Annotated in this window: 51 protein-coding genes and 1 tRNA gene (1 of these 52 only partly in view); 27 read left to right on the plus strand and 25 right to left on the minus strand. The window is 65.0% G+C overall.

What is annotated here, in order from left to right; genetic code table 11:
• Positions 1-101: 101 nt before the first annotated feature.
• A complete protein-coding gene (locus tag AABA86_RS31070; protein ID WP_212252217.1) occupies positions 102-470 on the plus strand; it encodes a DUF2794 domain-containing protein in 369 nt (122 codons plus the stop codon).
• 114 nt (positions 471-584) lie between these two features.
• On the opposite strand, the gene AABA86_RS31075 is transcribed toward AABA86_RS31070, so the two are convergent.
• The 4 genes from AABA86_RS31075 to AABA86_RS31090 form a co-directional block, all read right to left on the minus strand.
• A complete protein-coding gene (locus tag AABA86_RS31075) occupies positions 585-1,115 on the minus strand; it encodes a GNAT family N-acetyltransferase (RefSeq protein ID WP_212252219.1) in 531 nt (176 codons plus the stop codon).
• Positions 1,116-1,321: 206 nt separating this feature from the next.
• Positions 1,322-2,113 (minus strand): Bax inhibitor-1/YccA family protein, encoded by a 792-nt coding sequence (locus tag AABA86_RS31080; protein ID WP_183249416.1) that lies wholly within the window; start codon positions 2,111-2,113, stop codon positions 1,322-1,324.
• A 281-nt stretch (positions 2,114-2,394) separates the two neighbouring features.
• Complete coding sequence (locus tag AABA86_RS31085; RefSeq protein WP_338309509.1) at positions 2,395-4,965, minus strand: ABC transporter permease; 2,571 nt, start codon at positions 4,963-4,965, stop codon at positions 2,395-2,397.
• Positions 4,962-5,684 (minus strand): ABC transporter ATP-binding protein, encoded by a 723-nt coding sequence (locus tag AABA86_RS31090; protein ID WP_212252222.1) that lies wholly within the window; start codon positions 5,682-5,684, stop codon positions 4,962-4,964. Before AABA86_RS31090 ends, AABA86_RS31085 begins: the two co-directional genes overlap by 4 nt.
• A gap of 55 nt (positions 5,685-5,739) precedes the next feature.
• Here AABA86_RS31090 and AABA86_RS31095 point away from each other — a divergent pair, with 55 nt between their 5' ends.
• Together AABA86_RS31095 and thpR are read left to right on the plus strand one after the other, a co-directional pair.
• Positions 5,740-6,384, plus strand: a complete 645-nt coding sequence (locus AABA86_RS31095) for an arylesterase (RefSeq protein ID WP_338309510.1) — start codon at positions 5,740-5,742, stop codon at positions 6,382-6,384.
• 174 nt (positions 6,385-6,558) lie between these two features.
• Positions 6,559-7,095, plus strand: a complete 537-nt coding sequence (thpR, locus tag AABA86_RS31100) for an RNA 2',3'-cyclic phosphodiesterase (protein WP_038972614.1) — start codon at positions 6,559-6,561, stop codon at positions 7,093-7,095.
• Between the two features lie 59 nt (positions 7,096-7,154).
• Here the strand turns inward: thpR and AABA86_RS31105 are convergent, their stop codons facing one another.
• Positions 7,155-7,409, minus strand: a complete 255-nt coding sequence (locus AABA86_RS31105) for a type II toxin-antitoxin system VapB family antitoxin (protein WP_212252226.1) — start codon at positions 7,407-7,409, stop codon at positions 7,155-7,157.
• A 139-nt stretch (positions 7,410-7,548) separates the two neighbouring features.
• Between AABA86_RS31105 and zapE the strand changes: the two genes are divergently transcribed.
• The 10 genes from zapE to AABA86_RS31155 all read left to right on the plus strand — a co-directional run bounded on the left by zapE (position 7,549) and on the right by AABA86_RS31155 (position 20,054).
• On the plus strand, positions 7,549-8,736 hold the full coding sequence (gene zapE / locus AABA86_RS31110; RefSeq protein ID WP_338309511.1) for a cell division protein ZapE: 1,188 nt from the start codon (positions 7,549-7,551) through the stop codon (positions 8,734-8,736).
• 189 nt (positions 8,737-8,925) lie between these two features.
• The gene (gene mdh / locus AABA86_RS31115) at positions 8,926-9,894 is read left to right on the plus strand and encodes a malate dehydrogenase (protein ID WP_008145224.1); all 969 of its coding nucleotides are present in this window, start codon (positions 8,926-8,928) and stop codon (positions 9,892-9,894) included.
• Between the two features lie 206 nt (positions 9,895-10,100).
• Positions 10,101-11,297, plus strand: coding sequence for an ADP-forming succinate--CoA ligase subunit beta (sucC, locus tag AABA86_RS31120; protein WP_212252231.1), 1,197 nt, complete (start codon positions 10,101-10,103; stop codon positions 11,295-11,297).
• Positions 11,298-11,301: 4 nt separating this feature from the next.
• Positions 11,302-11,781 carry a DUF1579 family protein gene (locus AABA86_RS31125; protein WP_212252233.1) on the plus strand — a complete coding sequence of 160 codons (480 nt, stop codon included), beginning with the start codon at positions 11,302-11,304 and terminating at the stop codon, positions 11,779-11,781.
• Positions 11,782-11,817: 36 nt separating this feature from the next.
• Positions 11,818-12,702: a succinate--CoA ligase subunit alpha gene (sucD, locus tag AABA86_RS31130; RefSeq protein ID WP_212252234.1), complete on the plus strand. Its 885-nt coding sequence runs from the start codon at positions 11,818-11,820 to the stop codon at positions 12,700-12,702.
• Between the two features lie 137 nt (positions 12,703-12,839).
• Positions 12,840-15,821 (plus strand): 2-oxoglutarate dehydrogenase E1 component, encoded by a 2,982-nt coding sequence (locus AABA86_RS31135; protein ID WP_212252236.1) that lies wholly within the window; start codon positions 12,840-12,842, stop codon positions 15,819-15,821.
• 150 nt (positions 15,822-15,971) lie between these two features.
• Positions 15,972-17,216: a 2-oxoglutarate dehydrogenase complex dihydrolipoyllysine-residue succinyltransferase gene (gene odhB, locus AABA86_RS31140; RefSeq protein WP_338309512.1), complete on the plus strand. Its 1,245-nt coding sequence runs from the start codon at positions 15,972-15,974 to the stop codon at positions 17,214-17,216.
• 64 nt (positions 17,217-17,280) lie between these two features.
• Positions 17,281-18,030, plus strand: coding sequence for an SDR family oxidoreductase (locus AABA86_RS31145; RefSeq protein WP_338309513.1), 750 nt, complete (start codon positions 17,281-17,283; stop codon positions 18,028-18,030).
• A gap of 57 nt (positions 18,031-18,087) precedes the next feature.
• The gene (gene lpdA, locus AABA86_RS31150) at positions 18,088-19,488 is read left to right on the plus strand and encodes a dihydrolipoyl dehydrogenase (protein ID WP_212252241.1); all 1,401 of its coding nucleotides are present in this window, start codon (positions 18,088-18,090) and stop codon (positions 19,486-19,488) included.
• A 35-nt stretch (positions 19,489-19,523) separates the two neighbouring features.
• A complete protein-coding gene (locus tag AABA86_RS31155) occupies positions 19,524-20,054 on the plus strand; it encodes a hypothetical protein (protein WP_338309514.1) in 531 nt (176 codons plus the stop codon).
• Positions 20,055-20,251: 197 nt separating this feature from the next.
• On the opposite strand, the gene AABA86_RS31160 is transcribed toward AABA86_RS31155, so the two are convergent.
• Positions 20,252-20,842 (minus strand): DUF4337 domain-containing protein, encoded by a 591-nt coding sequence (locus AABA86_RS31160; RefSeq protein ID WP_151646202.1) that lies wholly within the window; start codon positions 20,840-20,842, stop codon positions 20,252-20,254.
• A gap of 100 nt (positions 20,843-20,942) precedes the next feature.
• Complete coding sequence (locus AABA86_RS31165) at positions 20,943-21,908, minus strand: tyrosine recombinase XerC (RefSeq protein ID WP_338309515.1); 966 nt, start codon at positions 21,906-21,908, stop codon at positions 20,943-20,945.
• 111 nt (positions 21,909-22,019) lie between these two features.
• On the opposite strand from AABA86_RS31165, the gene AABA86_RS31170 reads away from it, so the two are divergent.
• Complete coding sequence (locus tag AABA86_RS31170; protein WP_338309516.1) at positions 22,020-24,230, plus strand: primosomal protein N'; 2,211 nt, start codon at positions 22,020-22,022, stop codon at positions 24,228-24,230.
• A 281-nt stretch (positions 24,231-24,511) separates the two neighbouring features.
• Here the strand turns inward: AABA86_RS31170 and AABA86_RS31175 are convergent, their stop codons facing one another.
• Positions 24,512-25,012 carry a septal ring lytic transglycosylase RlpA family protein gene (locus AABA86_RS31175; protein WP_212252250.1) on the minus strand — a complete coding sequence of 167 codons (501 nt, stop codon included), beginning with the start codon at positions 25,010-25,012 and terminating at the stop codon, positions 24,512-24,514.
• Positions 25,013-25,707: 695 nt separating this feature from the next.
• On the opposite strand from AABA86_RS31175, the gene AABA86_RS31180 reads away from it, so the two are divergent.
• The 6 genes from AABA86_RS31180 (at position 25,708) to AABA86_RS31205 (ending at position 32,650) form a co-directional block, all read left to right on the plus strand.
• Positions 25,708-26,268 (plus strand): F0F1 ATP synthase subunit delta, encoded by a 561-nt coding sequence (locus tag AABA86_RS31180; protein ID WP_212252252.1) that lies wholly within the window; start codon positions 25,708-25,710, stop codon positions 26,266-26,268.
• Positions 26,268-27,797, plus strand: coding sequence for a F0F1 ATP synthase subunit alpha (gene atpA, locus AABA86_RS31185; RefSeq protein WP_212252254.1), 1,530 nt, complete (start codon positions 26,268-26,270; stop codon positions 27,795-27,797). The genes AABA86_RS31180 and atpA overlap by 1 nt, the downstream gene beginning before the upstream one ends.
• 178 nt (positions 27,798-27,975) lie before the next feature.
• Positions 27,976-28,851: a F0F1 ATP synthase subunit gamma gene (locus tag AABA86_RS31190; protein WP_212252256.1), complete on the plus strand. Its 876-nt coding sequence runs from the start codon at positions 27,976-27,978 to the stop codon at positions 28,849-28,851.
• 52 nt (positions 28,852-28,903) lie between these two features.
• Positions 28,904-30,346: a F0F1 ATP synthase subunit beta gene (atpD, locus tag AABA86_RS31195; protein ID WP_212252258.1), complete on the plus strand. Its 1,443-nt coding sequence runs from the start codon at positions 28,904-28,906 to the stop codon at positions 30,344-30,346.
• A gap of 87 nt (positions 30,347-30,433) precedes the next feature.
• Positions 30,434-30,841 carry a F0F1 ATP synthase subunit epsilon gene (locus AABA86_RS31200; RefSeq protein ID WP_212252259.1) on the plus strand — a complete coding sequence of 136 codons (408 nt, stop codon included), beginning with the start codon at positions 30,434-30,436 and terminating at the stop codon, positions 30,839-30,841.
• Positions 30,842-31,003: 162 nt separating this feature from the next.
• Positions 31,004-32,650, plus strand: a complete 1,647-nt coding sequence (locus AABA86_RS31205) for an adenylate/guanylate cyclase domain-containing protein (protein ID WP_338309517.1) — start codon at positions 31,004-31,006, stop codon at positions 32,648-32,650.
• 288 nt (positions 32,651-32,938) lie between these two features.
• Here AABA86_RS31205 and AABA86_RS31210 read toward each other — a convergent pair whose 3' ends face one another.
• The 10 genes from AABA86_RS31210 to proB all read right to left on the minus strand — a co-directional run bounded on the left by AABA86_RS31210 (position 32,939) and on the right by proB (position 42,747).
• Positions 32,939-33,439 carry an RNA pyrophosphohydrolase gene (locus AABA86_RS31210; protein ID WP_338309518.1) on the minus strand — a complete coding sequence of 167 codons (501 nt, stop codon included), beginning with the start codon at positions 33,437-33,439 and terminating at the stop codon, positions 32,939-32,941.
• 62 nt (positions 33,440-33,501) lie between these two features.
• On the minus strand, positions 33,502-34,008 hold the full coding sequence (locus AABA86_RS31215) for an RNA pyrophosphohydrolase (protein ID WP_212252265.1): 507 nt from the start codon (positions 34,006-34,008) through the stop codon (positions 33,502-33,504).
• A gap of 76 nt (positions 34,009-34,084) precedes the next feature.
• Positions 34,085-35,317, minus strand: a complete 1,233-nt coding sequence (locus AABA86_RS31220; protein ID WP_338309519.1) for a divergent polysaccharide deacetylase family protein — start codon at positions 35,315-35,317, stop codon at positions 34,085-34,087.
• 171 nt (positions 35,318-35,488) lie between these two features.
• Positions 35,489-36,847: a S41 family peptidase gene (locus AABA86_RS31225; protein ID WP_212252269.1), complete on the minus strand. Its 1,359-nt coding sequence runs from the start codon at positions 36,845-36,847 to the stop codon at positions 35,489-35,491.
• The gene (locus AABA86_RS31230) at positions 36,844-38,208 is read right to left on the minus strand and encodes a murein hydrolase activator EnvC family protein (RefSeq protein WP_338309520.1); all 1,365 of its coding nucleotides are present in this window, start codon (positions 38,206-38,208) and stop codon (positions 36,844-36,846) included. Before AABA86_RS31230 ends, AABA86_RS31225 begins: the two co-directional genes overlap by 4 nt.
• A gap of 32 nt (positions 38,209-38,240) precedes the next feature.
• Entirely contained in the window at positions 38,241-38,723 is a 483-nt protein-coding gene (gene rlmH / locus AABA86_RS31235) for a 23S rRNA (pseudouridine(1915)-N(3))-methyltransferase RlmH (RefSeq protein ID WP_338309521.1), read from the minus strand.
• Between the two features lie 92 nt (positions 38,724-38,815).
• Positions 38,816-39,187, minus strand: coding sequence for a ribosome silencing factor (rsfS, locus tag AABA86_RS31240; protein ID WP_028139198.1), 372 nt, complete (start codon positions 39,185-39,187; stop codon positions 38,816-38,818).
• 223 nt (positions 39,188-39,410) lie between these two features.
• Complete coding sequence (locus tag AABA86_RS31245) at positions 39,411-40,055, minus strand: nicotinate-nucleotide adenylyltransferase (RefSeq protein ID WP_212252275.1); 645 nt, start codon at positions 40,053-40,055, stop codon at positions 39,411-39,413.
• 22 nt (positions 40,056-40,077) lie between these two features.
• Positions 40,078-41,385, minus strand: coding sequence for a glutamate-5-semialdehyde dehydrogenase (locus AABA86_RS31250; protein WP_212252277.1), 1,308 nt, complete (start codon positions 41,383-41,385; stop codon positions 40,078-40,080).
• A 240-nt stretch (positions 41,386-41,625) separates the two neighbouring features.
• On the minus strand, positions 41,626-42,747 hold the full coding sequence (gene proB / locus AABA86_RS31255) for a glutamate 5-kinase (RefSeq protein ID WP_338309522.1): 1,122 nt from the start codon (positions 42,745-42,747) through the stop codon (positions 41,626-41,628).
• Positions 42,748-42,952: 205 nt separating this feature from the next.
• On the opposite strand from proB, the gene AABA86_RS31260 reads away from it, so the two are divergent.
• Complete coding sequence (locus AABA86_RS31260) at positions 42,953-43,918, plus strand: Bug family tripartite tricarboxylate transporter substrate binding protein (protein ID WP_338309523.1); 966 nt, start codon at positions 42,953-42,955, stop codon at positions 43,916-43,918.
• 70 nt (positions 43,919-43,988) lie between these two features.
• Here the strand turns inward: AABA86_RS31260 and AABA86_RS31265 are convergent, their stop codons facing one another.
• From AABA86_RS31265 to AABA86_RS31275, 3 genes are all read right to left on the minus strand, one after another.
• On the minus strand, positions 43,989-45,623 hold the full coding sequence (locus tag AABA86_RS31265; protein WP_338309524.1) for an alkaline phosphatase family protein: 1,635 nt from the start codon (positions 45,621-45,623) through the stop codon (positions 43,989-43,991).
• Between the two features lie 224 nt (positions 45,624-45,847).
• Positions 45,848-46,888, minus strand: a complete 1,041-nt coding sequence (obgE, locus tag AABA86_RS31270) for a GTPase ObgE (RefSeq protein ID WP_338309525.1) — start codon at positions 46,886-46,888, stop codon at positions 45,848-45,850.
• 85 nt (positions 46,889-46,973) lie between these two features.
• The gene (locus AABA86_RS31275; protein WP_338309526.1) at positions 46,974-47,456 is read right to left on the minus strand and encodes a MaoC family dehydratase; all 483 of its coding nucleotides are present in this window, start codon (positions 47,454-47,456) and stop codon (positions 46,974-46,976) included.
• A gap of 120 nt (positions 47,457-47,576) precedes the next feature.
• Here AABA86_RS31275 and AABA86_RS31280 point away from each other — a divergent pair, with 120 nt between their 5' ends.
• Positions 47,577-48,491: a DMT family transporter gene (locus AABA86_RS31280; protein ID WP_212252289.1), complete on the plus strand. Its 915-nt coding sequence runs from the start codon at positions 47,577-47,579 to the stop codon at positions 48,489-48,491.
• Between the two features lie 174 nt (positions 48,492-48,665).
• Here the strand turns inward: AABA86_RS31280 and AABA86_RS31285 are convergent, their stop codons facing one another.
• From AABA86_RS31285 to rplU, 3 genes are all read right to left on the minus strand, one after another.
• Complete coding sequence (locus tag AABA86_RS31285; protein ID WP_212252291.1) at positions 48,666-49,259, minus strand: GNAT family N-acetyltransferase; 594 nt, start codon at positions 49,257-49,259, stop codon at positions 48,666-48,668.
• 152 nt (positions 49,260-49,411) lie between these two features.
• Positions 49,412-49,681 carry a 50S ribosomal protein L27 gene (rpmA, locus tag AABA86_RS31290; RefSeq protein WP_008137923.1) on the minus strand — a complete coding sequence of 90 codons (270 nt, stop codon included), beginning with the start codon at positions 49,679-49,681 and terminating at the stop codon, positions 49,412-49,414.
• A 103-nt stretch (positions 49,682-49,784) separates the two neighbouring features.
• A complete protein-coding gene (rplU, locus tag AABA86_RS31295; RefSeq protein ID WP_028139187.1) occupies positions 49,785-50,171 on the minus strand; it encodes a 50S ribosomal protein L21 in 387 nt (128 codons plus the stop codon).
• A 331-nt stretch (positions 50,172-50,502) separates the two neighbouring features.
• On the opposite strand from rplU, the gene AABA86_RS31300 reads away from it, so the two are divergent.
• The 5 genes from AABA86_RS31300 to AABA86_RS31320 all read left to right on the plus strand — a co-directional run bounded on the left by AABA86_RS31300 (position 50,503) and on the right by AABA86_RS31320 (position 54,657).
• On the plus strand, positions 50,503-51,639 hold the full coding sequence (locus tag AABA86_RS31300; RefSeq protein ID WP_338309527.1) for an ROK family protein: 1,137 nt from the start codon (positions 50,503-50,505) through the stop codon (positions 51,637-51,639).
• Positions 51,640-52,055: 416 nt separating this feature from the next.
• Positions 52,056-52,145, plus strand: a tRNA-Ser gene (locus AABA86_RS31305).
• A 50-nt stretch (positions 52,146-52,195) separates the two neighbouring features.
• On the plus strand, positions 52,196-52,588 hold the full coding sequence (locus tag AABA86_RS31310) for a hypothetical protein (protein ID WP_338309528.1): 393 nt from the start codon (positions 52,196-52,198) through the stop codon (positions 52,586-52,588).
• A 195-nt stretch (positions 52,589-52,783) separates the two neighbouring features.
• Complete coding sequence (locus AABA86_RS31315; RefSeq protein ID WP_338309529.1) at positions 52,784-54,055, plus strand: DUF2157 domain-containing protein; 1,272 nt, start codon at positions 52,784-52,786, stop codon at positions 54,053-54,055.
• On the plus strand, positions 54,052-54,657 hold the full coding sequence (locus AABA86_RS31320) for a GDYXXLXY domain-containing protein (RefSeq protein ID WP_338309530.1): 606 nt from the start codon (positions 54,052-54,054) through the stop codon (positions 54,655-54,657). Before AABA86_RS31315 ends, AABA86_RS31320 begins: the two co-directional genes overlap by 4 nt.
• Positions 54,658-54,716: 59 nt before the next feature.
• Here AABA86_RS31320 and AABA86_RS31325 read toward each other — a convergent pair whose 3' ends face one another.
• Positions 54,717-56,097, minus strand: the 3' portion of a protein-coding gene (locus tag AABA86_RS31325) for an SEC-C metal-binding domain-containing protein (RefSeq protein ID WP_338309531.1). Its footprint extends 221 nt past the window's final position; the window shows 1,381 of its 1,602 coding nt (coding positions 222-1,602); its start codon lies beyond the right edge, outside the window; the stop codon is at positions 54,717-54,719.

Below are 56,097 nucleotides of genomic sequence, written 5' to 3' on the forward strand. Positions count from 1 at the left end.
TGCGGCGGTGGCCGGTTGGCGCAATCATGCAGCTGTCATGATCCAGGTTCCCGGGACGGTCTTCGCGGATCGGGTCATGCCGTGCGATGAGGAAGCGCTCCATGAGTCTGTCGGAGGATGCCGATCCGAGCGAGCAGCGCGCGGCGGCGCGCCCCGCCGCTGCGACGACGCAATTGAGCCGGGTGACGTTCAACCGGCTCGAGCTGCACCGTATTCTCAATCTCTACGGCCGCATGGTCGCGGACGGCGAGTGGCGCGATTATGCCATCGACTTCCTCAAGGACCGCGCCGTGTTCTCGGTCTATCGCCGTGCCTCGGAGGTGCCGATCTATCGCATCGAGAAGGATCCGCGGCTGGCGCGCAAGCAGGGCATGTACAGCGTGATCTCGGCGACGGGGCTGATCCTGCGCCGCGGCCATGAGCTCGAGCGCGTGCTGCTGGTGATCGATCGGAAGCTGGCGGTGGTGTAGCGGCACAGACGGTGCCGTAGGGTGGGCAAAAGCGCACCGCGCCGTGCCCACGTACTTTCTCTATCGTGACGAATGGTGGGCACGCTTGCGCTTTGCCCACCCTACGAGACCGGATTATTTCCCCGGCACCGTGCTGGCGCCCTCGCCGAGGTCGCGCTGCATCATCACCGTGTCCAGCCAGCGGCCGAATTTCAGCCCGACATTGGGATGCGTGCCGATCATCTTGAAGCCGCCCTTGGTGTGGACGCCGATCGAGCCGGCATTGGCGGAATCGCCGATCACCGCGATCATCTGGCGGAAGCCGCGCGCCTCGCATTCGGCGACCAGCCGTTCCAGCAGCAAGGAGCCGACGCCGCGGCGGTGGAAGGAGGGATCGAGATAGATCGAGTTCTCGACCGTGAAGCGGTAGGCCGGGCGCGGGCGGTAGGCGCCGGCATAGGCATAGCCGGCCACGCGGCCGTCGAGGATGGCGACGAAATAGGGATAGCCGCCGTCGACCAGCGCGCGATAGCGGCGCGTCATCTCCGTGAGGTCGGGCGGCTCCAGCTCGAACGTCGCGGTGCCTTCGCGGACGGCCTGCTGATAGATGGCGGTGATGGCGGGAAGGTCGGCCTCGGTCGTGGGCCTGATTTCAGGTGCGGACATGGGAGAAGATTAGAGCCTTCCCGCGGCCGCTGGAAGGGGCAACGGTGTTGCCACACCCGTCATTGCGCGGGCAGCGAAGCAATCCAGTAATGCGTCTGCGGAGGGACTCTGGATTGCTTCGTCGCAATGACGAGGAGAGGCCACGGCTCAAACAAAAACCCCGGCCTTTCGGCCGGGGTTTGTGTCCGTTCGTCCTGGTCTATCGCTTAGTCGCGCTGGCCGAGGAGCTGCAGCAGCAGCGTGAACAGGTTGATGAAGTTCAGGTACAGCGACAGCGCACCGGTGATGGCCGCACGCTCTGCGATGTCGCCGCCGGCCGAGGCGTAGCCGTAGATGTAGTCGTTCTTCAGCCGCTGGGTATCCCAGGCGGTGAGGCCCGCGAACACCAGCACGCCGACCACCGACACGATGAACTGCAGCATCGAGCTCGCCAGGAACAGGTTCACCAGGCTCGCGATGATGATGCCGATCAGGCCCATGAACAGGAACGAGCCCATGCCGGTCATGTCACGCTTGGTGGTGTAGCCGTAGAGGCTCAGCGCACCGAAGGTGGCCGCGGTGATGAAGAACACCCGCACGATCGAGGTGTGCGTGAACACCAGGAAGATCGACGACAGCGAGATACCCATCAGCGCCGAGAACACCCAGAACAGGATCTGGGCGGTCGAGGGAGCGAGACGGTTGATCCCCGCCGAGATCACGAACACCATGGCGAGCGGCGCCAGCATGAACAGCCATTTCAGCGGGCTGACGAACATCGCGTAGCCGAACGGCGTCAGGAACAGCTTGCCGACGCGGACGGCGTCCGCGGTCGGCACGTCCGTCACGGCAGCCATGTAGACGCCGAGCGCGGCAAGGCCGGTGATGGCCAGGCCAATGCTCATGTAGTTGTAGATGCGCAGCATATAGGCGCGCAGGCCGGCATCGACCGTCGCGGCGTCAACACGCCCGGCGGCCCTGCCGAAAGGAGAAGCGTAGTTACGGTCTAGGTCCGACATGGTCGAATTCCCGTTGGTTGGTCCGGTCCGGCATGAGGGTCGCCATGCCGCCGGTTCGTCAAATTCTATCTCGGATACCAATGCCTGCCGACTAAATTTTGGCTAACATTCGGGGCTCCGAACCCATTCGATATGTGGGAAACTAACACATTCGCTGCAACCTTCCACGCGCGGCTGAATGTCGCCCTTGGCGGCAATCCTGACGCGAACCTGACGAGCAGTCGTGGTTAATCGCGGGAATCGTGCGATTCCGCTCTCCTGCGGCGACCCGCTACCATTTGTCACAAATTCCGCAACACCGTGGCGGGTTTTTTGTTCAACGCCAGCAGCGTGCCGGCAAGCCCGAGCCCGACCGTGACGACCAGAGCGGCCGCGACCACGCCGGCCGCGCTGCCGGCCTGCCAGACGAAGCTCAGCGTCATCAGGCGCGTCACGATCATCCAGGCCGCGATGCTGCCGGAGATCACGCCGAACACCGCGGTCGCGAGCCCGATCAGGAGGTATTCGAGCGCATAGGCGCCGAGCAGCCGCAACCGCGTCGCGCCGAGCGTCTTCAGGATCACCGCATCGTAGACCCGGTGGCGATGGCCGGCGGCGAGCGCGCCGCCGAGCACCAGGATCGCCGAGATCAGGGTCACGGCGCTGGCACCGCGGATCGCCAGCGCCAGATTGGTCACGACAGAGCCGACCGTCTCCATCACCTCGCGCACGCGCACGCTCGTCACCATCGGATAGGCGTCGGCGACCTCCTTGATGATCTTGCCGTCGCCGGCGGCAGTTCCGCCCGTTTCCGTCAGCGTCGCGATGTGGGTGTGCGGGGCGCCCTTGAAGGCGTTCGGCGAGAACACGAGAACGAAGTTGATGCCCATCCCCTGCCAGTCGATGGTGCGCAGATTGCCGATCTTGGCCGGGATGTCGCGGCCGAGCACGTTGACCACGATCTCGTCGCCGAGCTTGAGGCCGAGCCCGTCGGCGATCTTCTTCTCCATCGAGACCAGCGGCGGGCCGGAATAATCCGCGCTCCACCATTCGCCCTCGACCACCTTGGAGCCTTTCGGCAGCTCGCCGGTATAGGTCAAGCCGCGGTCGCTCTGCAGCACCCATTCGGAATCGGTGGTCGGCTTGAGCTCCTCGGCGCGCACCCCGCGCGCGGCGACGATGCGCCCGCGCAGCATCGGCACGTCCTCGACCGTCGCGCCCGGCGCGATCCGGCGCAGATAACCGTCGAACTGTTCGGCCTGCGTGCTCGGGATGTCGATGAAGAAGAAGGACGGCGCGCGGTCGGGCAGTGCTGCGAGGAACTGCCGGCGCAGATTGCCGTCGATCTGGGTGATGGTGACGAGCACGGCGAGCCCGAGCCCGAGCGACAGCACCACCGAGGGCGTCAGCGCGCCCGGCCGGTGGATGTTGGCGATCGCCAGCCGCAGCATCGGCAGCCGGGTCCGCGGCAGCCGCCGCGCGATGGCCATCAGCAGCGCGGCGATGCCGCGCAGCAGGGCGAACACGACGACCGAGGAGGCCACGAACACCGCCGCGATGCGCTTGTCGAACGACAGTCCGATCACGACCGCGATCAGCAGCGCGATCACGATGGCCATGAACACGAGATAGCTCGCGCGCGGCCGATGCCATTCCGAGCTGATGGTGTCGCGGAACAGCGCGGCCACCGGCACGTCGTGGACGCGTCCGAGCGGCCACAGGCCGAAGGCGAGCGCGGTCAGGAGGCCATAAACGAAGGACAGCGCAAGCTCGTCGGCATGCACGGCCGGCACCACCGGCAGCGGCAGCAGCTTGCCGAACAGGCCGACGATCGCGAACGGCATCGCGGCGCCGAGTGCAAGGCCGATGATCGAGCCGATGCCCGCGAGCAGGAGAACCTGCGCAAGATAGATGCCGAACACGTCGCGCCCGGTGGCGCCGACGGCCTTGAGGGCCGCGATCACTTCGAGCCGGCGGTCGATATGGCTCTTCACGGCATTGGCGACGCCGACACCGCCGACCAGCAGCGCGGCAAGGCCGACCAGCGTCAGGAACTGCGTGAAGCGGTTGATGTTGCGTTCGAGCTGCGGCGATGCGTTGGAGCGGCTGCGGATCTCCCAGCCGGCCTGCGGCGCGGCGCTCCGCGCGTCCGCGATGAAGGTCTCGGTGGCGCGCTCGCTGTTCGCCGAATCAGGCAACTTCACCCGGTAGACCCAGCGCACCAGGCTGCCGGGCTGGATCAGGCCGGTAGCGCGCAAACCTGCCTCGCTGATCAGGAAGCGCGGGCCGAAGCCGATGCCGCCGGCGAGCTTGTCGGGCTCGGCTTCGACGGTCGAGCGGATCTGGAATGTCGCCGCGCCAATGGTGACGCGGTCGCCGGTCTTGAGCGAGAGCCGCGCCAGCAGCGTCGGATCGGCGGCGGCGCCGAATGCACCGTCACGTTCCGCAAGGACGTCGGACATCGCCAGCTGTGGCGCCAGCGTCAGCTGTCCCAGCATCGGATAGGTGTCGTCGACCGCCTTCATCTCGACCAGCGCGAGCTGGCCATCGGCCGCGCGCGCCATGCCGCGCAAGGTCGCCGCGGTCGAGACCGTGCCGCGCGAGCGCAGGAAGGCGACCTCTTCAGGTTTCGCTTCGCGCTGGAACAGCACGAACGAGACGTCGCCGCCGAGCAGCGTGCGGCCCTCGCGGGCAAGGCCGTCGGAGAGGCTCGCCGACACCGAGCCGACGCCCGCGATCGCCATCACGCCGAGCGCGATGCAGGCGATGAAGACGTAGAAGCCGCGCAGGCCGCCGCGCAACTCACGCAGCGCGTAACGCAGCGACAGCGCGATGCCGTTTGGCTTCGCGAACGGTTCGGCCGCGATGCTCATGCCGGTGCAGACTGGGTGTCGATGCGGCCCGAACGCAGGCGGATCACGCGATCGCAGCGATGCGCGAGCGAGGAATCGTGCGTCACCAGCACCAGCGTCATGCCGCGCTCGGCGTGCTTGCTGAACAAGAGGTCGACGATCTGCTTTCCCGTGGCCTCATCCAGATTGCCGGTCGGCTCGTCCGCGACCAGGATGGCGGGATCGGGCGCCAGCGCGCGGGCGAGCGCGACGCGCTGCTGCTCGCCGCCGGACAATTGCGTCGGATAGTGATGCAGGCGGTCGCCGAGCCCGACCGATTGCAGCTCCTCTGCCGCGCGCTTTGCGGCATCGGGATTGCCGGCGAGCTCCAGCGGCACCGCGACGTTCTCCAGCGCCGTCATGGTCGGGATCAGATGAAAGGACTGGAAGACGATGCCGACCTGGCGGCCGCGGAAGCGGGCCAGCGCGTCCTCGTCGAGGGCATTGAAAGGCGTGCCCGATACCACCACCTCTCCGCTATCAGGACGCTCCAGCCCCGCCATCACCATCAGCAGCGTGGATTTGCCCGAGCCTGACGGGCCGATCAGGCCGATCGTCTCGCCCGAGGCGACCCGCAGGCTGATATCCTTGAGGATGTGAACGCGTGCCGCGCCCGTGCCCAATGAGAGATTGACGTTGGAGATGGCGATGGTGTCCGCCGAGGCGGCGGCAAGCGAAGAGGAATCTATGCGAGTGTCCATGGTCCGGTCATATGGCAACTCCGCTAGCGCGGTCGAGAGGCGTTACGGATTGTTCATGCACATAGCCGTGTTGATGCTCGGTTTGATGACGATCGCGACAGCGCCGTCGTTGCAGGCCCAGCCGGCGGCCAAGCCGGTCAGGCTCGTGGTCCTCGGCGATTCCTTGAGTGCGGGCCTTGGCCTTTCGGCCCAGGATGCGTTCCCGGCCAAGCTCAAAAAGTCTTTACAGGACAAAGGTATAGCCGTCGACATGACCAATGCCGGCGTGTCCGGCGACACTTCCTCGGGTGGCCGCGACCGGCTCGACTGGTCGGTCCCCGACGGAACCGACGGCGTCATCGTCGAGCTCGGCGCCAACGACGCCCTGCGCGGCATCGATCCCGATTTGACGCGCGCCGCATTGACCGACATCGTCCAGCGGCTGAAGGCGCGCAAGATCGCGGTGATGCTGTGCGGCATGCTGGCGCCGCCGAATTACGGCGCCGATTATGCCGCGCGCTTCAATTCGATTTATCCGGACCTGGCAAAGAAATTCGACGTGCCGCTCTATCCGTTCTTTCTCGACGGCGTTGCGGCCGACGCCAAGCTCAACCAGGCCGACGGCATTCATCCGACTGCTGAAGGCGTCGACATCATCGTCGGCAACATCATGCCCACCGCGGAGGCATTCCTGGGCACGATCACTGAGCAACGCCGTTGAAAAGCAGGCAGCGCCAAGCCTCATACCCAGGGTTTTACCGGGGTGAGGCGCGCGATGCTTCGCAGAGTCACACAAACGCGATAGGAATCAGGGTACCGGTGATTCGTCACCGGCTCTAAAATTTGGATATGATCCTTCCCAGGGATCATGCCCAAGCATCGGGAGTGCGAAACGATGCCGCGTTTGTTCACTGGTCTGGAAATCCCGGCCGAAGTCAGCCAGACGCTTTCCAACTTGCGGGGTGGCCTTCCCGGCGCCCGCTGGATCGATCCCGAAAATTATCACGTCACCCTGCGCTTCATCGGCGATATCGACGGCATGTCAGCCAACGAGATCGCATCGATGCTGTTTCGCGTCGACCGCAAGCCGTTCGAGGTGAAGGTGCAGGGGCTCATGAGTTTCGGCGGCCGCAAGCCGCGCGCAGTCGTTGCGACGATCGCGCCGAGCAAGCCGCTGATGGAATTGCAGGCCGAGCTCGAACGGATGATGCAGCGGATCGGTCTCAACCCCGAGGGGCGCAAATACATCCCGCATGTGACGCTGGCCCGTCTGCACGATGCCAGCGATCGCGACGTCGCCGACTATCTCTCGCTGCGCGGCTACTTCCCGAGCAAGGCGTTCATGGCCGAGCGCTTCGTGCTGTTCTCGTCGCGGGCATCGACCGGCGGCGGTCCGTACGTGGTCGAGGACGCCTACGAGCTGTGTGAGTGAGAAGCGGCGCGCAAGAAGATGGGGCCGTATGGCGCGTAGACGCGTAGCGTCTATCGCCGTCAGAATGGCAATCCGTGTTTGTCATAGGCAACAATTTCGTCTGCCGTCTGGTCGGCTATCACCGGCAGCTCGCTCCAGCGTCGGCGGATCGCGGCCATATCGTCCAAGAGAGCAGTCTTGCGGCGCTGATTGTCGATCCGGCTAAGCCGCTCCTCGATAGCCCGCTTCGTTGCGGTCACAACTGTCTCGCCGGTGAGTTGCGTCAGCCTCCACGCGAGATGCTCAGTCTCGGGGTCCTCGATACTAAGAGTCATGTCAGGAACCTCAAAATAGCCGCTTAACTCTCTGATATTTCAATCATCCGCCCGCACCCGCGTAGATGAGGGTAAGCGCATACGCCCCTTGCGCCAATATACCGTTGCAATTTCCGTCCGTCTCTGGCGGTAAAGGGCCATGCTCTCGACCCCCAGTTCCCCCTTCAGCGACGCGTATCAGGCCCAGATCGCCTCCGGTGCGATCGAGCCGGACGCCGCGCAGGCCGAGGTCGCCGAAGCCTATGCTGCGCTCGATCTCCGGCTCGCCAACTACAACCCACAGCGCAAGCAGGGCCTGCTCGCTCGCCTGTTCAGCAGCAGCGACAAGGACGAGCCGCCGCACGGGCTCTACATCCATGGCGAGGTTGGCCGCGGCAAGACCATGCTGATGGACCTGTTCTTCCAGCACGCCTCGGTCGAGCACAAGCGGCGCGCGCATTTCCACGAATTCATGGCCGACGTGCATGAGCGCATCTATGACTATCGCCAGAGCATCGCGCGCGGCGAGATCGCCGACGGCGACGTCATCGCGCTGACCGCGAATGCGATCTTCGAGGAGAGCTGGCTGCTCTGCTTCGACGAATTCCACGTCACCGATATTGCGGACGCGATGATCCTCGGCCGCCTGTTCGCAAAATTGTTCGAGCTCGGCACCGTCGTGGTCGCGACCTCCAACGTCGCACCTGACGATCTCTACAAGGGCGGCCTGAACCGGTCGCTGTTCCTGCCCTTCATCAAGCAGATCACCGACCACATGGACGTCGCGCGGCTCGATGCGCGCACCGACTTCCGCCTCGAAAAGCTGCAGGGCGTGCCGATGTGGCTGACGCCGGCGGACGCTGACGCGGACGCGGCGCTCGACCGCGCCTGGTCGCGGATGTCGGGCAGCGCCAAATGCCGCTCGCGCGACATTTCGATCAAGGGCCGCATCCTGCACGTGCCGTGCTCGGCCCATGGCGTGGCCCGGTTCACCTTCGCCGATCTCTGCGAGAAGCCGCTGGGGGCATCGGACTACCTTAGGCTGGCGCACGACTATCACACCATCCTGGTCGACCATATTCCAGTGATGGACCTGTCCCAGCGCAACGCCGCCAAGCGCTTCATCACGCTGATCGACGCGCTCTATGACAATGCGGTGAAGCTGATGGCCTCGGCCGACGCCAACCCGATCTCGCTCTACCTGGCACATGAGGGCGTTGAGGCCATGGAGTTCAAGCGGACGGCCTCGCGCCTGATCGAGATGAGCTCGGAATCCTATCTGGCGCTGGCTCACGGCCGCAAGGATTCCACCGCCAGCGGCTCCACCAAGGGGCTGGTAGAGACTTAAGTCCTATTCCTATTCCAATTCCCCGTCATTCCGGGCTCGCGACTTTCGTCGCGCCCCGGAATGACGGGGTTGCGCTTGTATACGCGCCAAGCCCGACAAATGGGCATCCGGCGACTTGAACGGGGGAGGCGAAAGGGATAACCAGCCTCTCAGTTTTCCCCACCTTACGTGTCTAAAGGACAGGCTCACATGGCGCGCGACAAGATTGCTTTGATTGGCTCCGGTCAGATCGGCGGAACGCTGGCTCATCTCATCGGCCTGAAAGAGCTGGGCGACGTGGTGATGTTCGACATCGCCGAAGGCGTGCCGCAGGGCAAGGCGCTCGACATCGCGCAGTCCTCGCCGGTCGACGGTTTTGACGCCCACTACACCGGCGCCAACTCCTATGAAGCGCTCGACAATGCCAAGGTCTGCATCGTCACCGCCGGCGTGCCGCGCAAGCCCGGCATGAGCCGCGACGATCTTCTCTCCATCAACCTCAAGGTCATGGAGCAGGTCGGCGCCGGCATCAAGAAGTACGCCCCGGACGCCTTCGTCATCTGCATCACCAACCCGCTCGACGCCATGGTCTGGGCGCTGCAGAAGGCTAGCGGCCTGCCGCACAAGAAGGTCGTCGGCATGGCCGGCGTGCTGGATTCGGCGCGCTTCCGCTACTTCCTGGCCGATGAGTTCAACGTCTCGGTCGAAGACGTCACCGCCTTCGTGCTCGGCGGCCATGGCGACACCATGGTGCCGCTGGTGAAGTATTCCACCGTCGCCGGCATTCCGCTGCCCGATCTCGTCAAGATGGGCTGGACCTCGCAGGCGCGTCTCGACGAGATCGTCGACCGCACCCGCAACGGCGGCGCCGAGATCGTCAATTTGCTCAAGACCGGCTCGGCCTTCTACGCGCCGGCCGCCTCGGCGATCGCGATGGCCGAGAGCTATCTGCGTGACAAGAAGCGCGTGCTGCCCTCGGCCGCGTACCTGAACGGCGAATACGGCGTGAAGGACATGTATGTCGGCGTGCCCGTCGTGATCGGCTCCAAGGGCGTCGAGCGCGTCGTTGAGATCGAGCTCGCCGGCAAGGACCGCGAGGCCTTCGACAAGTCGGTCGGCGCGGTGCAGGGCCTGGTCGACGCCTGCAAGAAGATCGCCCCCGATCTTCTCGGCCGCTAAGGGTCAAGCACTTCCCGCCGAAGCCCGAAAACCGGTCTTCGGCGGTTTCATTTCCGGGGCCCGGTTGTCGGGACAGGCCCCGGGTCGGCAGTCCAGAGATCGATGTCAAAGAATCCCGGTTGCAGTTCCTGTGGTATATGGTATGCCAGCCACAAGACTGAGGTGGGCCCTAGAGGTCACCGCCCGCGGGTTCAGGGAGCGACCATATGAATATCCATGAATATCAGGCCAAAGCGCTGCTGGGTGAGTTCGGCGTGCCGATCTCCAAGGGCGTGCCGGTCCTTAAAGCCGCCGACGCCGAAGCCGCCGCGAAGGCGCTGCCGGGTCCGGTCTATGTGGTGAAGAGCCAGATCCACGCCGGCGGCCGCGGCAAGGGCAAGTTCAAGGAAGCCTCGGCCGGCGACAAGGGCGGCGTCCGCATCGCCAAATCGGCCGCGGAGGTCACCGAGTTCGCCAAGCAGATGCTCGGCGCCACGCTGGTGACGATCCAGACCGGTCCCGCCGGCAAGCAGGTCAACCGCCTCTACATCGAGGACGGCTCCGACATCGACAAGGAGTTCTATCTCTCGATCCTGGTCGACCGCGAGACCTCGCGCGTCTCCTTCGTGGTGTCGACCGAAGGCGGCGTCAACATCGAGGACGTCGCGCACAACAGCCCTGAGAAGATCGTGACCTTCTCCGTCGATCCCGCCACCGGCATCATGGGCCATCACGGCCGCACGGTTGCGAACGCGCTCAAGCTCTCCGGTGATCTCGCCAAGCAGGCCGAGAAGCTCACCGCGCAGCTCTACGCGGCGTTCGTCGCCAAGGACATGTCGATGCTGGAGATCAACCCGCTGGTCGTGACCAAGCAGGGCCAGCTCCGCGTGCTCGACGCCAAGGTGTCGTTCGACGACAACGCGCTGTTCCGTCACCCCGAAGTGCTCGCGCTGCGCGACGAGACCGAGGAAGACGCCAAGGAGATCGAGGCGTCCAAGCATGATCTCAATTATGTCACGCTCGACGGCAACATCGGATGCATGGTCAACGGCGCCGGCCTCGCCATGGCGACGATGGACATCATCAAGCTCTACGGCATGGCGCCGGCGAACTTCCTCGACGTCGGCGGCAGCGCCAGCAAGGAAAAGGTCGCGGCCGCCTTCAAGATCATCACCGCCGATCCCAACGTGAAGGGCATCCTGGTCAACATCTTCGGCGGCATCATGAAGTGCGACGTGATCGCCGAGGGCGTCACGGCTGCCGTTCGTGAAGTCGGCCTCAGCGTGCCGCTGGTGGTCCGCCTCGAAGGTACCAATGTCGAGCTCGGCAAGAAGATCATCAATGAATCGGGACTGAACGTGGTGCCCGCCGACAATCTCGACGACGCCGCGCAGAAGATCGTGAAGGCCGTCAAGGGAGGCTAAGGCCATGGCCCAGGACCATCTCGCCGCATCATCTCCGCTTCCCGAGCACGCGCGCCTCGCCGCGTTCGCCGGCGAATGGGATGGCGAAGAGGTGGTCTTCCCGTCGCGCTGGAATGCGGGCGGGCCGGCGACATCGCGCACCGTCGCGCGCATGGATCTCAATGGGTTCTATCTGATCCAGGACAGTGTCCAGATGCGCGACGGCAAGCAGATCTTCGCCACCCACGGCATCTTCACCTACGACCGCGACGACCGGACCTACAAACTGTTCTGGTACGATTCGCTCGGCTACACGCCGCCTTCGCCCGCCTCCGGCGGGTGGGTCGGCAAGACCCTGACGCTGGTGCGCGGCTCGCTCCGCGGCAATGCGCGCCACGTCTACGAAATCATCAATGAGGATTCCTACTCGTTGAAGATCCAGTTCTCGCCGGACGCGGAAGGCTGGGCCGACGTGCTCACCGGCGTCTACCGCCGCATCCACTGACCCTCTCACTCTGTTAGTTTCGCGAAAGCAGACCTCATGTCCATCCTGATCGACAAGAACACCAAGGTCATCTGCCAGGGCTTCACCGGCAAGAACGGCACCTTCCACTCCGAGGCTGCGATCGCCTATGGCACCAAGATGGTCGGCGGCACCTCGCCGGGCAAAGGCGGCGCGACGCATCTGGGCCTGCCGGTGTTCGACACCGTGCGCGATGCGCGTGAGAAGACCGGCGCCGATGCGTCGGTGATCTACGTGCCGCCGCCGGGCGCCGCGGATGCGATCTGCGAAGCCATCGACGCCGAGATCCCGCTGATCGTCTGCATCACCGAGGGCATTCCCGTCATCGACATGGTGCGCGTGAAGCGCTCGCTCGCGGCTTCCAAGTCGCGCCTGATCGGGCCGAACTGCCCGGGCGTCATGACCGCCGGCGAGTGCAAGATCGGCATCATGCCCGCCAACATCTTCAAGACCGGCTCGGTCGGCATCGTCTCCCGCTCGGGCACGCTGACCTATGAAGCCGTGTTCCAGACCTCCCAGGAAGGCCTCGGCCAGACCACCGCTGTCGGCATCGGCGGCGACCCGGTCAAGGGAACCGAGTTCATCGACGTGCTCGAAATGCTGCTCGGCGACCCCAAGACGGAGTCGATCATCATGATCGGCGAGATCGGCGGTTCCGCCGAGGAGGACGCCGCCCAGTTCCTCAAGGACGAGGCCAAGCGGGGCCGCAAGAAGCCGATGGTCGGCTTCATCGCCGGTGTCACCGCCCCTCCCGGCCGCCGCATGGGCCATGCCGGCGCGATCATCTCGGGCGGCAAGGGCGACGCCGGTTCCAAGACCGAGGCGATGAAATCGGCTGGGATTACAGTGTCTCCGTCGCCCGCCCGCCTCGGCCATACGCTTGCCGAAAAGTTGAAAGGCTAATTCACTTCTTCGTACTTTTCCGGGCGAAGTTTCGCAGCAAATAGGGTAAAGGGTGCCTGTCGCACCGAGCCTCTGCCGGGGAGCTCGGTGCCAGCGCCGTTTGTTATGCGCGAACCGAAATCGCCAGGAACTCCAGTATGTCTCGCCAGGACGCGAACGCAGCCTTTGCCTTGTCCTCCTTTTTGCAGGGCACCAACGCCACCTACATCGACGAAATCTACGCCCGCTACGAGAAGGACCCATCCTCGGTCGACGCCGAGTGGCAGGAGTTCTTCAAGAGCCTGAACGACCAGCCCGCTGACGTCCGGAAGAACGCCGCGGGCCCGTCCTGGGAGCGCACCAACTGGCCGCTGACCCCGCAGGACGATCTCACCTCCGCCCTCGACGGCAACTGGGCCGAAGTCGAGAAGGCGGTCGGTGCCAAGATCGCCGCCAAGGCGCAGGCCAAGGGAGGCGATAAGGGGGGCGACAAGGGCGCCGGCCTCTCCTCCGCCGACCTGCTCCAGGCGACGCGCGACTCCGTCCGCGCCCTGATGCTGATCCGCTCCTACCGCATGCGCGGTCACTTCCACGCCAAGCTCGATCCGCTCGGCATCGAGGCCCCGCGCAACCGCGAAGAGCTCGACCCCCGCACCTACGGCTTCAGCGAAGCCGATTTCGACCGCAAGATCTTCCTCGACCACGTGCTCGGTCTCGAATACGGCAGCTTGCGCGAGATCACCGCGATCTGCGAGCGCACCTATTGCCAGACGCTCGGCGTCGAGTTCATGCACATCAGCAACGCCGCGCAGAAGGCCTGGATCCAGGAGCGCATCGAGGGTCCGGACAAGGAGATCTCGTTCACCCGCGAAGGCCGCAGAGCCATCCTGACCAAGCTGGTCGAAGCCGAAGGTTTTGAAAAGTTCTGCGACACCAAGTTCACCGGCACCAAGCGCTTCGGTCTCGACGGCGCTGAATCGCTGATCCCCGCGCTCGAGCAGATCATCAAGCGCGGTGGCAATCTCGGCGTGAAGGAGATCGTGCTGGGCATGCCGCATCGCGGCCGCCTCAACGTGCTGACGCAGGTGATGGGCAAGGCGCACCGCGCCCTGTTCCACGAGTTCAAGGGCGGCTCGGCCAACCCCGACGCGGTCGAAGGCTCGGGCGACGTCAAATATCATCTCGGCGCATCCTCGGACCGCGAGTTCGACGGCAACCGCATCCATCTGTCGCTGACCGCCAATCCCTCGCATCTCGAGATCGTCGATCCCGTCGTGCTCGGCAAGGTGCGTGCGAAGCAGGACCAGCACGGCGATCCGCCGGACATGCGCATCTCCGTCATGCCGCTGCTGATGCACGGCGACGCCGCGTTCGCCGGCCAGGGCGTGGTCGCCGAGTGCTTCGGTCTGTCCGACCTGAAGGGCTACCGCACCGGCGGCTCCGTGCACTTCATCGTCAACAACCAGATCGGCTTCACCACCTATCCGCGTTACTCGCGCTCCTCGCCCTATCCGTCGGATGTGGCGAAGATGATCGACGCGCCGATCTTCCACGTGAACGGCGACGATCCGGAAGCCGTGGTGTTCGCGGCCAAGGTCGCGACCGAGTTCCGGCAGAAATTCCACAAGCCCGTCGTCATCGACATGTTCTGCTACCGCAGGCATGGCCACAACGAGGGCGACGAGCCGGCCTTCACCCAGCCGGTGATGTACAAGCGCATCGCCGCGCATCCCTCGACGCTCGAGCTCTACGCTCGCCGCCTGATCGGCGAAGGCGTGATGACCCAGGGCGAGGTCGACAAGGCCAAGGCCGACTGGCGCGCCCGGCTCGATGCCGAGTTCGAGGCCGGCACCTCCTACAAGCCGAACAAGGCCGACTGGCTCGACGGCAAGTGGGCGGGCTTCAAGATCGCCGACCAGGAAGAGGACGCCCGCCGCGGCGTCACCGGCGTCGATCTTCCGATCCTGAAGGACATCGGCCGCAAGATCACCAAGGTGCCGGACGGCTTCCGCGTCCACCGCACCATCCAGCGCTTCCTGGAAAACCGCGCCAAGGCGATCGACGGCAACGCGGGCATCGACTGGGCGACCGGCGAGGCGCTGGCGTTCTGCACGCTGCTGCACGAAAACCACCACGTCCGTCTGTCCGGACAGGATTCGGAGCGCGGCACCTTCTCGCAGCGCCACTCGGTCCTGATCGACCAGGAGGACGAGAGCCGCTACACGCCGTTCAACCATCTCGGCAACGAGCAGGGCCATTACGAGGTCATCAACTCGCTGCTGTCGGAAGAAGCCGTGCTCGGCTTCGAATACGGCTACTCGCTCGCCGAACCGAACACGCTGACCCTCTGGGAAGCCCAGTTCGGCGACTTCGCCAACGGCGCGCAGGTCGTGTTCGACCAGTTCATCTCCTCGGGCGAGCGCAAATGGCTGCGCATGTCCGGCCTCGTCTGCCTGCTGCCGCACGGCTATGAGGGGCAGGGACCGGAGCACTCCTCGGCGCGACTCGAGCGTTACCTGCAGATGTGCGCCGAAGACAACATGCAGGTGGTCTACCCGACCACGCCGGCGAACTACTTCCACGTGCTGCGGCGCCAGCTTCATCGCGAGATCCGCAAGCCGCTGATCGTGATGACGCCGAAGTCGCTGCTGCGTCACAAGCGGGCAGTATCGCGCATCGAGGAGCTTGCGAAGGACACGACCTTCCACCGCATCCTCTATGATGACGCCCAGATGCTGCCGAACGAAGCCATGAAGCTCGTTCCGGACGAGAAGGTCCGCCGCATCGTGCTGTGCTCCGGCAAGGTCTATTACGACCTCTACGAGGAGCGCGAGAAGCGCGGCATCGACGACATCTATCTGATGCGCGTCGAGCAGCTCTATCCGGTGCCGCTGAAGGCGCTGGTGGCCGAGCTGTCGCGCTTCAAGAAGGCCGAAGTGGTGTGGTGCCAGGAAGAGCCCCGCAACATGGGTGCCTGGCACTTCATCGAGCCCTATCTGGAATGGGTGCTGAACCAGGTGAACGGCGTGAGCCGGCGTCCGCGTTATGTCGGCCGCGCCGCTTCCGCCGCGACCGCCACTGGTCTGATGTCCAAGCATCAGGCGCAGTTGAAGGCGTTCCTGGACGAAGCACTGAGCTGAACTTTCTTAACTGCGTCATGCCCCGCTCGGAAGAGCGGGGCATCCAGTAGGTCGCGACTGCGAACGTCCCGGCTCGCTGGATGGCTTGCTTTTCGCGGGCCATTGACGACCGACTTATGACCGCACCGGCGATCCCTTAAGGAAAAGACCATGACTGAAATTCGTGTGCCGACGCTCGGCGAATCCGTCACCGAGGCCACCATCGGCCGCTGGTTCAAGAAGGCCGGCGACCCCGTCGCCGTCGACGAGCCGTTGGTGGAGCTCGAGACCGACAAGGTCACCATCGAGGTCCCGGCGCCCTCCGCCGGCACGCTGAGCGAGATCATCGCCGCCGATGGCGCCACCGTCGCGGTCGGCGCGCTGCTCGGCCAGATCACGGAAGGGGCCGCAGGCGCTGCCAAGCCGGCCGCCGCGCCCGCCAAGCCCGCCGCTGCCGCTCCTGCCGCCGCTGCTGCTTCCGCGCCGGCCCCGGCCGCGAAGGCGCCGCCGGCCGACGCGCCGCTCGCCCCGTCCGTGCGCAAGCTCTCGGCTGAGACCGGCGTCGATGCCTCCACCGTTCCCGGCTCCGGCAAGGATGGTCGCGTCACCAAGGGCGACATGTTGGCTGCGATCGAGCGTGCGGCCTCGGCGCCGACCCCGGTCAACCAGCCCGCCGCCGCCGTGCAGGTCCGCGCGCCGTCGCCGGCCGATGACGCCGCCCGCGAAGAGCGCGTCAAGATGACCCGGCTGCGCCAGACCATCGCGCGCCGCCTCAAGGACGTGCAGAACACCGCCGCCATGCTGACGACCTTCAACGAGGTCGACATGACCAACGTGATGGCGCTGCGTGCCCACTACAAGGATGCGTTCGAGAAGAAGCACGGCTCCAAGCTCGGCTTCATGGGCTTCTTCACCAAGGCCGTCGTGCAGGCGCTGAAGGACATCCCGGCCGTCAACGCCGAGATCGACGGCACCGATTTGATCTACAAGAACTACTATCACATCGGCGTCGCCGTCGGCACCGACAAGGGCCTCGTCGTGCCCGTGGTGCGCGACTGCGACCACAAGTCGATCGCGGACATCGAGAAGGGCATCGCCGATTTCGGCCGCCGTGCCCGTGACGGCCAGCTCAAGATCGACGAGATGCAGGGCGGCACCTTCACCATCACCAATGGCGGCATCTACGGTTCGCTGATGTCGACCCCGATCCTGAACGCGCCGCAGTCCGGCATCCTCGGCATGCACAAGATCCAGGAGCGGCCGATGGTCGTCGGCGGCAAGATCGAGGTCCGCCCGATGATGTATCTGGCGCTGTCCTACGATCACCGCGTCATCGACGGCAAGGAAGCCGTCACCTTCCTGGTTCGCGTCAAGGAGAGCCTGGAAGATCCGGCGCGTCTGGTGCTCGATCTCTGATCCTTGATGCTCTGCGAGCGCCGTCGCCATTCGCGACGGCGCGTGTCGAACCATGGAGGCGCGCGTGACGGATAAAGTCGTTGTCATCACCGGCGGCAGCCGCGGCATCGGGCGGGCGACCGCGATTGCGGCGGCCGCGCGCGGCTTCCGCGTCGTGGTCGGCTATGCCAGCAACAAGAAGGCCGCCGACGAGGTGGTCGCGCTGATCGAGGCCAGCAACGGCAAGGCGATCGCGGTGAAGTGCGATGTCGCCGAGGAAGGCGACATCCTCGAGTTGTTCAAGGCGGCCGACAAGTTCGGCACGTTAGGGGCGCTCGTCAACAATGGCGGCATCGTCGGCCAGAGCGGCGTGCGCGTCGACGAGATGTCGGCCGAGCGCATCCAGCGCGTGATGGCGGTCAACGTCACCGGCTCGATCCTCTGCGCGCGCGAAGCGGTGAAGCGGATGTCGACCAAGCACGGCGGCAAGGGCGGCGTCATCGTCAATTTGTCGTCGGTCGCCGCCAAGCTCGGCTCGCCCAACACCTATGTCGATTATGCGGCGTCGAAGGGCGCAATCGATTCTTTCACCGTCGGCCTCGGCCACGAGGTCGCGGGGGAGGGCATCCGCGTCGCCGCGATCCGTCCCGGCCTGATCGACACCGAAATCCACGCCGCCGGCGGGGAGCCCGACCGCGCCCATCGCCTGGCCCATCTGGTGCCGATGAAGCGCGTCGGCACATCAGATGAAATCGCCAATGCCATCGTCTGGCTGATGTCGGACGAGGCCTCCTATGTCACCTCAGCCATTCTCGATGTGTCCGGCGGACGCTGACGCACCGGCGGACGCTGACGCATCCTCATCACGCCTAACCTTACGGGACTTTCTCTCATGGCTACCTACGATCTCGTCGTCATCGGCACCGGACCTGGCGGTTATGTCTGCGCGGTGCGCGCAGCCCAGCTCGGCATGAAGGTCGCCGTGGTCGAAAAGAACGCAACCCTCGGCGGCACCTGCCTCAATGTCGGCTGCATGCCGTCGAAGGCGCTGTTGCACGCGTCCGAGATGTTCGAGGAAGCCGGGCATTCCTTCGCCAAGATGGGCGTGTCGGTGTCGTCGCCGAAGCTCGATCTTCCCGCGATGATGAACTTCAAGCAGCAGGGCATCGACGGCAACGTCAAGGGCGTCGAGTTCCTGATGAAGAAGAACAAGATCGACGTGCTCAAGGGCACCGGCAAGATCTTGGGGACCGGCAAGGTGGAAGTCTCCGCCGACGGCAAGTCGCAGACGATCGACACCAAGAACATCGTGATCGCGACCGGCTCGGACATCGCGCGCCTCAAGGGCATCGAGATCGACGAGAAGCGCATCGTATCCTCGACCGGCGCGCTGTCGCTGGACAAGGTCCCCGGCAAGCTCTTGATCGTCGGCGCCGGCGTGATCGGCCTCGAGCTCGGCTCGGTCTGGCATCGTCTCGGCGCCGAAGTCGTCGTCGTTGAATTCCTCGACCGCATCCTGCCCGGCATGGACGGCGAAATTGCAAAACAATTCCAGCGCATCCTCGAGAAGCAGGGCTTTGCGTTCAAGCTCGGCGCCAAGGTCACCGCGGTCGACAGCTCAGGCAAGACGCTGAAGGCGACCATCGAGCCCGCCGCCGGCGGCGCCGCCGAGACGCTGGAAGCCGACGTCGTTCTGGTCTGCATCGGCCGCGTGCCCTACACCGACGCGCTTGGCCTGAAGGAGGCCGGCGTCGCGCTGGACAATCGTGGCCGCGTGCAAATCGATCCGCATTTCGCCACCAGCCTGAAGGGCGTCTATGCCATCGGCGACGTCGTCGCAGGCCCGATGCTCGCGCACAAGGCCGAGGATGAAGGCGTGGCGGTGGCCGAGATCATCGCCGGCCAAGCCGGCCACGTGAATTACGATGTGATCCCAGGCGTCGTGTATACCACGCCGGAAGTGTCCTCCGTCGGCAAGACCGAGGAGGAACTGAAGCAGGCGGGCGTGGCTTATACCGTCGGGAAATTTCCCTTTACCGCCAACGGCCGCTCCAAGGTCAACCAGACCACTGACGGCTTTGTGAAGATTCTCGCAGATGCGAAGACCGATCGCGTGCTCGGCGTGCACATTATCGGCCGCGAAGCCGGCGAAATGATCCATGAGGCCTGTGTCCTCATGGAGTTTGGCGGCAGTGCGGAAGATCTCGCGCGCACCTGCCACGCGCATCCGACCCGCTCGGAGGCCATCAAGGAAGCCGCGCTTGCAGTCGGCAAGCGGGCCATCCATATGTAGACACGCGCCCAGCGCTGAATCGGGGCGGGAAACACATGCTGCGCCGCGTTCTTCAACCGGTCTGGGTCCTGCTTGCGATCGTCTTCCTGATCGAAGCCTGGCTGTGGGACCATCTCGAGCCGATCGTTGCAAAGGTCGTCGCGGCCATCCCGCTGGCGCGCTTCAAGCAATGGCTGACGGAGCGCGTCGATGCGCTGTCGCCGGCCATGACGCTGATCGTGTTCGCGGTCCCCATCGTCCCGCTGTTTCCGCTCAAGCTGGTCGGCCTGTGGCTGCTCACGCATGAATACTGGACCAGCGCGGTCTTCACGATCGTTTTCGCGAAGATGCTCGGCGTCGGTGTCACCGCCTTCGTGTTCGACGTGACGCGCGACAAGCTCTTGGAGATGCACTGGTTCGAGCGGATCTACGCGTTGGTGCTGAAGCTGCGCGCCAAGGCCGCCGAGCTGGTCGACCCGATCAAGCGCCGCATCCGCGAGCTGATCGCCGGCAACGGCGAAGGCTGGTCGTCACGTACGCTGCGTCTGATCCAGCGTTTCAGGAAGAGCGTGCATCAGGCGCGGTGAGCTGCCCGCACATTCAGTCTCTCACCGTCACCCTGAGGCGGCCGCTCCTTCAGCGGCCCTCGAAGAGCGACGGCCCGGCTGTTTCCATGCAGCCATAGCGGTGGCCGTTCATCCTTCGAGGCTCCCCGCGCGATGCTGTGCATCGCGCGCCTCGCACCTCAGGATGACGGAGTTCGTAGCGCGGCCGCCTGCTCCAACTAATGCAAATGCAGCAGATGCGGCCACCACAGGCCGAGCGCGGTCATGAGGATGCCGCCCAGCGTCAGAATGCCGGCGACATAGGCCAGCGCGAACATGCCGGTGATGATGGTGGCCGAGGCCAGCACGATGCCGATCTGGAAGGCGGCCGAGGCCAGCTCGAAGTGATGGTATTTCGCGGTCGCCTCGTCGCGCTCGTGCTCGGCATGCTTCGCCTTCTCGGCGAGCTGCTCGGTGCCTTCGCCGGTCTCGGGCTCGGAGCGGTAGCGCTGCGCGGTCTTGGTCCAGTCGTCGATCTGCTTCTGCACCGTCGCCTTCATGGCGTCGTCGGTGGTGCCGGCCAGCGTCAGCTTGCCCTGCTCGGCCGCGGTCACCACCACGGTGCGGCGGATGCTCTTGGCCTGGAAGAACGCCCAGAGATTGGCGCCCTCGACGTTCTTGCTGATCGATTCGGTCTGGGCGCCCTTGCCGAGCGTCTCCGAGATCGCCAGGAACAGCGCCAGCACGGCGATCAGGAGCGCGATCTTCTTGTTCGAGCCGGACGCGTGTTCGGCGTGCTCGGCATGCTCCATGCTTTCATGTGCGCTCATAAGTCTCTCCTGCCTCGGTTCCACAACGATTGACCGAACCGCGCGGCGAGCGCAAGAGGCACGCTCGCTGTGACAGCTTCATGTCAGGAATCAGGGGCGTTCAGCGCCTTGGATGCGCGCTGGCATAGACTTCTAGCAGTCGCTCCGAATCGATGCCGGTATAGATCTGCGTGGTCGAGAGCGAGGAATGGCCGAGCAATTCCTGGATGGCGCGCAGATCGCCGCCGCGTGACAGAAGATGAGTGGCAAAGGAGTGCCGCAGCGCGTGCGGCGTGGCGCTGTCGGGCAGGCCGAGCGCGCCGCGCAGCCGCTCCATCGCGAGCTGGATGATGCGCGGGCTCAAGGGACCGCCGCGCGCGCCGACGAAGATCGGGCCTTCGGCGGGCAGCGGATACGGGCACATCGCAACATATTCCTGCACGAGCTCGAGCACGTTCTGCAGCACCGGCACCATCCGGGTCTTGTTGCCTTTGCCTGTCACGATCAGCACGTCGCCCTCGCCGGGACGCGGCACCTCGCGGCGCTTCAGCCCGAGCGCTTCGGAGATGCGCAGGCCGGAGCCGTAGAGCAACGCCATCACGGCAGCGTCGCGCGCCAAAATCCAGGTCTCGCGATCCTCGCCGGCCCGCTCGTCGGCATCGGCAAGGCGCTTGGCCGATGCCATCGGCAGCGGCTTCGGCAAGGTCTTGGCCACCTTCGGCGCACGGATCGCCGAGAGTGCGCCGACCTTGCCCTTGCCCTCGCGCTCGAGGAAGCGGCCGAAGGAGCGCAGGCCCGCCAGCGCGCGCATCAGGCTGCGGCCGGCAATGTCGTCGGCGCGACGCATCGCCATGAAGGCGCGGACGTCGGTGGCTTCCAGCGCGGCGAAGCGCTTGAGCGTCACGCGTTCGCCCCAATGGCTGCAAAGGAAATCCAGGCACTGCCGCAAGTCGCGGCCATAGGCTTCCAGCGTCTTCGGCGACAACCGCCGCTCGGCGCCGAGATGCGACAGCCAGCGCGTCATCTCCTGCGCGATCGAGGGATCGGCGCTGGCGAGCTCGATAGGTGGGGTGACGGCTTTGCTCATGCGCACTGGACGTGGTGATTCCACTCAGTATATCGCATCACACTCGTTTATCGTTCGCTAAGGCTGCCTCAGGGCGCTAGCCTTGAGGCCCCCGGTTCCGATTCTTGGTTCATGGATCACACCTCGCGCAGCACCACCGCCCCCACCAACGCGACCGGCATGGTCGACGTGCTGGTGCCGGTCGCGCTCGACCAGACCTATTCCTACAAGGTGCCGCGCGGGATGGAGCTGAAGGCGGGCGATCTCGTCGGTGTGCCGCTCGGGGCGCGCGAGGTGCTGGGCGTGGTCTGGGGGGAAAACGCCAATCCTGACCCACGCCTGCACAACCGCCTCAAGGAGGTCAGCGAGAAGCTCGACATCCCGCCGCTCAAGCCCGAGCTGCGGGCGGTGGTCGACTGGGTCGCCAATTACACGCTGAGCCCTCGCGGCATGGTGCTGCGCATGTGCCTGCGCATGGGCGAGAATCTCGGCCCCGAGCGGGTCCGCCCCGGCGTGCGCCTGGTCGGCGATCCCCCGCGGCGGCTGACGCCGGCACGGCAGCGCGTGATCGAGGTGCTGTCGGACCGGCTGCTGCACGGCAAGTCGGAGGCGGCCAAGGAAGCCGGCGTCTCGGCCGGCGTGATCGACGGGCTCGTCGACGAGGGCACGCTCACGGTCGAGCCGATGCCGCCGCCTGCGCCGCCGCCCGTGCCCGATCCGGATTTCGGCCGGCCGGATTTCTCGCCGTTGCAGCGTGCCGGTGTGGACGCGATGCGCGCGCTTGCGGCCAACGGTACCTTTCACGTCGCGCTGCTCGACGGCGTTACCGGTTCGGGCAAGACCGAGGTCTATTTCGAGGCCATTGCTGAAACCATCCGTCGCGGCAAGCAGACTCTGATCCTGATGCCGGAGATCGCGCTCACCGGCCAGTTCCTCGACCGCTTCGCGCAGCGCTTTGGCGTACGGCCGATCGAATGGCATTCCGAGCTGACGCCGCGCACCCGCGCGCGCAACTGGGCGGCGATCTCCGAAGGCACCGCGCCGGTCGTGGTCGGCGCACGCTCGGCGCTGTTTCTCCCTTACGCCGATCTCGGCCTGATCGTGGTCGATGAAGAGCACGACCAGGCCTACAAGCAGGACGAGGGCGTGCACTATCACGCCCGCGACATGGCGGTGGTGCGCGCGCATATCGCCAAGATTCCGGTCGTGCTGGCCTCGGCGACGCCGTCGGTCGAGTCCGAGGTCAATGCGCGCAAGAACCGCTATCAGCGCATCGCGCTGCCCTCGCGCTTCGGCGGCCAGCACATGCCGCATATCGAGGCCATCGACATGCGCCGCGAGCCGCCCGCGCGCGGCCGCTTCATCTCGCCGCGGCTGGCCGGCGAGATCAGAGGCGCGATCGAAAAGCGCGAGCAGGCACTGCTGTTCCTCAATCGCCGCGGCTATGCGCCGCTGACGCTGTGCCGCGGCTGCGGCCACCGCTTCGCCTGCACCATCTGCGATGCCTGGCTGGTCGATCACCGCTTCCGTCAGCGCCTGGTTTGCCATCATTGCGGCTTCTCGATGCCGCGGCCGCATCTCTGTCCGAACTGCTCGGCCGAGGAATCGCTGGTGGCGGTCGGGCCCGGCGTCGAGCGCCTGCAGGAGGAGGCCGCCGCGCTGTTTCCGCAGGCGCGGACCATGGTGCTGTCGAGCGATCTCATCACCTCGATCGAGACCATGCGCAGCGAGCTTGCCGAGATCGCGGAGGGCCGCGTCGACATCATCATCGGCACGCAGCTCGTCGCCAAGGGCCACAATTTCCCGCGGCTCAATCTGGTCGGCGTGGTGGATGCGGATCTTGGTCTTTCCAACGGCGATCCGCGCGCGGCGGAGCGCACCTGGCAATTGCTCAACCAGGTGATCGGCCGCGCCGGCCGCGAGCAGGGCCGCGGTGTCGGCTATCTCCAGACCCACCAGCCCGATCATCCCGTGATGAAGGCGCTGATCGCCTGCGACCGCGAGGCCTTTTACGACAGCGAGATCGACTTACGCGAACGCACGCTGTATCCGCCGTTCGGCCGGCTCGCCAGCCTGATCATCTCCGCCGGCGACCGCCCGAGCGCCGAAGGCCTTGGCCGCCGCCTCGTCGCGCTCGCCCCGCGCGACGAGCGCGTCGTGGTGCTGGGACCGGCGGAGGCGCCGCTCGCCGTGATCAAGGGCCGCTACCGCTTCCGCATCCTGGTGAAATCGGCGCGCGGTTTCGACCTCTCGGACTACTTGCGCAATTGGCTCGCGGTCTGCCCGAAGCCGACGGGCAATCAGAAGCTCGAAGTGGATGTTGATCCGCAGAGCTTCTTATAGCGGGCCACCGCTCTCTCCCCTCTCGTGCCCCGGACGCAGCGCAGCGCTCTTCAGCGCTGCGCTGCTGAGCCGGGGCCCATGTTGCACAGAAGCTCCCTGCTTCTGGGTCCCGGCTCTGCGCCGCAACGCTCACGCGTTGCAGCTTGTCCGGGACACGAGCGGCGATGACGAGCCAATAAACTAATAAAAAAGCCCGCGGTCCCCCAAGACCGCGGGCTTGTTTCATGCGCGCATCAAACTGATGAAAACTGCGCGCGCTCGATGAGACGCTTTATCGCGCCTTAGGAGACGACTTCCGCGGTGACGCGGCCGACGCCGCGACTGGTGAGGCCGATGGCGCGGGCGGCACCCGTGGAGAGGTCGAGCACACGGCCGCGAATGAACGGCCCGCGGTCGTTGATGGTGACGACGACGCTCTGGCCGCCATGGGTGACGCGCAGCTTGGTGCCGAACGGCAGCGAGCGGTGCGCCGCGGTCAGGGCGTTCTGGTTGAAGCGCTGGCCCGAGGCCGTGCGGCTGCCGGACTCGTTGCCGTAAAAGGAGGCCATGCCGGAGAAGCTGTGGCCCGTGCCCGAGGTCGGCGTCATCGACGCATTGGCGTTGCGCCAATCGGAGGTCGCGTTGGTATCGGTCTGAGCGTGGTGGCGGTGATGATGATGCCGGTGATGCCGGGATTTGGCGGAAGCCTCGGTGGCAGTTCCACCGATGAGGAGAGTTGCGGCAATGAAAGCGATCGCCGTACGCGGCCGGGTCACAACGCCCAGCGTCTTCAAAGACAGCATTTAGTGGTCCCTAAGCTAGTATTGCCACATATGTGGCTAGTGGAGCCCCCATCAGTTTGTGAGCGAGTTGGCGTTTCGATTCCTAATGAGGCGTGAATTGGGCAGTAAATCCATTCTGTGTCGTCATGTAATATCTTGTTACCGGGACCAGATATTCAGACGATGTTCCGTAATCTTCGCCTTTAACGATTTGTTAACTTATGAATTACTTATGAATACTGTAAAACGAAGTCATCGCCGCGAGCGTTTAGAATTGGGTAAGTATTCGGCGAGTGGAGCTGACGAGGCCGGAATCACACCTCTGCGATCCGTGTTCATGGCCGCTATGCGCTGAGGGCAGGAACCAACAGGGGGGCCGCGCTGAAGTCCCGCGCGACAATTCCGCGAGGCGGCACCTCGTCACCCAAGGACTTGATCAAGTTCTTGATCAGTCCTTGGATACGGTGGTCGTATCGGTGGCGATCGCTGCATCCGGCGTGCGACGAACTGCGACAGAACCCGGTGCCTTTAATTTGGCGTCATGTTGCACCTGCGCGCCTGCTATGTTAGCAAAGCCGCGATTTTAACGGATCCGGCACGTCCCGTGCCGGCCGGAAATCGAAGTCCCGCTTGAATTCCAAGGGCTTGGATCGCTTGGCGCCGCTTTGTGGCGACGGTTTTTCCCTTGCGAGTTTGACAGCAAAAAGAGCGCGTCTGTGGCTGCAGAAGATACGTCCGTTTCAGGTGTGTCCGGCCGTTATGCAACGGCCTTGTTTGAACTGGCCCGCGACCAGAAAGTGGTCGACGAGGTCAAAGCCGATCTCGAGAAATTCGAGGCCATGCTGAATGAGAGCGCCGATCTGAAGCGCCTCGTCCGCAGCCCGGTTTTCGCAGCCGATGCCCAGTCCAGGGCCCTCTCGGCCGTGCTGGCCAAGGCCGGCATCGCCGGCATCTCCGCCAATTTCCTGAAGGTCCTGACCGCCAATCGCCGCCTGTTCGTGGTGACTGACGTCATTCGCGCCTACCGCGCCCTGGTTGCCAGGTTCAAGGGCGAGGTGACGGCCGACGTCACCGTGGCGGAAACGCTTTCGGACAAGAATCTCGACGCCCTCAAGGTTGCCCTGAAGTCGGTGACCGGCAAGGACGTCGCGCTCAACGTGAATGTCGATCCCTCGATCATCGGTGGCCTCGTCGTCAAGCTCGGCAGCCGCATGATCGATAGTTCGCTTCGCACCAAACTCAATTCGATCAAGCACGCGATGAAAGAGGCAGGCTGATGGACATCCGCGCCGCGGAAATTTCCGCGATCCTCAAGGACCAGATCAAGAATTTCGGCCAGGAAGCTGAAGTCTCCGAAGTCGGACAGGTGCTGTCCGTCGGCGACGGTATCGCTCGCGTCTACGGTCTGGACAACGTCCAGGCCGGCGAAATGGTCGAGTTCGAGAACGGCACCCGCGGCATGGCGCTGAACCTCGAAACCGACAACGTCGGCGTCGTGATCTTCGGCGGCGACCGTGAGATCAAGGAAGGCCAGACCGTCAAGCGCACCCGCGCCATCGTGGACGCGCCGGTCGGCAAGGGCCTGCTCGGCCGCGTCGTCGACGGTCTCGGTAATCCGATCGACGGCAAGGGCCCGATCCAGGCCGACAAGCGCATGCGCGTCGACGTCAAGGCGCCCGGCATCATCCCGCGCAAGTCGGTGAGCGAGCCGATGGCGACCGGCCTCAAGGCGATCGACGCCCTGATCCCGATCGGTCGTGGCCAGCGCGAGCTGATCATCGGCGACCGTCAGACCGGCAAGACCGCGATCGCGCTCGACACCATCCTGAACCAGAAGCCGCTCAACGCGCAGCCCGACGAGAACATCAAGCTGTACTGCGTCTACGTCGCGGTCGGCCAGAAGCGTTCGACCGTCGCCCAGTTCGTGAAGGTGCTGGAAGAGCAGGGCGCGCTCGAATATTCGATCATCGTCGCCGCCACCGCGTCGGATCCGGCGCCGATGCAGTACATCGCGCCGTTCACCGGCTGCACCATGGGCGAGTATTTCCGCGACAACGGCATGCACGCCGTCATCATCTATGACGATCTGTCCAAGCAGGCCGTCGCCTACCGCCAGATGTCGCTGCTGCTGCGCCGCCCGCCAGGCCGCGAAGCCTATCCCGGCGACGTGTTCTATCTGCACTCCCGCCTGCTCGAGCGCGCGGCGAAGTTGAACAAGGACCAGGGCTCGGGCTCGCTGACGGCACTGCCGGTCATCGAAACCCAGGCCAACGACGTGTCGGCCTACATTCCGACCAACGTCATCTCGATCACCGACGGTCAGATCTTCCTGGAAACCGACCTGTTCTTCCAGGGCATCCGTCCCGCGGTGAACGTCGGTCTGTCGGTGTCGCGCGTCGGCTCCTCGGCGCAGACCAAGGCCACCAAGAAGGTCGCCGGCAAGATCAAGGGCGAGCTCGCGCAGTACCGCGAAATGGCGGCGTTCGCGCAGTTCGGCTCCGACCTCGACGCCTCGACCCAGCGCCTGCTGAACCGCGGCTCGCGCCTGACCGAGCTCCTGAAGCAGCCGCAGTTCGCGCCGCTGAAGATGGAAGAGCAGGTCTGCGTGATCTGGGCCGGCACCAACGGCTATCTCGATCCGCTCCCGGTCAACAAGGTGCGCGCGTTCGAGGACGGCCTGCTGTCGCTGCTGCGCGGCAAGAACGTCGAGATCCTCAATTCGATCCGCGACACCCGCGACCTCTCCGACGACGTGGCTGCCAAGCTGAAGTCGGTTGTCGAAGGTTTTGCGAAGAGCTTCGCGTAAGAGAGAACCGTCGCGGCCGGGCTAAAGCGCGAAGCGCGTCTTCGCAATTGAAGTCCCGGCCATCCACGTCTAGCGACGTGTGAGGCGGCACGTGGATGCCCGGGACGAGCCCGGGCATGACGACTGGGATAGGCTAGCGGCTTGATCCAAGAGATCGAACCGCCGGGGTGAACGAAGAATGGCGTCACTTAAAGACATGCGCGTGCGCATCGCCTCCACCAAGGCGACGCAAAAGATCACCAAGGCCATGCAGATGGTCGCTGCGTCCAGGTTGCGCCGCGCCCAGCAGGCGGCCGAAGCGGCGCGCCCCTATGCCGACAAGATGAGCGCGGTGATCTCCAACATCGCCAGCGCTGCCGCCGGTTCGCCCGGCGCGCCGGCGCTGCTTGCCGGCACCGGCAAGGACCAGGTCCACCTGCTGCTGGTCTGCACCGGCGAGCGCGGCCTGTCCGGTGCCTTCAACTCCTCGATCGTGCGCCTCGCGCGCGAGCGTGCCCAGGCGCTGATGGCGCAGGGCAAGGAAGTCAAATTCTTCTGCGTCGGCCGCAAGGGTTACGAGCAGCTCCGCCGCCTGTTCGACAAGCAGATCGTCGAGCATCTCGATTTGCGCAGCGTTCGTCAGCTCGGTTTCGTCAACGCCGAGGACATCGCCAAGAAGGTGCTGGCCCGTTTCGAGAACGGCGAGTTCGACGTCTGCACGCTGTTCTACGCGCAGTTCAAGTCGGTGATCGCCCAGATCCCGACCGCGCAGCAGATCATTCCGCTGGTCGTGGAAGAGAAGGCGGCGAACGCGCCGACGACGTCCTACGAATATGAGCCGGAGGAGGACGAACTCCTTTCGGGCCTGCTGCCGCGCAACATCGCGGTGCAGATCTTCCGCGCGCTGCTCGAGAACAACGCTTCGTTCTACGGCGCGCAGATGAGCTCGATGGACAACGCCACCCGCAACGCCGGCGAAATGATCCGCAAGCAAACCCAGATCTACAACCGAACCCGTCAAGCCCAGATCACCAAGGAGCTGATCGAGATCATCTCCGGCGCCGAGGCGGTCTGACGCACGAACTCAACGACGGTCGTTCAAGTAAAGAATTTCGAAGGAGAGCTTCATGGCTACAGCAGCTAACCCGGTCGGTCGCGTCACCCAGGTCATGGGCGCCGTCGTCGACGTTCAGTTCGAGGGCCACCTCCCGGCCATTCTCAATTCGCTGGAAACCAAGAACGGCAACATCCGCCTCGTGCTGGAAGTTGCGCAGCATCTCGGTGAATCCACCGTGCGCACGATCGCGATGGACGTGACCGAAGGTCTGGTCCGCGGCCAGGAAGTGACTGACACCGGTTCGCCGATCCGCGTTCCCGTCGGCGAAGGCACGCTCGGCCGCATCATCAACGTCATCGGCGAGCCGATCGACGAAGCCGGCCCGGTCAAGTCCGAAGGCCTGCGCGCCATCCACCAGGACGCGCCGAGCTATACCGACCAGTCGACCGAAGCTGAGATTCTGGTCACCGGCATCAAGGTCGTCGATCTCCTGGCTCCCTACGCCAAGGGCGGCAAGATCGGCCTGTTCGGCGGCGCCGGCGTCGGCAAGACCGTGCTGATTCAGGAGCTGATCAACAACGTCGCGAAGGCGCACGGCGGTTACTCCGTGTTCGCCGGCGTCGGCGAGCGCACCCGCGAGGGCAACGACCTCTATCACGAGTTCATCGAGTCCAAGGTCAACGCCGATCCGAAGAATCCGGATCCGAACGTGAAGTCGAAGTGCGCGCTGGTGTTCGGCCAGATGAACGAGCCGCCGGGCGCGCGCGCCCGCGTCGCGCTCACCGGCCTCACCATCGCGGAAGACTTCCGCGACAAGGGCCAGGACGTGCTGTTCTTCGTCGACAACATCTTCCGCTTCACCCAGGCCGGCTCGGAAGTGTCGGCGCTGCTCGGCCGTATTCCTTCGGCGGTGGGTTATCAGCCGACGCTCGCGACCGACATGGGCGCGCTGCAGGAGCGCATCACCACCACGCAGAAGGGTTCGATCACCTCGGTGCAGGCCATCTACGTTCCGGCCGACGACTTGACCGACCCGGCGCCCGCGACCTCGTTCGCGCATCTTGACGCGACCACCACGCTGTCGCGCTCGATCGCCGAAAAGGGCATCTACCCCGCGGTGGATCCGCTCGACTCGACCTCGCGCATGCTCTCCCCGCTGGTCGTCGGCGAGGAGCACTACGCGGTTGCCCGTCAGGTCCAGCAGGTGCTGCAGCGCTACAAGGCGCTCCAGGACATCATCGCCATTCTCGGCATGGACGAGCTTTCGGAAGAGGACAAGCTGACGGTGGCGCGCGCCCGCAAGGTCGAGCGCTTCATGTCGCAGCCGTTCTTCGTCGCCGAAATCTTCACGGGATCGCCGGGCAAGTTCGTCGAGCTCGCCGACACCATCAAGGGCTTCAAGGGCCTGGTGGAAGGCAAGTACGACCACCTGCCCGAAGCCGCCTTCTACATGGTCGGCACGATCGAAGAAGCCGTCGAGAAGGGCAAGAAGCTGGCGGCGGAAGCCGCCTGAGCTGGCGAATAGCGAATAGGGAGTGGCGAATAGCTGCTCCCTGTTTCAACCACTCGCCATTCGCTACTCACCATTCGCAGGTTTGTTATGGCCACCTTCCACTTCGATCTCGTCTCTCCGGAAAAGCTCGCCTTCTCGGGCGAGGTCGATCAGGTCGACATCCCCGGCGTCGAGGGTGATTTCGGCGTGCTGGCAGGACATGCGCCGGTCGTGGCTGCGATCCGTCCGGGCATCCTCACCATCACCACCGGCGGCAAGCACGAGAAGATCATCGTGCTCGGCGGCCTTGCCGAAGTCTCCGAAAAGGGCTTGACCGTGCTCGCCGACGTCGCGACGTCGCTGGCCGAGCTCGACCGCGCCCAGTTCGCTGCGACCGTCTCGGAGATGGAAGAGGGGCTGAAGGAGCACGAAGGCGGCGAGCTCGATCAGGCGATCGAGCGGCTCGACCACTTCAAGAGCATCCAGCAGCAGCTCAGCTCGACGGCTATGCACTAAGCCCCGGGGCACCGCTCCGGGGCTCGAACGAGAAATCCTGCAACACATTCCCTGGCCAAGTGCAGCGCTCGTCACACCCGTGGCGGGCGCTGAAACTTTGTTGCACCGCGCCGCCGATAACGGCATTCTGCCTTGCGAATTTGTTCCCGGGGCGGGTCGCAGATGAAACGCAAGATCGCAGCGATTTTCGCAGCCGATATTGCCGGTTATTCGAGACTGGTTGCCGAAGACGAGGAGGAGACGCTGCGGCGTCTGGCCTCCTATCGCGAGGTCGTCGACGATTTCATCGCGAGGGCCGGCGGACGCATCTTCAATACGGCGGGCGATGCCGTGCTCGCGGAATTCCCGAGCGCGGTCGATGCGGTGCGTTGCGCGATCGACATCCAGGAATCCCTGCGGACCCGCAATATGGCCTATCCGCCGAGCCGGCAGATGTCGTTCCGCATCGGCATCACCATCGGTGACGTGGTCGAGCGCGACGGCGATCTGCTCGGCGACGGCGTCAACATCGCCGCGCGCCTGGAGGGACTCGCCGAGGTCGGCGGCATCTGCGTCTCGCGCGCGGTGCATGAGCAGGTCGCCAACAAGCTCTCGGTGCAGTTCGCCGATATCGGCGCGCAGGAAGTCAAGAACATCCCGACGCCGGTGCATGCCTACATGGTGGCGATGCGGCGCGAGGACGGCAGCTATACCAAGCCGCAGCTGAAGAAGGCGGGCTCAAAGCTCGCCGCGGCGCCGGTGTGGATGTGGCCGCTGGTGGTCGCGGTCGTCTCGACCGTCGCCATCGGCGTCACCGGCCTCCTCTACAACACCAAGCTCAAGCAGACGGCGAATGTCGCGGCGACTCCGGCCGCAGCACCAAGCGCGGAGCCGAGCTCCGCGCCGACCCAGCTCGCCAAGGCGCCGATGTTGCCGATGGCGCCGCAGAATGCTGGCGCTGCGATGGCGCCGATGCCTGCGCCGTCACCCTCGGCCGCGCCGATAGCGGGCAAGTTTGCGGCCGACAGCGTGCCCTTCATCAACGAGCGCGTCCGCACCTTTCTTGCCGGAGACTATTCCACCGCCGGCGACTACAAGGCCTTCGCGCTCAATGTCGGCGGCTTCACCGGCTCGGCCCTGAACCAGCCGAACGAGGAGGCCGCGCGCAACACCGCGCTCGAGCAGTGCCAGAAGCGCGCCGATGCCGCGCAATCGCCGCGGCGCTGCGAGCTCTATGCGGTCGGCAACAACGTCGTCTACACGCACGGCAAGCCGCCGATGCCGCCGTCTCCCTATTTCAGGCACGACGCCATGACCGAGCGGAGCTTCGCATCGAAGGAGTTTCCGATGGTGCGCGAACCGCAAAAGGTCCGGCTCGAGAATATGTTCGTGCCGGCGGCGAAATCCCGCTCGGTCGCGCTCGGCCCCGGCGGACAATATTTCATGGTGCTCGGCGCCTCGTCCGCCGAAGATGCAGCGCGCCGTTCGCTGGAATCGTGCGGCGCGATTGCCGGCGTGGCGTGCCTCGTGGTCGCGATCGACGACAATTTCGTCGTGCCGATCCCGACGCTGTTCAGGATCACCGGCTTCTTCAATGCCGCCTCCAACGCCTCGATCATGGCGGATGCGCGCGGCGAGGTCGTGCGCAAGCTCGGTGACGCCATGGGCTGGAACGCGGTCGCGGTCGGCACCGCGGGCCGGCCGGGCCTCGGCCTCAAGTCCGCCGACGAGCAGGCCGCCGTCACCTCCGCACTCGCCGACTGCGCCAAGCGCGACAGCGATTGCCACGTGATTGCGATCGGGCCGTTCACGGTGGGACCGATCAATTAGGGGCTTGCTCTGATTGGGCCCGACGAACGCGCCAACAAAGGTGCGTTCCCTCCCCCCTTGTGGGGGAGGGCTAGGGAGAGGGGTGGCCCAGCAAGAGGTGCCCGTTGTTGATGACGCACAAGCGCGTGCGCGATCGATAGAGTCCCCGTGTGGCACCCCCCTCCCTGCCCCTCCCCCACAAGGGGGAGGGAATGAGAGATCTGGTGCCCCCTCACATGCAAACCGCCGGCAAAAATTCTTCAACCATTTCAACCCCATTCTACTGTGCATGGGGTTGTTTTCGCAGTTTTAGCTCGCGAAGGCCGCGAACTGCTGTGCGACGGCCTGATAAACCTCACGCCGGAACGGCACCACGACGTCGGCGACGCGGTCGAGGCGTTCCCAGCGCCAGGCGTCGAACTCTGCGGGCTGGCCGTTGCGCGGCGTCAGCGGGTCGATCTCGTCATCCTTGCCGATGAAGCGCAGGGCGAACCATTTTTGCCGCTGGCCGCGAAACTTGGCCAGCCGATGCGTCTGCGGTCCGTCATAGGGCGGGAATTCGTAGGTGAGCCAGTCGGTCTCGCCGAGATAGTCCGCGCTCTTGACGCTGGTCTCCTCCCAGAGCTCGCGCAGCGCGGCATCGCGCAAATTCTCGCCGTCGTCGACGCCGCCCTGCGGCATCTGCCAGTCGAGCCCGGGCAGGATGATCTCGGGTCCGTCGCCCTTGAAGCGGTGGCCGATCAGCACGCGGCCTTCGGTGTTGAAGAGAGCGATCCCCACGTTGGGGCGGTAGGGCTTTTCATTCGTCACGCGTAAATCTCTCATCGTCATTCCCGGGTGCATTAGCACCGAAGCCGGGACGACAATTCGATTTATTGGTCTGCCAGCGCGGAAAATTCCTGCACCACGCGCTCATAGACCGGGCGCTTGAAAGGAATGATCAGCCCGGTCAGATTCTTCATCGGTTCCCAGCGCCAGTTCACGAATTCGGCCTTGTGGCCGCCGCCGCCGGGCCTCTCGACATTGATCTCGCTGTCCTTGCCGGTGAAGCGCACCGCGTACCATTTCTGGCGCTGGCCGCGGTAGCGGCCCTTCCAGGCGCGCCCGGCGACCGTGCGCGGAATGTCGTAAGTGAGCCAGTCCGGGACCTCGCCGAGCCGCTCGACCGAGCGCACGCTGGTCTCCTCGTAGAGCTCGCGCCTCGCGGCATCCCAGGTGTCCTCGCCGGGATCGACGCCGCCTTGCGGCATCTGCCAGACATGGGTGTCGTCGACATGCTCGATGCCGCCGGCGCGGCGGCCGATGAACACCAGTCCCTCTGTGTTGATCAGCATCACACCGACGCAGGTCCGGTAGGGCAGATCCTCGTAACGCGCCATTCCGCCAGACCTCTCGCATGCTGCTGGTTGCGGCTTGACCGGTCCCGCGGGACCCGTGCCGTACCAATCCGTTGATTTAGCTGGATTTTGATTTCAGCATCGCGGTTGTCAATGGCACCAAAAGGATACCTCGGTCGCCCAATGTCTTGGTCCAGGCGCCGATGCGCTCGATCGAGACGGGAAGGGCGCTAGCCGTGCCGACAGCCGCGCCGCGCTCGCGGGCCGTCGATTCGAGCTTGTTCAGGGCGCGGTCGATCTCGGTCGGGGTCGGCACCACGTCGATCGCGATGTCGCCCCTGCCGAACGGCATGGTCTGGTTCGCCGCGGCTTGGACTGCGATGCTGCGGGGCGAGGAGCCGTCGTCGAAGAAGCCGAGGCCGCGCTTGGCCGCCTCGCGGATGATCGGCTGCATCGCCGGCTCCGTCGCGATGAAGCGGGCGCCCATGAAATTGGTGATGCCGGCATAGCCCTGCATCCGGCTGAAATGCCAGTACAGGCGGTCCATGTTCTGGTCGGCGCTGAGCGAGGTCAGCAGCGTCTGCGGTCCCGGATCATTGTCGGGGAAGTCGTAGGGCTCCATCGGGATCTGGAGGAAGATCTCGTGGCGCTGCGCGCGGGCCCGTTCGGCGAGCTTGCCGGGATCGGTGCCATAGGGCGTGAAAGCCAGCGTCACCGCCGCCGGCAGCCTCATGATGGCATCGGTGGTCTTGGCGGCGCCGACGCCGAGGCCGCCGATCACGATGGCGACCACGGGCATCTTGGCGGCCTTGGCGCGATCGGCGTCCGCCGCATAGACGTTGAACGGCTTCAGCCCGTCGGCGACCACCGGGATCATGCCGTAGCGTGACTTCTCCAGCAGCTTCGGATTGATCCCGGCCATGACCGGCGGCGGGGCCGAAGCGGCCCCGGCCTTGTCGCCTGCGTCCTCGCCGATCACCACGTCGTGGCGGGCGCCGGTGGAGCCGTCGATCATGGTGACGGTCTTCTGCTCGCCGGGGGCGGCCTGCTTCGGCGCCTCCTGGCTGTCGTGCTTGCCGTCCTGCTTGCTAGCTGGCTTGCTGTCCTGGCCGGCGGCGGGCTTCTCGTTGGCAGCCTTGTCGGCGCCCTTCTCGCTGATGGCGATCCGCGTCATCGGCTCGCCGCCGAGCGGATCCTTGTTGAAGATGGCGAAGCCGGCAAAGGTGAGGAGGAACAGGCCGAGCAGCACGGCGAGCACCTGCATGGCCGTGAACGGCAGCCGCAGCCGGCGTTTCCGGCGCGGCTTGTCCTGTCCGAGCGGGGCGCTCAGATCATCGGCCGTTTCAGTCATGCGCGATCCCGAATCACTGCCAATGACGATACCACGCCGGGGTCAAGCGACGGCAGGCCGGGATAGGCCGGGGATGGCATGAGTTCCAAGCAAAAAGGGCGGCTCCTGGAGCCGCCCCTTTCGTCAGATCGCGCGATGCGCCGCCTTGGTTCGCCGACTTAGTTCGCCGACTTAGTTCGCCGCCTTGGGCTTGTCGGTCGTGGTCTTGTTGTCGCTGCCCGGGGTGGGCGCGGCGGAGGCGCTGTTCTTGATGCCGTGGAGCAGGTCGTCGGCGAGCTTGAGCGCCTTGTCGTCCTTGGCGTCCGGCGGGACGTAGGACTGCGAGCCGGTCTTCTCGTCGCCGTCGTTCTTGAGATGGCCGCGCAGCGAAGCCTCGCCCTTGGTGTCGGTGCGCGACTTCAGCTCGTCCGGCACGTCCTGCAGCACTTCGATGTCGGGCACGATGCCCTTGGCCTGGATCGACTTGCCCGACGGCGTGTAGTAGCGCGCCGTGGTCAGCCGCAGCGCGCCATTGCCGCTTCCGAGCGGGATGATGGTCTGCACCGAGCCCTTGCCGAACGAGCGCGTGCCGACGATGGTCGCGCGCTTGTGGTCCTGCAGCGCGCCGGCGACGATCTCCGACGCCGAGGCCGAGCCGCCATTGACCAGCACGATGACCGGCTTGCCCTTGGTCAGATCGCCCGAATGCGCGGTGCGACGCTGGGTCTCCTCGGCATTGCGGCCGCGGGTCGACACGATCTCGCCCTTCTCCAGGAACGAGTCGGACACGGTGACCGCTTCCTCGAGCAGGCCGCCCGGATTGTTGCGGAGGTCGATGATGTAGCCCTTCAGCTTGTCGCCGATCTGATTCGAGAGGCTGGCGACCTCGCGCTTCAGGCCTTCGGTGGTCTGCTCGTTGAAGGTGGTGATGCGGATATAGGCGATGTCGTCGGCCTCGACGCGCGCGCGCACCGAGCGGACGCGGATGTTGTCGCGCACCAGGGTGACGTCGATCGGATTGTCCTGGCCCTTGCGGATGATCTTGAGCTTGATCTTGGTGTTGACGGGGCCGCGCATCTTCTCGACCGCCTGGTTCAGGGTCAGGCCCTGCACCGCCTCGTCGTCGAGATTGGTGATGATGTCGTTGGCCATGACGCCGGCGCGCGAAGCCGGGGTGTCGTCGATCGGCGAGACCACCTTGATCAGGCCGTCTTCCATCGTGACCTCGATGCCGAGGCCGCCGAACTCACCGCGGGTCTGCACCTGCATGTCGCGGAAGCTCTTGGCATCCATGTAGCTCGAATGCGGATCGAGGCCGGTGAGCATGCCGCTGATGGCGGATTCGATCAGCTTGGTGTCGTCGGGCTTCTCGACATAGTCGGAGCGCACGCGCTCGAAGACGTCACCGAACAGATTGAGCTGGCGATAGGTGTCTGCAGTGGCGGCTCGCGCGCTGGAGCCCATGAACACCGCGCGCGGCTGGGTCACGAACAGCATCAGCGCCGCGCCGGTGGCCGCGCTGAGGAGGATTACTGAAGTCTTGCGCATCATCCGCGAACCTTCTCGCCTTCATTTGCGGCCCACCATGGGCCTGGATCGATTGGAGTGCCGTCCTTACGGAACTCGACATACAGCACAGGTTGACTCGCGTTCGTCGCAAGAATGGAAGCGACCTGAGAGGTCGACCCCATCGTCGCGACCGGCTCCCCCGTGAGCACAAACTGTCCGATGTTGACCGAAATGCGCTCCATCCCGGCGATCAGGACATGATACCCGCCCCCGGCGTTGAGGATCAAGAGTTGTCCATAGCTGCGGAACGGGCCTGAATAGACCACCCAGCCGTCACACGGCGTTGTGACCTGGGAGCCGGGCTTGGTCGCCAGCGAAATGCCCTTCTGGACCCCGCCGACCCCGTCGGAACCGCCGAAATCCCTGATCTTGTTACCGTTAACCGGAAGAGGCAGGAGACCCTTGGCGGAGGCAAAGACGATCGCGGGGGTGGTCCGGGACCGGTCCTTGAACACGCCGGGGCCGGATTTGGCGCTGGCGCTGGCCGCCGCCTTGGCCTCGGTGGCGGCCGCCTTCGCCTCGGCCTGCCTTGCAGCCTCGGCTGCCTTCTCGGCGGCCTTGGCGGCGCTCTGCAGATCCTGCTCCATCTTGGTGATCAGGCCCTGGAGATCGCCGACCTGTCTCGAAAGCGCGATGGCGCGCGAATTCTCGGCATCGAGGTCCTTTTCGCGCGAAGCCTGCTGGCGCTGCCGCTCGTCGACGAGGGCGGTGAGCCGGGTCTGGTCGCTCCTGACCTTGTCGCGGTCGGAGGCGAGCTGGTCGCGCTCGGTGGCGATGGTCTTGCGCAAGGCCACGAGCTCGCCGAGCTCGCTTGCGATCTTCTCGGCGCGGCCGCGCAGCTCCGGCACCACGGCGCCGAGCAGCATCGCCGTGCGCAGTGATTGCAGCGCATCTTCCGGCCGCACCAGCAGCGCCGGCGGCGTGCGCCGTCCGGCCCGCTGCAACGCCGCCAGCACCTCGACGATGTCGGCACGGCGCGAATCGAGCGAGCTGCGCATCGCCTGCTCGCGTCCGTTGAGCGCGCGCAGCCGGGCTTCAGTCTCGTCGATCTTGGTCTCGACGCTGCGCACATTGGCGGCGGTGTCGATCAGCTGCTGATTGAGCTGGGTACGGTCCTGGCCGATCGAGGTGATCTCGGCCTTGAGCTTGGCCTGGGCCTCTTCCGCGCTCTTCTGCCTGGCGCGCGCGGCTTCCAGCTCCTGCTCGCGCTGCTTGATGGCGTCGGGCGAGACGGCGGCGGTCTGCGGCGCGGGCGCAACTGACTGACCTTGCGTCTGAGCTTGCGCGAGGCTTGCGCCGGCAACGCTTGTGATCAGCAACAGGTTGAGGAGCGGCGCTCGCATCGTGTCGGCAAAGGTGCTCGTTGTGGCGCGCATCACGCGCGGTGATAGGGGTGGCCGGCCAGAATGGTGGCGGCCCGATAAAGCTGTTCCAGAAGCATGACGCGGACCATTTGGTGCGGCCAGGTCGCAGAGCCGAACGCGATCGCGAGCTTGGCCTTACGGCGCAATTCGGGCGAAAGTCCGTCCGCCCCTCCGATCACGAAGATAGTATGTCCGGCACCTTCGTCCCGCCAGCGCGACAGATGCCGTGCGAATACGGTGGAGTCGAGATTTTGCCCGCGCTCGTCCAGCGCCACCAGGATCGATTTGGCCGGGATTTGCGCGGAGATCGCGGCCGCCTCTTCGGTCATCCGTGTCGCGGCGTCGCGCGCGCGGCTCTCGGAGATTTCGTGGACCAGGAGTTCGCGGAATCCGAGCTTGCGGCCGGCCTCGTCGAACCGCTCGAAATAGCGGTCGGCAAGCTCCCGTTCGGGGCCCTGCTTCAGCCGGCCCACCGCAATGACAGCAACGCGCATGATATCAGGGTCGTGTTTTCAAGACCGCGCGCAAATGGCGCGCGCGCGACGCTAGCATGCGCGTCAGCCGATTCGAAATCGGCTCGATGAGCCTAGATCGCCTTCGCCGCGATCGCCTTCGCAGCCCCTGGGCCCTGCGTGTACAACCGCTCGAGATTGTAGAACTCGCGGACCTCGGGTCTGAACACGTGCACGATCACGTCGCCGGAATCGATCAGCACCCAGTCGCAATTGGGCAAGCCCTCGACATGGATGTTCTTGATGCCGTTTTCCTTGAGGCCCTTGGCGACGTTTTCCGCAATCGCGCCAACGTGCCGGTTCACCCGGCCGGTGGTGACGATCATGTAGTCGGAGTACGCCGATTTGCCGCGAAGGTCGATGGTGACCGTCTCTTCCGCCTTCATGTCATCGAGGCGGGAGAGGATCAGGCTCAGCGTCTTGTCGGCGTCGGGTTGCGCCTTCAAGGCCGCAGCTTTGGTCGATGTCTTACGCGTCGGCTTGGCAACCTTGGGTGAAACAGACTTGGTTGAAGCTGACTTGGACAATACAGATGCGGTCAGGGACCATTCCTTTCACTGTATCGCGAACGCCGAATCCGGCGCTCACTGGTTACACTACATCATGTGGGGTTAAGGGTTTCAATATGCCAGAGAGCCCGAAACCCATACTACATCTGCACGCTCGTCCTCACATTGTACCTTTCCAGCTCCCGTCCGGGTTCCGTAAGCCGGTCGAGGACAGATTCAGCTTCATTCCGGTCAGGAAAACCCAGGCCGGCGCCGGCTGATCCGCAAGCAGCGCTGCCTTGTTCTCGGGCAGGCGATAGCGTGCCAGCGCCTGGGCGGCGGGGGAGGCGAGGGCGCGAAAACTCTGCGGCGGGCGGTCGATGACTGCAATCGGCACCTGGTCGGCGATGCGCCGCCAGTGCTGCCAACGATGGAATTGAGCGAGATTGTCGGCGCCCATGATCCAGACAAAGCGCAGGCCGCTGAGGCGGCGGCGCAAGGTGTTGATCGTGTCGATAGTGTAGCGCGTGCGGATGACGGATTCGAGACAGCTGACCTCGATCCTTGAATCGTTGGCGACGTCGCGCGCGGCCTGCATGCGCGCGCCGAGCTCATGCAGCTTACCGTTCTCCTTCAGCGGATTGCCCGGCGTCACCAGCCACCACACGCGGTCGAGCTGAAGGCGCTTCAGCGCGAACTGGCTGATCGCGCGATGCGCCTGGTGCGGCGGATTGAACGAGCCGCCGAGCAGGCCGATGCGCATGCCTTCGGTGTAGGGCGGTATCGCCTGCGCGAAGAAGCGGGGGGCGACGAAATTGTTACTCAATGTCCGCGCCCCGCGACGTTACTTACGGCCGTGTCTGTCCGGTGCCGTGAACGCGATATTTGAAGCTCGTCAGCTGCTCGGCCCCGACCGGGCCGCGGGCGTGGAAGCGGCCGGTCGCAATCCCGATCTCGGCGCCGAAGCCGAACTCGCCGCCATCGGCGAATTGCGTCGAGGCGTTGTGCAGCACGATCGCGGAATCGACCTCGCTCAGGAATTTCTTCGCAGCCACCTCATCCGCGCTCACGATCGCATCGGTGTGATGCGAGCCGTGGTTCTGGATGTGTGCGATCGCGCCGTCGACGCCGTCGACGACCTTTGCCGCGATGATCGCGTCGAGATATTCGGTGTCCCAATCGTCTTCGTTTGCAGGCTTTACGCGCGCATCCGTTCCTTGCACCGTCTCGTCGCCGCGCACTTCGCAGCCGGCCTCGATCAGCATCTCGACCAGCGGCTTCAGAGTTTTGCCGGCCGCAGCGCGATCGACCAGCAGCGTCTCGGCCGCGCCGCAGACCCCGGTGCGGCGCATTTTTGCGTTGAGCACGATCGACTTCGCCATGGCGAGGTCGGCGCTGGCATCGACATAGACGTGATTGACGCCTTCGAGATGCGCGAACACCGGCACGCGCGCTTCCTGCTCGACGCGCGCGACGAGGCTTTTTCCCCCGCGGGGCACGATCACGTCGACGGTACCGTTCAGGCCAGAGAGCATCATGCCGACCGCCGCGCGGTCGCGCGTCGGCACCAGCGTGATCGCAGCTTCGGGCAGGCCGGCTTCACGCAGGCCCTGTACCAGGCATTCATGGATCGCGCGGCAGGACCGAAAACTGTCCGAGCCGCCGCGCAGGATCACGGCATTGCCTGACTTCAGGCACAGCACGCCGGCGTCGGCCGCAACGTTCGGCCGGCTCTCGAAGATCACGCCGACGACGCCGAGCGGCACGCGGACGCGTTCGATGGTCATGCCGTTCGGCCGCTGCCAGCTCTCGGTGACGATGCCGACGGGATCGGCGATGCCGCGCACGATGCCGATGCCCTCGGCCATGCCCTCGATGCGGGCCGGCGTCAGCGTCAGGCGGTCGATGAAGGAGGAGGTGGCATTGCCGGAGGCGCGGGCTTCCGCGACGTCCTCGGCATTGGCGGCAAGGATCGCCGCAGAGCTCGCGCGGATCGCCCGCTCCATGGCCTCGAGCGCCCGGTTCTTCTGCTCCGGCGGCGCCAGCGCCAGCACGCGCGCGGCAGCGCGGGCGCGGGTCCCGAGATCGGACATCAGGGCCAAGAGATCGCTAGTCCGATCGGCGTTGCCGTCAACGGCTTTGAGGGGGGCGGCCATGGGGGTCAAAACCTTCTGCTAAGGCGGTGTCCTAGCACGGAAATCCCGCTTTTGCGAAGGGCGGGCAGGGTATGGCAGGGCTCCGCGAGTGAGTAGGCCGTTTGGCCACTGATCCAGCCCCGGCTGTCCGCGGACCTTACTTGCGCTGTCATTCCGGGGCAGTGCGTCAGCACCGAACCCGGAATCTCGAGATTCCGGGTCTGGTCCTTCGGACCGTCCCGGAATGACGGAGGCGGCGTCTTACCCGCCCACCACCAGATCGTCACGGTGGATCATCTCCGAGCGCCCGCTGATGCCGAGGATGGCCATCACGTCCGGGGAGGAGCGGCCCTTGATCCGCTCGGCGACCTCGGCATCGTAGGCGATCAGGCCGCGGCCGACCTCGCTGGTATCGGGGCCGCGCACGACCACGGCATCGCCGCGGGCGAACTGGCCCTCGACCTTGATCACGCCGGCCGGTAGCAGGCTGGCGCCGGCGCGCAGCGCGGTCACCGCGCCGGCATCGATGGTCAGCGTGCCCTTCGGCTCCAGCGTGCCCGCGATCCAGCGTTTGCGCGAGGTGATGGGATTGGCCGGCGTCAGGAACCAGGTGCAGCGGCCGCCGTCGGCGATCGCCTGCAGGGGATGCTCGATTTTGCCGGAGGCGATCAGCATATGCGTGCCGCCGGTGGTGGCGATCTTGGCGGCCTCGACCTTGGTGCGCATGCCGCCGCGCGACAGCTCGGACTCGGCATCGCCTGCCACGGCTTCGATCTCCGAGGAGATGCTCTCGACCACCGGAATGAGCTTGGCGTTCGGATTGTTCTTCGGCGGGGCGTCGTAAAGCCCGTCGATGTCGGACAGCAGCACCAGCAAGTCGGCGCTCGCCATGGTGGCGACGCGCGCGGCGAGGCGGTCGTTGTCGCCGTAGCGGATCTCGTTGGTCGCCACCGTGTCGTTCTCGTTGATCACGGGGATCGCGCGCCACTCCAGCAGCTTGCCGATGGTGGAGCGCGCGTTGAGATAGCGGCGGCGCTCCTCGGTGTCCCCAGGCGTCACCAGGATCTGGCCGGCGTCGATGTCGTGGGCCCCGAGCACCTCGGACCAGATCCGCGCCAGCGCGATCTGGCCGACGGCGGCGGCGGCCTGGCTCTCTTCCAGCTTGAGCGGGCCGCGCGGCAGCTTGAGGCGGCTGCGGCCGAGCGCGATCGAGCCGGAGGAGACGACGAGCACGTCGCGCCCCTCCTCGTGCAGCTTGGCCATGTCGTCGGCGAGCGCGGCGAGCCAGGACGCCCGCACCTCGCCCTTGTCGGAATCGACCAGCAGCGCGGAGCCGACCTTGACGACGATGCGGCGGAATTGACTGAGTTCGGGGCTGGCCATGTGTGTATGTGTGTTGGCGCGCTTGGGCGATCTGCTCTGCGTTGGAAACGGCGGAGCGAGAAGCGGCGCCGATAGGCCCGCTTTTGCAGCAGGACGATGGCCGGCGCAAGGCGGCCAGAATGGTAAACGGCAAATGCCGGCCTTGTCCGGGGCGCTGCTCTGGTCCTAACTGATACCAACCAAAATGGGGTCAAAGGGGAAACGCATGGATCGCCGTACATTCATGGCCGGATGTTTCGGCCTGCCGCTGCTGGCGCAGGCCGGTGGGGCGCAAGCGCAGGCCGGGCTGACCAAGATCATCTTTCCGTTTGCGGCGGGGGCCGGCGGCGACACGTTGTGCCGGCTGATCGCCCAGGAGATGGCGCCGGTGCTGCAACGGACCATCGTGGTCGAGAACCGCACCGGCGGCGATGGCCTGATCGGGATCAAAGCGGTGAAGGGCGCGAGCCCGGACGGCAGCATGGTGCTGGTGACGACGGGGCCGACCATGTACCTGCTGCCGATGGTGGAGACGGCGCCAAGCTTCGACACCGACAAGGATTTCGTGCCGGTGTCGCTGCTGGCGCGGTTCGAGTTCGCGCTGGTGATCAACCCGGCGGTCGAGGCCGCCGATTTCAAGAGCTTCGTGGCGTGGCTGAAGGCGCATCCGGACAAGACCTCGTTCGGCGTGCCGAGCAACGGCACCATTCCGCATTTCATGGGCTCCAAGCTCGAGAAGGATCTCGGCATTCCCCTGACCCGCGTGCCCTATCGCGGCAGCGCGCCGATCCTCAATGATCTCGTCGGCGGCCACATTTCGTTCGGGATCACCACGCTGGCCGACGCGCTACCGCAGCATCGGGCCAAGGGCGTGAGGATCATCGCGGTGTCGAGCGCGGAGCGCTCGCCCTTCGCGCCCGAGGTGCCCACGCTGAAAGAGAGCGGCATCGATCTCGTTGCCGACGCCTGGTACGGCATGTGGCTTCCGGCCGGCAGTCCGCCGGACTTCGCGAGCAAGCTGGGAGCTGCCGCGAGCGCCGCGCTCGCCAAGCCCGAGGTGAAGGAGAAGCTCACCGCAATCGGCCTGATCCCGGTCGGCTCGACGCCGGAGGGATTGACGAAGGAGCTCGCTGCGAACATCGCGTTGTGGCAGCCAATCGTGAAGGCGACGGGATACAAGATCGAGAATTGAACTCCGATGGCGCCACATACTCAGCCGTCAAGCCCGGCATGACGAATGGAGAGAGCCTCGCTTTGCTCACTCACATCTTCGCGCGCTGCGCGATGCCGTCCTTGATCGCCGCGAGCTCGGTCTCATCCCAGATGCCGATCAAAACGCCGCCCTTCACCTGAAGCTGGTTATCGGCATAGGCCGCGATCTTCTCGCGCGGTGTGGTGATGTGGCCGGTCGGATGCAGCGCCCAGTCGAACAGCTCGGCCTGCAACCGCGCGATGACGGCGGCACACTCCGGGTCGTCACCGCGATCGACGAACTCCTGCGGATCGGTTTCGAGATCGTACAGCATCGGGCGGAAGCCGGAGGCGTGGATGTATTTCCAGCGGCCGTCGAACACCATGAACAGGCGGCAGCGCTCGATCGGCTGGTTCAGCTTCAGTCGCACGTCCTGCATGGCGTAGTCGTATTCGGAGAACGCGACCTTGCGCCAATCGGACGGCGTCGGCCCGCGCAGCAGCGGCAACAGCGAGCGTCCTTCGAGGATGTGGCCCGGCACCTTGCCGCCGAAATAATCGACGAAGGTCGGCGCGAGATCGATGCCTTCAACCAGCGCGTCGCTGCGGGTGCCGCGCGTGGCGTCGGCTTCCCTGGAGGGGTCGATGATGATCAGCGGGATTTTTGCCGACTGCTCGTGGAACAGGTCCTTCTCACCCATCCAGTGATCGCCGAGATAATCGCCGTGATCGGAGGTGAACACGATCATGGTGGTGTCCAGCAGATCGCGTTCGCCTAAGAACTTCATCAGCGCGCCCATCTGGTCGTCGATCTGGGTGATCAGGCCCATATAGGTCGGGATCACCTTCTCGCGGGCATCATTGCGCGCCATGTTGCGGGAGTAGCGCATGTCCATATAGGCGCCGAACACCGGATGGGGATTTTGCCGCTCGCGCTCGGAGCGGATCACCGGGATCATGTCGTCGGTCGAATACATGCTGGCGTAGGGCTCCGGCGCGATGTAGGGCCAGTGCGGCTTGATGTAGGACAGATGCAGGCACCAGGGCCGGCCGTCGGTCTCGGCCTCGTTGATGAAGTCCATCGCGCGGCGCGTCATGTAGGGCGTCTCGGAATGTTCGTCCGGCACGCGCGCGGCCTTGTCGGCATGCACCAGCAGCCAGCCGTTCTGCAACGAACCATCCTCCGCCGCGCCGGAATTGGCCCAATGCTCCCAGGGGTTGGTGGCTTCAAAACCTTGGCTGCGCAGATACTCGTCGTATTTCGGACGCGGTCGTCCGGTCGGATGCAGGCCGTCGTCGCGCTCATAGGGCTCGAAGCCGCACTCGGAGACATGCACGCCGATCATCGATTCCGGGGGAATGCCGAGCGCCTTCATGCCTTCCAGATCGGGCGCCATGTGGGTCTTGCCGACCAGCACGTTGCGCACGCCGATCTTCTTGAGGTGATCGCCGAGCGTGGGCTCGCCGACGCGCAGCGGCCAGCCGTTCCAGTGCGAGCCGTGCGAGCGCATGTAGCGGCCGGTGTAGAACGACATCCGCGACGGACCGCAGATCGGCGATTGCACATAGGCCTTGCTGAACAGCACGCCGCGCTTGGCCATGGCGTCGATGTTCGGCGTCTTCAACGTGGGATGGCCGGTGCAGCCGAGATAATCATAGCGAAGCTGGTCGCACATGATCCAGAGAACGTTCTTCGCGCGCGCCATGCCTCGCCCCTGCATTTTCTTGATTGTTTGATGCTGCGCTATCGCGCTAGCGAAGACAAGCCAGTGACGCGCGTGCCCGTAGTCTCACACTCCGCTGTCGTCCCTGCGAAAGCAGGGACCCATAACCACAGGGAGTGGTTTGGCGAAGATTCGTCGCTCGGGACTACAACCATCCGCATCGAGAGATCACGCGGTATGGGTCCCTGCGTGCGCAGGGACGACAATTACGCCGACCACGGCTCCGCTTCGGCGGCGCTCTTGGCCTTGGCCGACACCGGGGCCTCGCCGATCACCTCGACGAGCGCGCGCAGGGCTTCCTTGACGCCATCGCCGGTGATGCCCGACATCAGCAGCGGCGTCTTCTTGGCCGCGCGCTTCAGCCGGTCCTTCTGTTTCTTCAATTCGTCCGGCTCGACGGCGTCGATCTTGTTCAGCGCGACGATCTCGATCTTGTCCGTGAGCAGCCCGCCATAGGCGTCGAGCTCCTTGCGCACCGTCTTGTAGGCCTTGCCGGCGTGCTCGCAGGTTGCGTCGATCAGATGCAAGAGCACGCGGCAGCGCTCGACATGGCCGAGGAAGCGGTCGCCGAGGCCGGTGCCTTCATGCGCGCCCTCGATCAGGCCGGGAATGTCGGCGAGCACGAATTCGCGGCCGTCGGCATTCACGACGCCGAGCTGCGGATGCAGCGTGGTGAAGGGATAGTCGGCGATCTTGGGCCGCGCCGCGCTGACCTTGGACAGGAAGGTCGACTTGCCGGCATTGGGCATGCCGACGAGGCCGGCATCCGCGATCAGCTTCAGCCGCAGCCAGATCCAGCGCTCTTCACCGACCTGGCCGGGATTGGCGTTGCGCGGCGCGCGGTTGGTCGAGGTCTTGAAATGCGCGTTGCCGAAGCCGCCATTGCCGCCCTCGGCCAGCACGAACTTTTCGCCGACATCAGTGAAATCGTGGATCAGGGTCTCACGGTCCTCGTCGAAGATCTGCGTGCCCACGGGGACCTTCAGCACGATGTTCTTGCCGTTGGCGCCGTGGCGGTCCGAACCTGAGCCGTTCTCGCCCTTCTGGGCCTTGAAGTGCTGCTGGTAGCGGTAGTCGATCAGCGTGTTGAGGCCATCGGCGACCTCGATGATCACGTTACCGCCGCGGCCGCCATTGCCGCCGGAGGGACCGCCGAATTCGATGAACTTCTCGCGGCGGAACGCCACGCAGCCGTTCCCGCCGTCACCGGAGCGGATATAGACCTTTGCTTCGTCGAGGAATTTCATGGGCCATAGGTAGGCCAGCCGGCCCCCTCCGGCAACCCGGATAGACCCGCAAATCGGCCGAATTTCTCGCGATTTCGCCCCTTGCTTAACCAGTCGGCCGGCGCCGGATCAGGAATTTCTGCATCCCCTCCAGCACCAGCTCCTTGCGCTGGTTGAACACGGTGCTGCGAAGCGTCACCGCGCCGGTGGTGCGGCCCGGCGCCAGCTCGGTGACCTCGAGCGCAGGATAGATGGTGTCATCGGCAAACACGGGTTTGAGGAACCGGCTCGATTGCTCCAGGAAGCCGACCAGGGAGTCCTCCACCATGAACGGAAACAGGCCGGCGCCGGGCGCAGTGTGGATCAGCGTCTGGAAGCCGTGGGCGAGCAGGTGCGGCATGCCGCGGCTGCGGCAATATTCCACGTCGTAATGCACCGGATGGGTGTCGCCGCTCGCGGTCTGGAACGCGGCGAACACGGCCGTCGTCTGCGTGCGGCTCGGCAGCACGAAGCGTTCGCCGACGACGAAATCCTCAAACCAGCGTTGCGTGGGGATCATGCGATGCCGGGCCGGATCGAAGTCGGTCATGTCGGTGCTCTTTTTCTCGGTGCGGTCTCTATCGCTACCGCCATGCGAAGAGTGCGACAATCCGTTCAATTCAGCGTGGCGGGCTTGTCCCTGTGGCTCATGCCATTACAACGGCGCTCGATGCCCCTGTTCAAGAACCTCTCCGCCTATGACGATCGCTCCGCGCGCCTCGCCGGCATCGGACTGATGGTGCTGTCGATCTTCATGTTCTCGTTCGGCGACGCCATGGGCAAGTTCCTGGTCGGGACTTATTCGGTGGGGCAGCTCTTGTTCCTGCGCGCCTGCGCGGCGCTGCTGCTGCTCGCGCCGCTGATCTGGCGGCAGCGTCACGACTTCGTCAGCCTCGAGCGGCCGTGGCTCCAGCTGTTTCGCGTCGTGCTCTCGACGCTCGAGGTCGCCGCCTTCTTCCTCGCGACCGTCTATCTGCCGCTCGCCGACGTCATCACCTATTATCTCGCCGGTCCCATCTTCGTCACCGCGATGTCGGCGATCTTCCTGGGCGAGAAGGTCGGCTGGCGGCGCTGGACCGCGATCCTGATCGGCTTTTGCGGCGTCTTGATCGCGCTGCGGCCGTCGGCGCAGACCGTCAGCCTGCCGGCGCTGATCGCGCTCGGCGGCAGCCTGTCGTTTGCGACCCTGATGCTGATCACCCGCAGCCTGCGCAAGACGCCGGATATCGTGATGGCATCCTCGCAATTCGTCGGCACGTTCTCGCTGGGCGCGGTGCTGTCGGCCTTCCACTGGGTGCCGCCGACGCCGGGCAGCCTCGTGATATTCGCGCTGGCGGGATGCGTCTCGGTCACCGCGCTGTTCTGCGTCAACCGCTCGCTCAAGCTGGCGCCGGCCAGCGTCGTGGTGCCCTATCAATATTCCATGATCGTCTGGGCCGTGATCTTCGGCTTCGTCGTGTTCGGCGACGTGCCGTCGATGGCCACGCTCATCGGCGCCGCGATCATCATCGGGGCGGGATTCTATATTTATCTGCGCGAGCGCGATTTGGGGCGCGCAAGTGAAGAGATCAATCCGCCGGCGTAGCCAAGGCCACGCTGTCGTCCCGGGGCGCGCGTAGCGCGAGCCCGGGACCCATACCCACAGGGAAGTGTTTTGCGAAGGCTCGGAGTGGACGCTTCGCCTCGCACTGTTCCCTGTGGTTATGGGTCCCCGCCTTCGCGGGGACGACAGCGGAAAACGAGGCGCGGGCTCGCCCGCCTACCTCATCCTTCGCGCGCTGCTCCAGCTCTTCAGCGAGGACCACACGCCGCGCGACAGGCGGAAGCAGTCGACCGGCGTCGAGGAGCCCAGCGCGAGGAAGCGGTGCAGCTGCACGCCGCTCCACTGGAAGCCGCACTTCTCCAGCACCTTGCGCGAGGCCGGATTGGTGACGCGCGCGCCGGCATAGAGATGCTCGTCCTCGAACTCCTCGAAGAAGAAGTCGATCGCGCCGCGCGCGGCCTCGGTGGCAAAGCCCTTGCCCCAGTGCTCGACGCCGAGCCAATAGCCGAGCTCGGCATTGCCGGGCGTGGAGCAGTCGATGCCGACCATGCCGACCGGCCCGGTATCGTGCTCGATCAGGAACACGGTCTCGCTGCCGAGCGCGGCGGTGGCGCGAACGAACGCGACGGCGTCGTCCTGCGAATAGGGATGCGGGAGGCGGCGGGTGTTTTCGGCGACGCGGCGGTCGTTGGCGAGCCGGGCGATGGTCCTGACATCGGCGAGGGTCGGCCGCCGCAAGGTCAGCCGTTCGGTGGCGACGACACCAGGTCTCGCCTCAGCCAAGGTCGCGCTCGAGAAATCCTGCAACATGTCCGGCTCCGTGAAAGTCACTAAGTCAAAGTGAGCAAGTCAAAAGAAAAGGGGAGGCCGGTTTCCCGCCTCCCCCTGGAGCCTTCGATCTCTTGTGATCTCTGGACTCCGCCGGTTTGGTAGGACCGGCGGACTCCAATTTGATCCACCGTCTATTCAGCCGCCTCTGCGAGCGGGAGCACCGATACGAAGGTGCGGCCGTTGGCTTTGGCCTGGAACGTGACGCGACCCTCGATCTTGGCGAACAGAGTGTGGTCCGTGCCCATGCCGACATTAAGGCCCGGGTGCCAGGTGGTGCCGCGCTGACGCGCAATGATGTTGCCGGGAATCACAACTTCCCCGCCGAACGCCTTGATGCCGAGGCGCTTACCCTTGGAATCGCGACCGTTGCGCGATGAACCGCCTGCTTTTTTGTGAGCCATGGCTCGTCTCCGAAATCCTGCGTATTTCTAGATCAATTCCTTGACGGAATCATTTCAAAATTTCTCACGCATCAATTCGTGAATTGGCGTGATCGATTTCGCGTTACTCGGCGGCTTCCGCTGCCGGCTCCTTCGCCACCTTCTCCCGCTTCGGACGCGGGCCCTTGGTGGGCTTGGCGCCATCCGTCAGGATCTCGGAGATGCGGAGCACCGTGATCTCGTCGCGATAGCCGCGCTTGCGGCGCGAATTCTTGCGGCGGCGCTTCTTGAACGCGATGACCTTGGGGCCGCGCTTGTGGTCGAGCACCTCGACCGCAACGGACGCGCCTGCGACCGTCGGAATACCCAGCACCGGCGTGTCGCCGCCGACCACCAGAACTTCATTCAGCTGAATGATCGAGCCGACTTCGCCTTCGATCTTGCCTACTTCGAGAACATCATCCGGCACGACGCGGTATTGCTTGCCGCCGGTTTTGATGACTGCGAACATCGTTTTTTTCTCCGTGTTCAATCCCGGCCTCGCGACGGATATCGTCGGGGCCGGCTTTTTGTCAGTCGCTATGGGTTATGCGAGTTTTGTGCGGGCGGGAGTTATCCCTTTGAAAACCCACGCAAAAACAAGCGGCGCGAGAAACGCCCCGCGCCGATTGTGGGACTTATAGCCGCCGGCCGCGAAGAGTCAAGGAAAAGCGGGCGAAAAGCGCCCGGATTTGAAGGATTTGGCCCGGCCTGCGGCCTTCGGCCGAATCCCGACCGGCATTGCAACAAACCGGTTCCCTCGCAGTTAGTCCGCCGGAACAGGTAAGCGGGCAAGGGCTCTCATGGCAACAGACGAACTGGTCAAGACGACGGGCATCGCCCATCACGGCGCGGAGCGGCTGCCGTCGGTGGAGATCGACAGCTTCAACATCGAGATGAAGGACGAGGACGGCTTTCTCGGCGACCGCGCCAGCAAGGGCGCGTTCCGCGACATCCTCGACCGCTGGCGCAAGCCGCTGCGCAAGAGCGGCGAGGACCCGTTCGGCAAGGAGCCGTCCGAGAACATCAGCAAGAAGACGCTGGATGCGATCCTGGTCGGCGACGACGTCGAGGCCTCCGCGGTGGTGCACAGCGCGATCGAGGACTTCGCCCAGGAGCTCGCTTATGTCACCCGGCGTTTCCTCAAGACCAAGGCCTGGGCCAAGACCGAGCGCATCGTGGTCGGCGGCGGTTTTCGCGACTCCCGGCTCGGTGAGCTCGCGATCGCGCGGGCCGAGATCATCCTGAAATCCGAGGACTTCAAGATCGACATGATGCCGATCCGCCATCACCCGGATGAAGCCGGCCTGATCGGCGCGCTGCATCTGGCGCCGTCCTGGATCTTCGAGGCCCATGACAGCATTTTGGCCGTCGACATCGGCGGCACCAATATCCGCTGTGGCCTCGTCGAAACCGCTTGGAAAAAGGCAAAAGACCTGTCGAAGGCCAAGGTCGTGAAATCCGAGCTGTGGCGTCACGCCGACGACGAGCCGACGCGCGAAGGCGCGGTCAAGCGGCTCACCAAGATGCTGAAGGGGCTGATCACGGAGGCCGAGAACGAAGGCTTCAAGCTCGCGCCTTTCATCGGCATCGCCTGTCCCGGCGTGATCAAGGACGACGGCTCGATCGAGAAGGGTGCGCAGAACCTGCCGGGCAATTGGGAGAGCAGCAAGTTCAACCTGCCGGCGAGCCTGATCGAGGGCATCCCCGAGATCGGCGAGCACGACACCGCGATCCTGATGCACAATGACGGCGTGGTTCAGGGCCTCTCCGAGGTGCCGTTCATGCAGGACGTCGAGCGCTGGGGCGTGCTCACCATCGGCACGGGTCTTGGCAATGCGCGCTTCACCAACCGCCGCAAGGACCGGGACACTACGGAGAACGGCAAGAAAAAGGCCAAGGAAAACAACAAGGACAGCACGAAAAACGACAAGGAGTAACCTTGACTGGTTAGGTTAAGGACCGGATTGCGTTGCGGCGCCGAGGCCGCACGCTAGGGTCGAATTGTCGCCTCACTGGCCGGCGAAGCCGCCCTTCCCAGCCAGTATTTCAATGAGCGGCACGGGACCGTCAGTGTTTACCGCGTCTGGCGGTCCCACCCCGTTTTTCGATCGGTGATTCGGACCGCTCCAGCCCCCTTCAGTCCTTGCGCGCGCCACCTTCGGTGGAGCGGCATCTCTCGCAAATCCTTCAAACGGCCCCTGAAATCCGCCGCGAACGGCATCTTCGCCGTCACAGGGCCTCGCCAGTTCCGAAAACCGGTCTGATTTTCGCCCCGCGCGCCTTGTCTGGCCCGCCATCCTCGCCTATTAACGCCCCCAACCACAGGGGCCCTGCTCCTACCATGGCGCCTTCAGGAGAGGTGGCAGAGTGGTTGAATGCACCGCACTCGAAATGCGGCATAGGTGCAAGCCTATCGGGGGTTCGAATCCCTCCCTCTCCGCCATTGACCCGACCTCCATCAATCTGTGAGCGCGAGCGGTAAAGTATCCAGTGATGGCGATGAAAATCGGACCGCAGCCCGAGAAATGGCTGCGCAAAAAGGCCAAGCAAGGGATGCGTGGCTATCCGGTCGGTACGCTTGCCTTCTACGGTCCCGACAATCAGCGGGCCTCGAAGGTTGCGGTGTCGGTGATCCGGTATGAAGGAGCTGAGCCCGATCTGCGTCGCTGGTTTTCGGAAGCCGGCGACGTGCGAACCGATCGGACAATTCTCTCGGAGATCGCTGCGCATCTGCGTCAAAGCTCAGTGCACTCGGTGGCGATGGTGGACGGAATCATTGGATGTCCGCACGAAGAAGGCGTTGATTATCCGATGGGCGAGCCTTGCCCAAGGTGTTCCTTCTGGAAGGGACGAGATCGCTGGACAGGCGAGTTGGATCCCGGCTGAACATTGCGCACACTTCAGGGCGGCATTCTGGCGGTCACGCATGCGATCTGCGAACGCAGCCTCACTGGTTGACCTGCTACGCAGCAACCGACAACCCGGTGCCCCCACCAAAGCAGCGCCAGCTTGAACCCACCACCCCCACGATCCGACCTAGCAATGCCCCACCCTCCGCCGGCACCGAGGTAACCCACCCCAATGTTCGAAAAGACCTACCGGGATCGCCTCGAAGCTGATCTTGCGCAATGGGAAGCCGATGGCGTGATCGCGCCGGCGGCGGCCGCTTCCATCCGCCATGCGCTGCCGCCGCTGCCTGCGGGCATCAACATCGCCGTGGTCGTCGGCATCGTCGGCGGTCTGTTGATCGCGGCCGCGTTCCTTGCCTTCGTGGCGGCGCACTGGACCGAGATCGCGCGGCTGGTGCGGTTCGCGATCCTGCTCGCCGGCATGGTCGTCACAGGCAGCCTCGGGGCCTGGTTCGCTACGACGGGCCGCAATGTTCTCGCCGATCTCTGCGCCAGCGTTGGCGCCATCATCTTCGGTGCGGGCATCGCGCTGGTCGGCCAGATGTATCATCTCGGCGACGACTTTGCCGGCGGCATGCTGCTGTGGTCGATCGGCGCGCTCGCCGCGGCGCTGCTGACCGGCTCGCGCGGTGCGCTCGCGGTCGGCCTCGTCGCCGCCGGCATTTGGACCTGCATGCGGATCTACGACGCGCCCGACGTCCTGCATCTTCCGTTCGTGGCGGTCTGGCTGATCGCAGCAAGCCTTGCCTTCGCCTGGAATTCGCGCGCCGCCGCGCATCTCGTCGCGCTCGCGGTGCTGCCGTGGTGGATCGCGACGTCGCTCCGCTTCGAGTTCGACGGCGCCCAGCCGTCCTTCGTGCTCGCCAACGGCGCCGCCCTGCTGTTCGGCGCCGGGCTCGCGCTCGCAGCCTGGCCCTCGCCGAGGGCGCTCCGGCTCGGGACCGTCCTGTCGATCTACGGCGCGTTCTCGCTGGCCGCTGTCGCTGTCCTGGAGGTGACGACGGTCGACGACTTCATTCGCTTCCGGACCGGCACCGCGTCCGGCCAGCCGCTGTGGGCGATCCTGTGCGGGGCCGCAGGCGTGATCCTCGCCCTCGTCTCCGCCACGCTGACGAAGCGCGCAGGTGAAATCCTCGCAGCCTGCGCGATCGGGCTGGTGTTGCTGGCCGCGCCGATCTGGCCGGTCTCCACGGCCGGCGAGCCCTGGTTCGCTTATGCCGCGCTGCTTTGCGCCATGCTGTGCCTCGTCGTGTCAGGCGTGCTCGATGACGTGCGCCCGCGCATCGTCGCCGGCTGGCTCGGGATCGCCGGTGTGATCGCCGGCATCACCTGGGCGGTGAAGGGCTCGTTGCTGCGCCGCTCGGCATTCCTTGCTGCGGCCGGCATCGTCGCTGTCGTCTTTGCAACGGCGCTCAATCGCGCGCTGCCGAGGGCCGCGCGATGAACAGGCTGGTCACGTCCGTTTCCGAATTCTGGCAGCGCATCCCGAGGGCCGTGCTGTTCGGTGTCGCCGTCCTGCTGCAATGCGTTCTGCTGGTGCTGATGGTCGCCGACCGCATGCAGATTTTGCGCGAGGGCCGCGAGGTGACCTTGCAGACGCAGCCGGTCGATCCGCGCGATCTCCTGCGCGGCGACTATGTCGTGCTGCGCTACGACATCTCGCAGCTGCCGGCCGGTGCGCTCGCCGGCAAGCCGGCCGAGGCGCGCAATCCCGTCGTGTTCGTCAAGCTTGCGCCCAATGCCGATGGCGTCTACGCCGCCGTTTCGGCGCATGCCGAGCCGGTGCCGGTCACGGCGCCCGAGGTGCTGATCCGCGGCCGCGTCAGCCATTCCTGCGGATCCAACATCCGCACCTTCTGCGACAGGCTGACGATCAAATACGGTCTCGAAAGCTATTTCGTGCCCGAAGGCGAGGGCGGCAAGCTCGAGCAGGCCCGCAACCAGCAGAAGCTGCGGATCGTTGCCGCCGTGCTGCCCTCAGGCCGCGCCGCCATCAAGCGGCTACTGCTCGACGGCGAGCCGGTATACGAGGAGCCGCTATATTAGCCGGACGTCGTCGCCTGTGCCTGCACGGGCGTTTCGTCCGCGATCCCGGCTTCGTGCGCTCATTCGGGATCCGACATCGCCTCGTGTGCGCCGTGACAATGTTTGAAGCGCTTTCCTGAATTGCACGGGCAAAGATCGTTGCGTCGCAAGCCTGCAAACGCCGCCGGCGTCATTGCTTCTTCGGGAATCTCCGAGAGTGGCGTTGACGAGCCGTTCGATCCTGCGGCCGCCAATTCCGCGGCCGGCGCCCTGCGGCGATTCATCAGCCACCCGGCCAGTATTCCGGTCACCACGAACCCGCCCAGCAGCGCCATTCCCATCTTGGTGTCGTTCGCTTCCTTGCGCTCCTTCTCCTCGGACTCCCTCGCCGCTTGTAAGCGCTGCTCTTCCCGTTCCACATACCACTTTGCAGCGGCTTGTAGCGCCGTCGGCGGAACCGTCCAGCTCACCGATGATTTTTCCGGTCTCGAAAGAACGATCGCCCGCGACAGCAGTGCCATTTGCGACGGCGACTTGCTTTCAGAACTGACTCTGTTCGCCGTCAAACGCGATGCGAGCCCGAGCGAAACCCCACCGCAGACCGACGAGACCAGCGTCAGACGACGGTTGCCCTTCGCTTCTTCGAGGGTTTCCCAGCGCCCCAAGCCTGGAAGCGAATCCGGCAATGCAACGTGATCGATCTCATGCGCGTCGATCAGTCGCGTGAGATCATACGCGTAGAGGTTCCGCTCCTTCAGGATATGTGCAATCGCGAAATGCCGGTAGATATTGTACATGTCGCGCCAGATCGGCTCGGCACGAATTGTCTCCTCCATGCGAGCGGTCCAATCACAGGCGAACTCCCTTGCGATGGGATCTTCGTTCCCGCTCTTGGCACCTGCATCTGCGTCGGCATCCGCGTCGCTGAGGATCACTTGGGCCGACTGCAGAAACGCTGTTTCATAATCGTGTGCATATTCGAACTTGCCGGGTTCAAACCAGAACCGGCGACGGCTGCTCCAATCGCCCGTGGACGTGCCAGCCCGAAGCATCTGCCGCGACTGGTTGAGCCGGCGCGTGAACGTCCCGGGCAAGGGCGGATCAACCGGCAATTGAAGCGTGCCCTGCGAAACCTGCTTCATGCGATAATCGGCTTCGACGAGCACCTTCGTCACGCGGGAATGCCTGGGCAGGGCGTCCACGCGAACCATTTGCGGCTGTTGCGAGCACATCCGCAGGTATTGTTGCTTCGCGGCCGCGTCGCGCCCGGCAATCTGGTCGAGACCGGGGGTTTGGCTTCTGTCCGGGTCCAGAGAGATTCCCGGCTCGATCTTTCCGTACTTCTTGTCGGCTGACCTGATCGCGACGATGAGATCGTCGAGGTAGAGATCGGGTTGGCCCCTCTCGGCAACTCCGCAAAGCAGGATGTCGTTGTCGTCGTCCCGGCAGACAGCGTCGATG

Origin of the sequence: Bradyrhizobium sp. TM233, assembly GCF_036247965.1 — a bacterium.
In the GTDB taxonomy this organism is placed as follows: domain Bacteria; phylum Pseudomonadota; class Alphaproteobacteria; order Rhizobiales; family Xanthobacteraceae; genus Bradyrhizobium; species Bradyrhizobium ottawaense.

Bases quoted from the DNA above. Each gene is read 5' to 3' on its own strand.
- AABA86_RS31070 (WP_212252217.1), top strand. From the start codon at position 102: ATGAGTCTGTCGGAGGATGCCGATCCGAGCGAGCAGCGCGCGGCGGCG.
- AABA86_RS31075 (WP_212252219.1), bottom strand. From the start codon at position 1,115: ATGTCCGCACCTGAAATCAGGCCCACGACCGAGGCCGACCTTCCCGCC.
- AABA86_RS31080 (WP_183249416.1), bottom strand. From the start codon at position 2,113: ATGTCGGACCTAGACCGTAACTACGCTTCTCCTTTCGGCAGGGCCGCC.
- AABA86_RS31085 (WP_338309509.1), bottom strand. From the start codon at position 4,965: ATGAGCATCGCGGCCGAACCGTTCGCGAAGCCAAACGGCATCGCGCTG.
- AABA86_RS31090 (WP_212252222.1), bottom strand. From the start codon at position 5,684: ATGGACACTCGCATAGATTCCTCTTCGCTTGCCGCCGCCTCGGCGGAC.
- AABA86_RS31095 (WP_338309510.1), top strand. From the start codon at position 5,740: ATGCACATAGCCGTGTTGATGCTCGGTTTGATGACGATCGCGACAGCG.
- thpR (WP_038972614.1), top strand. From the start codon at position 6,559: ATGCCGCGTTTGTTCACTGGTCTGGAAATCCCGGCCGAAGTCAGCCAG.
- AABA86_RS31105 (WP_212252226.1), bottom strand. From the start codon at position 7,409: ATGACTCTTAGTATCGAGGACCCCGAGACTGAGCATCTCGCGTGGAGG.
- zapE (WP_338309511.1), top strand. From the start codon at position 7,549: ATGCTCTCGACCCCCAGTTCCCCCTTCAGCGACGCGTATCAGGCCCAG.
- mdh (WP_008145224.1), top strand. From the start codon at position 8,926: ATGGCGCGCGACAAGATTGCTTTGATTGGCTCCGGTCAGATCGGCGGA.
- sucC (WP_212252231.1), top strand. From the start codon at position 10,101: ATGAATATCCATGAATATCAGGCCAAAGCGCTGCTGGGTGAGTTCGGC.
- AABA86_RS31125 (WP_212252233.1), top strand. From the start codon at position 11,302: ATGGCCCAGGACCATCTCGCCGCATCATCTCCGCTTCCCGAGCACGCG.
- sucD (WP_212252234.1), top strand. From the start codon at position 11,818: ATGTCCATCCTGATCGACAAGAACACCAAGGTCATCTGCCAGGGCTTC.
- AABA86_RS31135 (WP_212252236.1), top strand. From the start codon at position 12,840: ATGTCTCGCCAGGACGCGAACGCAGCCTTTGCCTTGTCCTCCTTTTTG.
- odhB (WP_338309512.1), top strand. From the start codon at position 15,972: ATGACTGAAATTCGTGTGCCGACGCTCGGCGAATCCGTCACCGAGGCC.
- lpdA (WP_212252241.1), top strand. From the start codon at position 18,088: ATGGCTACCTACGATCTCGTCGTCATCGGCACCGGACCTGGCGGTTAT.
- AABA86_RS31155 (WP_338309514.1), top strand. From the start codon at position 19,524: ATGCTGCGCCGCGTTCTTCAACCGGTCTGGGTCCTGCTTGCGATCGTC.
- AABA86_RS31160 (WP_151646202.1), bottom strand. From the start codon at position 20,842: ATGAGCGCACATGAAAGCATGGAGCATGCCGAGCACGCCGAACACGCG.
- AABA86_RS31165 (WP_338309515.1), bottom strand. From the start codon at position 21,908: ATGAGCAAAGCCGTCACCCCACCTATCGAGCTCGCCAGCGCCGATCCC.
- AABA86_RS31170 (WP_338309516.1), top strand. From the start codon at position 22,020: ATGGATCACACCTCGCGCAGCACCACCGCCCCCACCAACGCGACCGGC.
- AABA86_RS31175 (WP_212252250.1), bottom strand. From the start codon at position 25,012: ATGCTGTCTTTGAAGACGCTGGGCGTTGTGACCCGGCCGCGTACGGCG.
- atpA (WP_212252254.1), top strand. From the start codon at position 26,268: ATGGACATCCGCGCCGCGGAAATTTCCGCGATCCTCAAGGACCAGATC.
- AABA86_RS31190 (WP_212252256.1), top strand. From the start codon at position 27,976: ATGGCGTCACTTAAAGACATGCGCGTGCGCATCGCCTCCACCAAGGCG.
- atpD (WP_212252258.1), top strand. From the start codon at position 28,904: ATGGCTACAGCAGCTAACCCGGTCGGTCGCGTCACCCAGGTCATGGGC.
- AABA86_RS31200 (WP_212252259.1), top strand. From the start codon at position 30,434: ATGGCCACCTTCCACTTCGATCTCGTCTCTCCGGAAAAGCTCGCCTTC.
- AABA86_RS31205 (WP_338309517.1), top strand. From the start codon at position 31,004: ATGAAACGCAAGATCGCAGCGATTTTCGCAGCCGATATTGCCGGTTAT.
- AABA86_RS31215 (WP_212252265.1), bottom strand. From the start codon at position 34,008: ATGGCGCGTTACGAGGATCTGCCCTACCGGACCTGCGTCGGTGTGATG.
- AABA86_RS31220 (WP_338309519.1), bottom strand. From the start codon at position 35,317: ATGACTGAAACGGCCGATGATCTGAGCGCCCCGCTCGGACAGGACAAG.
- AABA86_RS31225 (WP_212252269.1), bottom strand. From the start codon at position 36,847: ATGATGCGCAAGACTTCAGTAATCCTCCTCAGCGCGGCCACCGGCGCG.
- AABA86_RS31230 (WP_338309520.1), bottom strand. From the start codon at position 38,208: ATGCGAGCGCCGCTCCTCAACCTGTTGCTGATCACAAGCGTTGCCGGC.
- rlmH (WP_338309521.1), bottom strand. From the start codon at position 38,723: ATGCGCGTTGCTGTCATTGCGGTGGGCCGGCTGAAGCAGGGCCCCGAA.
- AABA86_RS31250 (WP_212252277.1), bottom strand. From the start codon at position 41,385: ATGGCCGCCCCCCTCAAAGCCGTTGACGGCAACGCCGATCGGACTAGC.
- proB (WP_338309522.1), bottom strand. From the start codon at position 42,747: ATGGCCAGCCCCGAACTCAGTCAATTCCGCCGCATCGTCGTCAAGGTC.
- AABA86_RS31260 (WP_338309523.1), top strand. From the start codon at position 42,953: ATGGATCGCCGTACATTCATGGCCGGATGTTTCGGCCTGCCGCTGCTG.
- AABA86_RS31265 (WP_338309524.1), bottom strand. From the start codon at position 45,623: ATGGCGCGCGCGAAGAACGTTCTCTGGATCATGTGCGACCAGCTTCGC.
- obgE (WP_338309525.1), bottom strand. From the start codon at position 46,888: ATGAAATTCCTCGACGAAGCAAAGGTCTATATCCGCTCCGGTGACGGC.
- AABA86_RS31275 (WP_338309526.1), bottom strand. From the start codon at position 47,456: ATGACCGACTTCGATCCGGCCCGGCATCGCATGATCCCCACGCAACGC.
- AABA86_RS31280 (WP_212252289.1), top strand. From the start codon at position 47,577: ATGCCCCTGTTCAAGAACCTCTCCGCCTATGACGATCGCTCCGCGCGC.
- AABA86_RS31285 (WP_212252291.1), bottom strand. From the start codon at position 49,259: ATGTTGCAGGATTTCTCGAGCGCGACCTTGGCTGAGGCGAGACCTGGT.
- rpmA (WP_008137923.1), bottom strand. From the start codon at position 49,681: ATGGCTCACAAAAAAGCAGGCGGTTCATCGCGCAACGGTCGCGATTCC.
- rplU (WP_028139187.1), bottom strand. From the start codon at position 50,171: ATGTTCGCAGTCATCAAAACCGGCGGCAAGCAATACCGCGTCGTGCCG.
- AABA86_RS31300 (WP_338309527.1), top strand. From the start codon at position 50,503: ATGGCAACAGACGAACTGGTCAAGACGACGGGCATCGCCCATCACGGC.
- AABA86_RS31310 (WP_338309528.1), top strand. From the start codon at position 52,196: ATGGCGATGAAAATCGGACCGCAGCCCGAGAAATGGCTGCGCAAAAAG.
- AABA86_RS31315 (WP_338309529.1), top strand. From the start codon at position 52,784: ATGTTCGAAAAGACCTACCGGGATCGCCTCGAAGCTGATCTTGCGCAA.
- AABA86_RS31320 (WP_338309530.1), top strand. From the start codon at position 54,052: ATGAACAGGCTGGTCACGTCCGTTTCCGAATTCTGGCAGCGCATCCCG.